61 protein-coding genes, 1 tRNA gene and 1 pseudogene (1 of these 63 running past the window's edge) are annotated in these 52757 nt (G+C 63.2%); 28 read left to right on the top strand and 35 right to left on the bottom strand.

Features of this window, described 5'->3' with window-relative positions; translation table 11 throughout:
• Positions 1-44 precede the first annotated feature (44 nt).
• The 3 genes from NKJ78_RS23125 to NKJ78_RS23135 form a co-directional block, all read right to left on the bottom strand.
• Positions 45-119: transfer RNA gene (locus tag NKJ78_RS23125), tRNA-Glu, on the bottom strand.
• 92 nt (positions 120-211) lie between these two features.
• The gene (locus NKJ78_RS23130) at positions 212-619 is read right to left on the bottom strand and encodes a VOC family protein (protein ID WP_023706287.1); all 408 of its coding nucleotides are present in this window, start codon (positions 617-619) and stop codon (positions 212-214) included.
• Positions 620-632: 13 nt separating this feature from the next.
• Entirely contained in the window at positions 633-1013 is a 381-nt protein-coding gene (locus NKJ78_RS23135; RefSeq protein WP_023701325.1) for a hypothetical protein, read from the bottom strand.
• Positions 1014-1038: 25 nt separating this feature from the next.
• On the opposite strand from NKJ78_RS23135, the gene NKJ78_RS23140 reads away from it, so the two are divergent.
• Together NKJ78_RS23140 and rpoH are read left to right on the top strand one after the other, a co-directional pair.
• Positions 1039-2097, top strand: a complete 1059-nt coding sequence (locus NKJ78_RS23140) for an RluA family pseudouridine synthase (RefSeq protein WP_023706286.1) — start codon at positions 1039-1041, stop codon at positions 2095-2097.
• 188 nt (positions 2098-2285) lie between these two features.
• Positions 2286-3197 (top strand): RNA polymerase sigma factor RpoH, encoded by a 912-nt coding sequence (rpoH, locus tag NKJ78_RS23145; RefSeq protein ID WP_023670124.1) that lies wholly within the window; start codon positions 2286-2288, stop codon positions 3195-3197.
• A gap of 152 nt (positions 3198-3349) precedes the next feature.
• Here the strand turns inward: rpoH and NKJ78_RS23150 are convergent, their stop codons facing one another.
• The 4 genes from NKJ78_RS23150 to NKJ78_RS23165 all read right to left on the bottom strand — a co-directional run bounded on the left by NKJ78_RS23150 (position 3350) and on the right by NKJ78_RS23165 (position 5868).
• Positions 3350-4222: an MBL fold metallo-hydrolase gene (locus NKJ78_RS23150; protein ID WP_023706285.1), complete on the bottom strand. Its 873-nt coding sequence runs from the start codon at positions 4220-4222 to the stop codon at positions 3350-3352.
• A 145-nt stretch (positions 4223-4367) separates the two neighbouring features.
• Positions 4368-5027: a peroxiredoxin gene (locus NKJ78_RS23155; RefSeq protein WP_023670126.1), complete on the bottom strand. Its 660-nt coding sequence runs from the start codon at positions 5025-5027 to the stop codon at positions 4368-4370.
• A 190-nt stretch (positions 5028-5217) separates the two neighbouring features.
• On the bottom strand, positions 5218-5583 hold the full coding sequence (locus tag NKJ78_RS23160) for a cell division protein ZapA (RefSeq protein WP_023670127.1): 366 nt from the start codon (positions 5581-5583) through the stop codon (positions 5218-5220).
• A gap of 12 nt (positions 5584-5595) precedes the next feature.
• Positions 5596-5868: a DUF4164 domain-containing protein gene (locus NKJ78_RS23165; RefSeq protein ID WP_023670128.1), complete on the bottom strand. Its 273-nt coding sequence runs from the start codon at positions 5866-5868 to the stop codon at positions 5596-5598.
• 273 nt (positions 5869-6141) lie between these two features.
• Between NKJ78_RS23165 and tkt the strand changes: the two genes are divergently transcribed.
• The 8 genes from tkt (at position 6142) to NKJ78_RS23205 (ending at position 15921) form a co-directional block, all read left to right on the top strand.
• Positions 6142-8133, top strand: coding sequence for a transketolase (tkt, locus tag NKJ78_RS23170; RefSeq protein ID WP_023706284.1), 1992 nt, complete (start codon positions 6142-6144; stop codon positions 8131-8133).
• A gap of 155 nt (positions 8134-8288) precedes the next feature.
• Complete coding sequence (gene gap / locus NKJ78_RS23175) at positions 8289-9299, top strand: type I glyceraldehyde-3-phosphate dehydrogenase (RefSeq protein ID WP_023696438.1); 1011 nt, start codon at positions 8289-8291, stop codon at positions 9297-9299.
• A gap of 205 nt (positions 9300-9504) precedes the next feature.
• Complete coding sequence (locus tag NKJ78_RS23180) at positions 9505-11391, top strand: potassium/proton antiporter (RefSeq protein WP_023683985.1); 1887 nt, start codon at positions 9505-9507, stop codon at positions 11389-11391.
• Positions 11392-11536: 145 nt separating this feature from the next.
• Complete coding sequence (locus NKJ78_RS23185; protein ID WP_023706283.1) at positions 11537-12739, top strand: phosphoglycerate kinase; 1203 nt, start codon at positions 11537-11539, stop codon at positions 12737-12739.
• A 121-nt stretch (positions 12740-12860) separates the two neighbouring features.
• Complete coding sequence (locus tag NKJ78_RS23190) at positions 12861-13886, top strand: class I fructose-bisphosphate aldolase (RefSeq protein ID WP_023737390.1); 1026 nt, start codon at positions 12861-12863, stop codon at positions 13884-13886.
• A gap of 172 nt (positions 13887-14058) precedes the next feature.
• Complete coding sequence (locus NKJ78_RS23195; protein WP_023737389.1) at positions 14059-14799, top strand: DUF899 domain-containing protein; 741 nt, start codon at positions 14059-14061, stop codon at positions 14797-14799.
• Positions 14800-14862: 63 nt separating this feature from the next.
• Positions 14863-15579 carry a GDSL-type esterase/lipase family protein gene (locus tag NKJ78_RS23200; protein ID WP_352562647.1) on the top strand — a complete coding sequence of 239 codons (717 nt, stop codon included), beginning with the start codon at positions 14863-14865 and terminating at the stop codon, positions 15577-15579.
• A gap of 192 nt (positions 15580-15771) precedes the next feature.
• Positions 15772-15921 (top strand): hypothetical protein, encoded by a 150-nt coding sequence (locus tag NKJ78_RS23205; RefSeq protein WP_023737387.1) that lies wholly within the window; start codon positions 15772-15774, stop codon positions 15919-15921.
• A 9-nt stretch (positions 15922-15930) separates the two neighbouring features.
• Here NKJ78_RS23205 and NKJ78_RS23210 read toward each other — a convergent pair whose 3' ends face one another.
• Entirely contained in the window at positions 15931-16092 is a 162-nt protein-coding gene (locus tag NKJ78_RS23210) for a hypothetical protein (RefSeq protein WP_023737386.1), read from the bottom strand.
• A gap of 203 nt (positions 16093-16295) precedes the next feature.
• Here NKJ78_RS23210 and NKJ78_RS23215 point away from each other — a divergent pair, with 203 nt between their 5' ends.
• The 3 genes from NKJ78_RS23215 to NKJ78_RS23225 all read left to right on the top strand — a co-directional run bounded on the left by NKJ78_RS23215 (position 16296) and on the right by NKJ78_RS23225 (position 17904).
• Positions 16296-16466 carry a hypothetical protein gene (locus NKJ78_RS23215; protein WP_023670139.1) on the top strand — a complete coding sequence of 57 codons (171 nt, stop codon included), beginning with the start codon at positions 16296-16298 and terminating at the stop codon, positions 16464-16466.
• Between the two features lie 181 nt (positions 16467-16647).
• Positions 16648-17058: a hypothetical protein gene (locus tag NKJ78_RS23220; RefSeq protein ID WP_031253469.1), complete on the top strand. Its 411-nt coding sequence runs from the start codon at positions 16648-16650 to the stop codon at positions 17056-17058.
• 126 nt (positions 17059-17184) lie between these two features.
• Positions 17185-17904 (top strand): helix-turn-helix transcriptional regulator, encoded by a 720-nt coding sequence (locus NKJ78_RS23225; protein WP_023683994.1) that lies wholly within the window; start codon positions 17185-17187, stop codon positions 17902-17904.
• Between the two features lie 63 nt (positions 17905-17967).
• Here the strand turns inward: NKJ78_RS23225 and NKJ78_RS23230 are convergent, their stop codons facing one another.
• The 3 genes from NKJ78_RS23230 to NKJ78_RS23240 all read right to left on the bottom strand — a co-directional run bounded on the left by NKJ78_RS23230 (position 17968) and on the right by NKJ78_RS23240 (position 20493).
• Positions 17968-18660, bottom strand: coding sequence for a DUF1013 domain-containing protein (locus NKJ78_RS23230; protein ID WP_023670142.1), 693 nt, complete (start codon positions 18658-18660; stop codon positions 17968-17970).
• 326 nt (positions 18661-18986) lie between these two features.
• On the bottom strand, positions 18987-19127 hold the full coding sequence (locus tag NKJ78_RS23235; protein ID WP_023670143.1) for a DUF1127 domain-containing protein: 141 nt from the start codon (positions 19125-19127) through the stop codon (positions 18987-18989).
• A 355-nt stretch (positions 19128-19482) separates the two neighbouring features.
• On the bottom strand, positions 19483-20493 hold the full coding sequence (locus tag NKJ78_RS23240) for an NAD(P)H-quinone oxidoreductase (protein ID WP_031253468.1): 1011 nt from the start codon (positions 20491-20493) through the stop codon (positions 19483-19485).
• Positions 20494-20639: 146 nt separating this feature from the next.
• On the opposite strand from NKJ78_RS23240, the gene NKJ78_RS23245 reads away from it, so the two are divergent.
• The 3 genes from NKJ78_RS23245 to NKJ78_RS23255 all read left to right on the top strand — a co-directional run bounded on the left by NKJ78_RS23245 (position 20640) and on the right by NKJ78_RS23255 (position 22465).
• Positions 20640-20834, top strand: coding sequence for a DUF1192 domain-containing protein (locus NKJ78_RS23245; protein ID WP_023670145.1), 195 nt, complete (start codon positions 20640-20642; stop codon positions 20832-20834).
• Positions 20835-20930: 96 nt separating this feature from the next.
• A complete protein-coding gene (locus NKJ78_RS23250) occupies positions 20931-22169 on the top strand; it encodes an MFS transporter (RefSeq protein WP_023683997.1) in 1239 nt (412 codons plus the stop codon).
• 32 nt (positions 22170-22201) lie between these two features.
• Positions 22202-22465: an ArsR/SmtB family transcription factor gene (locus NKJ78_RS23255; protein ID WP_023706277.1), complete on the top strand. Its 264-nt coding sequence runs from the start codon at positions 22202-22204 to the stop codon at positions 22463-22465.
• 29 nt (positions 22466-22494) lie between these two features.
• On the opposite strand, the gene NKJ78_RS23260 is transcribed toward NKJ78_RS23255, so the two are convergent.
• The 5 genes from NKJ78_RS23260 to NKJ78_RS23280 form a co-directional block, all read right to left on the bottom strand.
• On the bottom strand, positions 22495-22959 hold the full coding sequence (locus NKJ78_RS23260) for an SRPBCC family protein (protein WP_023715031.1): 465 nt from the start codon (positions 22957-22959) through the stop codon (positions 22495-22497).
• Between the two features lie 16 nt (positions 22960-22975).
• Positions 22976-23350, bottom strand: a complete 375-nt coding sequence (locus tag NKJ78_RS23265; protein ID WP_050593101.1) for a nuclear transport factor 2 family protein — start codon at positions 23348-23350, stop codon at positions 22976-22978.
• 23 nt (positions 23351-23373) lie between these two features.
• Entirely contained in the window at positions 23374-23700 is a 327-nt protein-coding gene (locus tag NKJ78_RS23270; protein WP_023699361.1) for an ArsR/SmtB family transcription factor, read from the bottom strand.
• Between the two features lie 5 nt (positions 23701-23705).
• Positions 23706-24362 carry a glutathione S-transferase family protein gene (locus tag NKJ78_RS23275; protein ID WP_023737380.1) on the bottom strand — a complete coding sequence of 219 codons (657 nt, stop codon included), beginning with the start codon at positions 24360-24362 and terminating at the stop codon, positions 23706-23708.
• 116 nt (positions 24363-24478) lie between these two features.
• The gene (locus NKJ78_RS23280) at positions 24479-25312 is read right to left on the bottom strand and encodes an alpha/beta fold hydrolase (RefSeq protein WP_352459720.1); all 834 of its coding nucleotides are present in this window, start codon (positions 25310-25312) and stop codon (positions 24479-24481) included.
• Between the two features lie 114 nt (positions 25313-25426).
• On the opposite strand from NKJ78_RS23280, the gene NKJ78_RS23285 reads away from it, so the two are divergent.
• The 3 genes from NKJ78_RS23285 (at position 25427) to NKJ78_RS23295 (ending at position 26874) form a co-directional block, all read left to right on the top strand.
• A complete protein-coding gene (locus tag NKJ78_RS23285) occupies positions 25427-25954 on the top strand; it encodes a winged helix-turn-helix transcriptional regulator (RefSeq protein ID WP_352459719.1) in 528 nt (175 codons plus the stop codon).
• A 79-nt stretch (positions 25955-26033) separates the two neighbouring features.
• Positions 26034-26267 carry a hypothetical protein gene (locus NKJ78_RS23290; RefSeq protein WP_023670152.1) on the top strand — a complete coding sequence of 78 codons (234 nt, stop codon included), beginning with the start codon at positions 26034-26036 and terminating at the stop codon, positions 26265-26267.
• A 175-nt stretch (positions 26268-26442) separates the two neighbouring features.
• The gene (locus NKJ78_RS23295; protein ID WP_023690074.1) at positions 26443-26874 is read left to right on the top strand and encodes a GlcG/HbpS family heme-binding protein; all 432 of its coding nucleotides are present in this window, start codon (positions 26443-26445) and stop codon (positions 26872-26874) included.
• A gap of 247 nt (positions 26875-27121) precedes the next feature.
• Here the strand turns inward: NKJ78_RS23295 and NKJ78_RS23300 are convergent, their stop codons facing one another.
• The 4 genes from NKJ78_RS23300 to NKJ78_RS23315 form a co-directional block, all read right to left on the bottom strand.
• Positions 27122-27523 carry a hypothetical protein gene (locus NKJ78_RS23300; RefSeq protein WP_023670154.1) on the bottom strand — a complete coding sequence of 134 codons (402 nt, stop codon included), beginning with the start codon at positions 27521-27523 and terminating at the stop codon, positions 27122-27124.
• A gap of 192 nt (positions 27524-27715) precedes the next feature.
• On the bottom strand, positions 27716-28663 hold the full coding sequence (locus NKJ78_RS23305) for an agmatinase (protein ID WP_023737377.1): 948 nt from the start codon (positions 28661-28663) through the stop codon (positions 27716-27718).
• Positions 28664-28860: 197 nt separating this feature from the next.
• Positions 28861-29043, bottom strand: coding sequence for a 50S ribosomal protein L32 (rpmF, locus tag NKJ78_RS23310; RefSeq protein WP_008834724.1), 183 nt, complete (start codon positions 29041-29043; stop codon positions 28861-28863).
• Between the two features lie 153 nt (positions 29044-29196).
• Positions 29197-29904, bottom strand: coding sequence for a transglycosylase domain-containing protein (locus tag NKJ78_RS23315; RefSeq protein WP_050588540.1), 708 nt, complete (start codon positions 29902-29904; stop codon positions 29197-29199).
• Between the two features lie 131 nt (positions 29905-30035).
• On the opposite strand from NKJ78_RS23315, the gene NKJ78_RS23320 reads away from it, so the two are divergent.
• On the top strand, positions 30036-30953 hold the full coding sequence (locus tag NKJ78_RS23320) for a polyprenyl synthetase family protein (RefSeq protein ID WP_352459718.1): 918 nt from the start codon (positions 30036-30038) through the stop codon (positions 30951-30953).
• A 97-nt stretch (positions 30954-31050) separates the two neighbouring features.
• Here NKJ78_RS23320 and NKJ78_RS23325 read toward each other — a convergent pair whose 3' ends face one another.
• Entirely contained in the window at positions 31051-32052 is a 1002-nt protein-coding gene (locus tag NKJ78_RS23325) for an NADP-dependent oxidoreductase (protein ID WP_023818414.1), read from the bottom strand.
• 68 nt (positions 32053-32120) lie between these two features.
• A complete protein-coding gene (locus NKJ78_RS23330; protein WP_352459717.1) occupies positions 32121-32936 on the bottom strand; it encodes an oxidoreductase in 816 nt (271 codons plus the stop codon).
• 102 nt (positions 32937-33038) lie between these two features.
• Between NKJ78_RS23330 and NKJ78_RS23335 the strand changes: the two genes are divergently transcribed.
• A complete protein-coding gene (locus NKJ78_RS23335) occupies positions 33039-33623 on the top strand; it encodes a TetR/AcrR family transcriptional regulator (RefSeq protein ID WP_352459716.1) in 585 nt (194 codons plus the stop codon).
• A gap of 113 nt (positions 33624-33736) precedes the next feature.
• Here NKJ78_RS23335 and NKJ78_RS23340 read toward each other — a convergent pair whose 3' ends face one another.
• From NKJ78_RS23340 to NKJ78_RS23365, 6 genes are all read right to left on the bottom strand, one after another.
• Entirely contained in the window at positions 33737-34594 is an 858-nt protein-coding gene (locus tag NKJ78_RS23340; protein ID WP_352459715.1) for a sigma-70 family RNA polymerase sigma factor, read from the bottom strand.
• Positions 34594-35067 (bottom strand): carboxymuconolactone decarboxylase family protein, encoded by a 474-nt coding sequence (locus tag NKJ78_RS23345; protein WP_023673089.1) that lies wholly within the window; start codon positions 35065-35067, stop codon positions 34594-34596. Before NKJ78_RS23345 ends, NKJ78_RS23340 begins: the two co-directional genes overlap by 1 nt.
• 98 nt (positions 35068-35165) lie before the next feature.
• Positions 35166-36266, bottom strand: coding sequence for an ABC transporter ATP-binding protein (locus NKJ78_RS23350; RefSeq protein ID WP_352459714.1), 1101 nt, complete (start codon positions 36264-36266; stop codon positions 35166-35168).
• 14 nt (positions 36267-36280) lie between these two features.
• Positions 36281-38485: an ABC transporter permease gene (locus NKJ78_RS23355; protein WP_502901620.1), complete on the bottom strand. Its 2205-nt coding sequence runs from the start codon at positions 38483-38485 to the stop codon at positions 36281-36283.
• Positions 38486-38576: 91 nt separating this feature from the next.
• The gene (locus NKJ78_RS23360) at positions 38577-39602 is read right to left on the bottom strand and encodes an ABC transporter substrate-binding protein (RefSeq protein WP_023748323.1); all 1026 of its coding nucleotides are present in this window, start codon (positions 39600-39602) and stop codon (positions 38577-38579) included.
• Positions 39603-39663: 61 nt separating this feature from the next.
• Positions 39664-40497 (bottom strand): inositol monophosphatase family protein, encoded by an 834-nt coding sequence (locus tag NKJ78_RS23365; RefSeq protein WP_352459713.1) that lies wholly within the window; start codon positions 40495-40497, stop codon positions 39664-39666.
• Positions 40498-40715: 218 nt separating this feature from the next.
• Here NKJ78_RS23365 and NKJ78_RS23370 point away from each other — a divergent pair, with 218 nt between their 5' ends.
• From NKJ78_RS23370 to NKJ78_RS23380, 3 genes are all read left to right on the top strand, one after another.
• On the top strand, positions 40716-41735 hold the full coding sequence (locus NKJ78_RS23370) for a LacI family DNA-binding transcriptional regulator (protein ID WP_031195645.1): 1020 nt from the start codon (positions 40716-40718) through the stop codon (positions 41733-41735).
• A gap of 37 nt (positions 41736-41772) precedes the next feature.
• A complete protein-coding gene (locus NKJ78_RS23375; RefSeq protein WP_023684018.1) occupies positions 41773-41958 on the top strand; it encodes a hypothetical protein in 186 nt (61 codons plus the stop codon).
• An 85-nt stretch (positions 41959-42043) separates the two neighbouring features.
• Positions 42044-44383: a response regulator gene (locus NKJ78_RS23380; RefSeq protein ID WP_352459712.1), complete on the top strand. Its 2340-nt coding sequence runs from the start codon at positions 42044-42046 to the stop codon at positions 44381-44383.
• Here the strand turns inward: NKJ78_RS23380 and NKJ78_RS23385 are convergent, their stop codons facing one another.
• The 6 genes and pseudogenes from NKJ78_RS23385 to NKJ78_RS23410 form a co-directional block, all read right to left on the bottom strand.
• Entirely contained in the window at positions 44384-45136 is a 753-nt protein-coding gene (locus NKJ78_RS23385; RefSeq protein WP_352459711.1) for a Stf0 family sulfotransferase, read from the bottom strand.
• A gap of 80 nt (positions 45137-45216) precedes the next feature.
• Entirely contained in the window at positions 45217-46347 is a 1131-nt protein-coding gene (locus NKJ78_RS23390) for a sterol desaturase family protein (protein ID WP_352459710.1), read from the bottom strand.
• A gap of 174 nt (positions 46348-46521) precedes the next feature.
• Positions 46522-47072: pseudogene (locus NKJ78_RS23395) on the bottom strand (chloramphenicol phosphotransferase CPT family protein).
• 14 nt (positions 47073-47086) lie between these two features.
• Positions 47087-47944, bottom strand: coding sequence for a lytic transglycosylase domain-containing protein (locus NKJ78_RS23400; protein ID WP_023806511.1), 858 nt, complete (start codon positions 47942-47944; stop codon positions 47087-47089).
• A gap of 3 nt (positions 47945-47947) precedes the next feature.
• Positions 47948-49201 (bottom strand): flavodoxin-dependent (E)-4-hydroxy-3-methylbut-2-enyl-diphosphate synthase, encoded by a 1254-nt coding sequence (ispG, locus tag NKJ78_RS23405; protein WP_352459709.1) that lies wholly within the window; start codon positions 49199-49201, stop codon positions 47948-47950.
• 287 nt (positions 49202-49488) lie between these two features.
• Positions 49489-49668, bottom strand: a complete 180-nt coding sequence (locus NKJ78_RS23410) for a YdcH family protein (protein ID WP_023684024.1) — start codon at positions 49666-49668, stop codon at positions 49489-49491.
• A 239-nt stretch (positions 49669-49907) separates the two neighbouring features.
• Here NKJ78_RS23410 and NKJ78_RS23415 point away from each other — a divergent pair, with 239 nt between their 5' ends.
• Positions 49908-50111: a YdcH family protein gene (locus NKJ78_RS23415; protein WP_023673103.1), complete on the top strand. Its 204-nt coding sequence runs from the start codon at positions 49908-49910 to the stop codon at positions 50109-50111.
• A 24-nt stretch (positions 50112-50135) separates the two neighbouring features.
• On the opposite strand, the gene NKJ78_RS23420 is transcribed toward NKJ78_RS23415, so the two are convergent.
• Positions 50136-50951, bottom strand: coding sequence for an IclR family transcriptional regulator (locus tag NKJ78_RS23420; RefSeq protein ID WP_023684025.1), 816 nt, complete (start codon positions 50949-50951; stop codon positions 50136-50138).
• A gap of 155 nt (positions 50952-51106) precedes the next feature.
• Here NKJ78_RS23420 and NKJ78_RS23425 point away from each other — a divergent pair, with 155 nt between their 5' ends.
• The 3 genes from NKJ78_RS23425 to NKJ78_RS23435 all read left to right on the top strand — a co-directional run.
• Positions 51107-51937, top strand: coding sequence for a transporter substrate-binding protein (locus NKJ78_RS23425; protein ID WP_352459790.1), 831 nt, complete (start codon positions 51107-51109; stop codon positions 51935-51937).
• A 69-nt stretch (positions 51938-52006) separates the two neighbouring features.
• Positions 52007-52672, top strand: a complete 666-nt coding sequence (locus tag NKJ78_RS23430) for an amino acid ABC transporter permease (protein WP_023693641.1) — start codon at positions 52007-52009, stop codon at positions 52670-52672.
• A gap of 1 nt (position 52673) precedes the next feature.
• A protein-coding gene (locus NKJ78_RS23435; protein WP_023684027.1) for an amino acid ABC transporter permease crosses the window boundary here: on the top strand, positions 52674-52757 show its start. The gene runs 567 nt beyond the window's last position; the window shows 84 of its 651 coding nt (coding positions 1-84); its start codon is at positions 52674-52676; its stop codon lies beyond the right edge, outside the window.

A 52757-nucleotide genomic window follows, 5' to 3' on the forward strand; every position in this document is an offset into this window, starting at 1 on the left:
CGCTGGCGGTTTAGTCTAACTACTTGGTATTTAAGGTGAATTCCTGGTACGCCCAAGGGGAATCGAACCCCTGTTCCCGCCGTGAGAGGGCGGTGTCCTGACCGCTAGACGATGGGCGCGTTCAAGAACCGGCGATATAGGCTGACGGTTTGGAAAAAGCAACTGGGCTTGGAACGGCCGGACCGCTTCTGTGTAATGTCGCTTCGCGAACCTAGCGTTTCGGCTCGATCAGGTCCCACAGATTGCCGTAGAGATCGGCGAAAACCGCCACGGTACCGTAGGGCTCATGGCGTGGCGTTTCGTGGAAGTCGACGCCGTTTTCCAGCATGGTCGCATGGTCACTGTCAAAATCATCGGTTTCGAGAAACAAAACCACGCGGCCTCCGGTCTGGTCGCCGACGCGGCTCTTCTGCACATCGTCCAATGCTTCCGCCAGAAGCAGCCGGGGCCCTTGCCCGACCGCCGGCGTTACCGTCACCCAGCGCTTGCCGTCGCCGAGCTCGATGTCGTCGCAGAGGACAAAGCCAAGCTTGCCGACATACCAGGCGATCGCCTCGTCATAGTCGGCGACGACGAGCGTAACGGTTGCTATGCGGCGATGGTCGGCAAACCCGGTCATTGTTTCGGCCCGCTCATTTGTTGCGTATGGCGAAGCGGCCGATGATACGGCGCTCGGCGATGTCGTAGACGAAGATGGTGCGGCTGCCGTCGCTGATCTCGGCGTCGATCGAAATGCGATTGCCCGACAGAGCCTGGCTGATCACCTTGGCTCCGACCGGGAGCACTATGTCGGCCGCGAGCGGCTCGCCGGGCGGAACTGGAATGTCGTTGGCGAGCGGCGGGTTCGCGGGCGGCGCTTTGCGCGATTTGTAGACAATGGCCGCGATCACCACCATAAGGGCCAGCAAAAGCAGGCCGAGATTGATGGCCATGAAACGGATGAGCCTGCCGCGCACCTTTTCGATCTCGGGATCGAGCGGCTTTTCTTCTTCATCGGCAACGGGCCGGGCCATGGCAGAACTTCCGGAACTTTTTTCGATGAGCGCTCATAGCGAAGAGACCCCTGAATTGATAGAGGCTGGACAATTCATAGAGGCGGCGCCAACCGTGCTCGAAGCCGGCGCGGAAGCGGCCGGCCAGCGCCTCGACCAGTGGCTGGCGAGCGCCCTTGGTCCCGACATGTCGCGCAGCCGGGTGCAGATGCTGATCCGGCAAGGTGCCGTTTCGATCGACGGCAAGCCGGTCGACGAGACCAAGCGCAAGATGAGTGCCGGCGAGCGCGTATCGGTCGTCATGCCCGAGCCGGAACCGGCCGAACCGCAAGGCGAGGCCATCGTGCTCGACGTGCTTTATGAGGACGACGAGCTGATCGTCATCAACAAGCCGGCCGGCCTCGTCGTCCATCCCGGCGCCGGCAACTGGACCGGCACGTTGGTCAATGCCCTGATCCACCACTGCGGCGACAGTCTTTCAGGCATTGGCGGCGTCAGGCGGCCGGGCATCGTCCATCGGCTGGACAAGGAAACCAGCGGCGTCATGGTGGTGGCCAAGACCGACCGCGCCCACAAGGCGCTGTCGGAGGCCTTTGCCGACCACGGCCGCACCGGCGACCTCGAACGTGCTTATCTGGCGCTGGTCTGGGGAATCCCGTCGCGGCCGACCGGAACGGTCGACGCGCCGCTTGGCCGTGCCGCCGACCGCGTGCGCCGCGCCGTCGTGTCGGAAGGCCGTGACGACGCCCGCCACGCCGTGACCCATTTCACCGTCAAGGAGCGTTTCGGCGAAAACCAGCAGCCGTTCGCCGCCGCCAGCCTGGTCGAATGCCGGCTGGAAACCGGCCGCACCCACCAGATCCGCGTCCACATGGCTCATATCGGCCACCCCGTCATCGGCGACCCGGATTACGGCCAGGCCTTCCGCACCAAGGCCAACCGGCTGCCCGAGCCGCTGAAAACCCAGGTCAAGGCATTTTCCAGGCAAGCTTTGCATGCCTGGCTCCTTGCATTTCGGCACCCGGCTACCCATTTATCGATGAGGTTCGAGGCGCCGATACCGGGGGACATGGAGGAACTCGTCGGCGGCTTCCGCAAGCTCTGAACCAGCCAGCTAAAACCTGAGCGGCATTGTTCACTTCAGCGTGACACACTGTTTCGTGTTGAACAAATGCCTGTCTTTTCTGGTTTTGTTCCTATATAAATCAGTTGCCGCGGGCGAGCCTTTTGGTGCTCGCGTCACATGCCCGCCGCGTTTCGGGGGCATCACTCCAATAGAGAGGGGGCGCAATCATGGCCCAGTCACTACCCAGTATTGTTTCCGGCGAAGGCGGCCTCAGCCGCTACCTGGAAGAAATCCGCCGCTTTCCCATGCTTCAGCCGCAGGAAGAGTACATGCTCGCCAAGCGCTACGCCGAGCATGAAGACACTTCCGCTGCGCACAAGCTCGTCACCAGCCATCTTCGGCTCGTCGCCAAGATCGCCATGGGCTATCGCGGCTACGGCCTGCCGATCGGCGAAGTGATCTCGGAAGGCAATGTCGGCCTGATGCAGGCCGTCAAGAAATTCGAACCCGAGCGTGGCTTCCGCCTCGCGACCTACGCCATGTGGTGGATCAAGGCCTCGATCCAGGAGTACATCCTGCGCTCGTGGAGCCTGGTCAAGATGGGCACGACCGCCAATCAGAAGCGCCTGTTCTTCAACCTGCGCAAGGTGAAGGGCAAGATCCAGGCGCTGGACGATGGCGACCTCAAGCCCGACCAGATCACCGAGATCGCCACCCGGCTGAACGTGTCGGAAGCTGAAGTCGTGTCGATGAACCGCCGCCTGTCCGGCGACGCGTCGCTGAACGCGCCGATCCGCGCCAGCGAAGGTGAATCCGGCGAATGGCAGGACTGGCTGGTCGATGACCACGAAAGCCAGGAAGACATGCTGATCGAGCAGGACGAGCTGGAAAACCGCCGCGGCATGCTGTCGGGCGCTCTGGCCGTGCTCAATGATCGTGAGCGGCGCATCTTCGAGGCCCGCCGCCTCGCCGAGGAGCCGCTGACGCTGGAAGAACTGTCGTCCGAGTTCGACATCAGCCGCGAGCGCGTGCGCCAGATCGAGGTGCGCGCCTTCGAAAAGGTGCAGGACGCGGTCAAGGCCGCCGCCAAGCGCCAGATGCAGGCCCTGCGCACGATCGAGGCGCAGCCCGCGGCGTAAAGCTGGGTTCGGCTAAGGAACAGAAGGCGGCGTCGGGAAACCGGCGCCGCCTTTTTTTATGTCTTACGCTTACGCTGGCGATTGGCGAAAGCATTCTTGACATCCAATCTCCCCCCTTGCGGGGGAGATCGGCAGCTTCGCCAACTGCCCTCTCAAAGCCCATCAAGCGGAAACTTCAGATACCGCCTCCCATTGGCCTCCGGTTCCGGCAGCCGTCCACCATTCATGTTGACCTGCAGCGCATGCAGGATCAGCCGCGGCATCGGCAGTGTCTTGTCGCGCGCTTCGCGCAAGTCGACGAACTCGGCTTCGCTGCGCGCCGCAACGAGGTGGATATTCTTTGCCCTCTGCTCGGCGACCGTGCTCTCCCAGCACGGCTCGCGGCCGCCGGCCTGATAGTCGTGGCCGACAAACACCCGCGCTTCGTCCGGCAGCGCCAGAATGCCCTGGATCGAATGCCACAGCCGCGCGGCACTGCCGCCGGGAAAGTCCGTCCTTGCCGAGCCGCTGTCGGGCATGAACAGCGTGTCGTGGACGAAGGCTGCGTCGCCAATGACATAGGTGATCGAGGCCAGCGTGTGGCCGGGCGAGAACAGCACCTTGACCGGAAGGTTGCCGATCATGAACGTTTCGCCTTCCCCAAACAGCCGGTCCCACTGCGAGCCGTCGGCGGGGAAATCCGGCCAGTTGTAGATCGCCTTCCACAGCGCCTGGACTTCGACGATCCTGTCGCCGATCGCCGTCGGCGCGCCGGTCCTTTCCTTGAGATAGTGCGCCGCCGAGAAATGATCGGCATGCGGATGGGTGTCCAGGATCCACTCGAGCTCCAGCCCGTTTGCCCGGACGAAATCCAGCAAGGCGTCGGCATTCTTCGTCGCCGTCGCGCCGGATTTTTCGTCAAAATCGAGGATCGGGTCGATGACGGCGCAGCGTCTCGTCACCGGGTCGGTGACGACATACTGGATGGCGCCGGTCGGCTTGTCGTAGAAGCCGGCGACCTCAGGTTTGGCCGAAGCGATGTCCAATGTCCGGCCCCCCTGCCCCTTGCCCGACAGGAACCGTTTTCTCCGTCGGGTTGAACAAGAGCATGGTCATCTGGCAAAGCGCGCCGGTCAAGCACGCCTTGCCACAAATAGGACTGAAGCCCCAAATAGCTCCGACGGAGAAAACCTAGGCTGACGGCTGCTTGGTCTTCCTGAGATAGGGCAGGATCGTCTCGAAAGCGCCAAAACGCTTGACCGCATCTTCGTTCGAAACCGCGGCGGTGATGATCACATCCTCGCCCTGCTTCCAGTTGGCCGGCGTCGCCACCTGGTGCTTGGCCGTCAGCTGCATGGAATCGACCGCGCGCAGGATCTCGTCGAAGTTGCGGCCCGTCGTCATTGGGTAAGTCAGCACCAGCTTGATCTTCTTGTCCGGCCCGATGACATAGACCGAGCGCACCGTGGCGTTGTCGGCCGGCGTGCGGCCTTCCGACGTCTCGCCGGCGCCCGCCGGCAGCATGTCATAAAGCTTGGCCACCTTGAGGTCCTTGTCGCCAATCAGCGGGTAGTTCACCGTCTGGCCGGTCGCCGTCTTGATGTCGGCCTGCCACTTGTCGTGGCTCGCAACGGGATCGACGGAAATGCCGATGACCTTGACGTTGCGCTTCTTGAACTCGCCTTCGAGCCCCGCCATCGTGCCCAGCTCGGTGGTGCAGACCGGGGTGAAATTCTTCGGATGGCTGAACAGGATCGCCCAGCCGTCGCCGATCCAGTCATGAAACTTGATCGGCCCTTGCGTGGTCTCGGCGGTGAAGTCAGGCGCGATGTCGTTGATACGAAGGCTCATGGCATTATTTCCCCAGCAACAGATTTCGTCAGGAGCGGCCGTGGACGGCGTCAACGCTCCGGCATTCCCGCATCTTAGCGCAAAAATCGCGGCTGCAGGACAATAGGAAACTATTATTGGCGACGGAACGAGCACTTTCGTTCTACGGACCGACGTTGGGCCGACAATCTTTCGTTTGTGCGGGAAAGGCTCAGGCCTTGTTGACCGCCAGCGACGTGGCCAGGTCTTCCATGCGCTGGGCGAGCGCGCCGAGCGCGCTGGTCAGCACGGTGTCGTTCTTGTCGGCCTTGGTCAGCGCTTCGTCGCGCGTCTTGCGCAGCGTCTGCACTTCGGTCTCCATGCCCTTGACCCGCTTCTGCAGCTCCGAAAGCTCGTCCATCACCATGATGCCGGCCATCACCGTCAGCCGCTGGTCGCCGATCTCGCCGAACGAATCCTTCAGATGCGAGACATAACGGTCGAACCGCTCGGCGAGGTCGATCAGGTGCTCTTCCTGACCCTCGTCGCAAGCCATGCGATACTGCTTGCCGTCGATGGAAACCGTGACCTGTGCCATGGCCTGCAGCTCCTACCTGTCCAGCACCGCGCGGATGGTTTCCATGGCGGTCACCAAGCGGCGCGACACTTCCTTGTTGGCATCTTCCAGCCGTTCGGCGCGGGCTTCGGAATTGTCGAGTTCCTGCGCCAGCCGTGAACGGTCGGCGTTCATGCGCTGCACCTCAGCCTCGGCTTCGGAATAGTCGCGCTCGTGCTCGAGCTTGGCCGCGACGGCGTTTTCCAGCCCCTCGATGGCCTTGCCCAGCCTGTGGATGACTTCCTTGAGTGTGGTTTCGCCGGTCATGGCCTTCGTCCTGTGCCCTGCCCATCACCGAATCGCTTCGCGTTCAGAACGCGTTAACAAGGAAACATTAGGCACCGGGTGAAGGCAACGTCAACAAAGCTCTCGCGACTGTCCCCCGCTAACGCTAATGTAGGTCGCCCCATAAGGTCTCAAAGCCATCACAAGACCGGCAAATGTGCAGCCGATTTGTTGACTAAAAGCCCGTGGCTGCTATGTGTCGCGCACTCTTTCCTGGGCTCTGCCAAGCCCACAAATCCCCACCCCGGAGGTACCATGACGTCGCGTGAACAACATGACCGGATGGCCAATGCGATCCGTTTTCTCTCCATGGACGCCGTCGAGAAGTCCCAGTCCGGCCATCCCGGCCTGCCCATGGGCTGCGCCGACATCGCCACAGTGCTGTTCACCCGCTTCCTGAAATATGATCCGAAGAACCCCCATTGGCCGGACCGCGACCGCTTCATCCTGTCGGCCGGCCATGGTTCGATGCTGCTCTACTCGCTGCTGCATCTGACCGGTTACGAGGACATGACCCTCGACCAGATCAAGCATTTCCGCCAGCTGGGTTCCAAGACCGCCGGCCATCCCGAATACGGCCATGCCACCGGCATCGAGACGACGACCGGCCCGCTCGGCCAGGGTCTCGCCAATTCGGTCGGCTTCGCGCTCGGCGAGCGCATCATGAACGCCGCCTTCGGCAACGACCTCGTCGACCACTACACCTATGTGCTGGCCGGCGACGGCTGCCTGATGGAAGGTGTTTCCCAGGAAGCCATCGCGCTGGCCGGCCACCTCAAGCTCAACAAGCTGATCGTCTTCTGGGACAACAACAACATCTCGATCGACGGTCCGGTTTCGCTTGCAGACAACACCGACCAGGTCGCCCGCTTCCAGGCCTCCGGCTGGAACGCCAGCCACATTGACGGCACCGACCCCGAGGCGATCGCCTACGCCATCGAAGCCGCCCGCCATTCCGACAAGCCGACGATGATCGCCTGCAAGACGACCATCGGCTTCGGCGCCCCGACCAAGGCCGGCACCAACAAGGCGCACGGTTCGCCGCTCGGCGCCGACGAGATCGCAGGCGCGCGGAAATTCTTCAACTGGGACTCGCCGCCCTTCGAGATCCCGGCCGACATCCTCGACGCCTGGCGCACCGCCGGCAAGGCCGGCGCCAAGCCGCGCACCGACTGGGAGGGCCGCCTGGCCAAGGCCCAGCCTGAGTTGAAGGCCGAGTTCGAGCGCCGCCTCGCCGGCAAGCTGCCGTCGAATTTCGATGCCGTCATTGCCGACTACAAGAAGAAGCTGTCGGCCGACAAGCCGAAGGTCGCCACCCGCAAATCGTCGGAAATGGCGCTGGAAGTCATCAATGGCGCGGTGCCGGAAACCATCGGCGGCTCTGCCGACCTCACCGGCTCCAACAACACCAAGACCAGCCAGACCAAGAACATCACGCCGGACGATTACGGCCAGCGCTATGTCCACTACGGCATCCGCGAGCATGGCATGGCGGCCGCCCTCAACGGCCTGACGCTGCATGGCGGCCTCATCGCCTATGGTGGCACCTTCATGTGCTTCTCCGACTATGCCCGTCCGTCGATGCGGCTGGCGTCGCTGATGGGCATCCGCTCGATCTTCGTCATGACCCATGATTCGATCGGTTTGGGCGAAGACGGCCCGACCCACCAGCCGGTCGAGCACCTGGCGGCGCTCCGCGCCATCCCCAACCACAATGTCTTCCGCCCGGCCGACGCGGTGGAAACCGCCGAATGCTGGCAGATCGCCATTGAATCGGAAAAGACCCCGTCCACCCTGGCGCTGACCCGTCAGAACCTGCCGACGGTGCGCACCGAGCACTCGGCCAGGAACCTCAGCAGCCAGGGCGCCTATGAACTGGCCGCGGCGAGCGGCGAAGCGGCGGTGACGATCTTCGCCACCGGCTCCGAGGTCGAGATCGCGCTCGGCGCCCGTGATTTGCTTGAAAAGCATGGGCACCCGACCCGGGTCGTCTCGGTGCCTTGCTTCGAACTGTTCGACCAGCAGAGCGACGCCTACCGCAAGGAGACGATCGGCAACGCGCCGATCAAGATGGCGATCGAGGCCGGCATCCGCCAGGGCTGGGATCACCTGATCGGCTCCGACGGCATCTTCATCGGCATGACCGGCTTCGGCGCTTCCGGCACCATCGAGCAGCTCTACCCGCATTTCGGCATCACCGCCGAAGCCGCGGCCAAGGCTGCGGAAGCCCGCCTGCACGGCAAGTAAGATCAGGGTCAGTCCCGCGCACCTCCAAGGCGGATTCGCGGGGCTGGACCAACCTAATCGATTTAACTTCGGCCTTCTGCGGCTGGATTCTTGTGCCATCCGCCGCTATGAAGCTGCGGACCCATCTGCCGCCTCCAGCTCCCAGGGAGAGTAAAATGACCGTCAGAGTTGCCATCAACGGATTTGGCCGCATCGGCCGCAACATCCTGCGCGCCATCCATGAATCCGGCCGCAAGGATATCGACGTGGTCGCCGTCAACGACCTCGGCCCGGTTGAGACCAACGCGCATCTGCTGCGCTATGACAGCGTGCACGGCCGCTTCCCGCACGAAGTGTCGGTCTTGGGCGACCAGATCACCGTCGGCAAGGAGACCTTCAAGGTCACCGCGATCAAGGACCCGGCGCAACTGCCGTGGGAGGAACTCGGCATCGACATCGCGCTCGAATGCACCGGCATCTTCACCGCCCGCGACAAGGCTGCCGCGCATTTGACCGCCGGCGCCAAGCGCGTCGTGGTCTCCGCGCCTGCCGAAGGTGCTGACCTCACCGTCGTCTACGGCATCAACCACGACAAGCTGACCAAGGACCACATCGTCATCTCGAATGCGTCCTGCACCACCAACTGCCTGGCGCCGCTGGCCGCAGTGCTGCACGAGACCGTCGGCATCGAAAAGGGCATGATGACGACGATCCACTCCTACACCGGCGACCAGCCGACGCTGGACACCATGCACAAAGATCTCTACCGCGGCCGCGCGGCTGCCCTGTCGCAGATCCCGACCTCGACCGGTGCGGCCAAGGCGATCGGCCTGGTGCTGCCCGACCTCAAGGGCAAGCTCGACGGCATCTCGATCCGCGTGCCGACCCCCAACGTCTCGGTTGTCGACTTCAAGTTCATCGCCAAGCGCGCCACCACCGTGCAGGAGATCAACGAAGCGGTGATCGCCGCCTCCAACGGCAAGTTGAAGGGCATTCTCGGCGTCACCCATCACCCGAATGTGTCGATCGACTTCAACCACGATCCGCGCTCGTCGATCCTGGCGCTCGACCAGACCAAGGTCATGGACGGCAACTTCGTTTCGGTGCTGTCCTGGTACGACAATGAGTGGGGCTTCTCTAACCGCATGGCCGACACCTCGGTCGCCTTTGGCAAGACCATCGCCTGACCTGAAGGCATCGTCTCGCAGCTTCGAACGCCCGGCTTGTCCGGGCGTTTTTCGTCAGGGCGGCGGGCAAGGCGCGCCAAGCCGCCAAACGCCGGAAAATCAGCGGCATCAGGCAAAAAGCCATCCTTGCGCCTTGCACCGGCCATGCCTTCGCCCCACTCTCCCGTGAATCGGTAGAAAGAGGAATTCGAGGGGCAAATCACGGATGGAGCATGCGATCTATCTCGTCACGCTGGTCGGCACAGCGCTAGTCGTCGCCGCAGCGTTCTCGAGCCTGATCGCCTTCCGCTTCGGCGCCCCTTTGCTGCTGCTCTTCCTCTGCATCGGCCTCGCCAGCGGCGTCGATGGTCTCGGCATCGAATTCGACAATGCGCGCGTGGCATATTTTGCCGGCTCGCTGGCGCTGGCGGTCATCCTGTTCGATTCCGGTTTCGGCACGCCGCTCAACGCGCTGCGCCAGGCGGCCGGACCGGCGGTGTCGCTGGCGACCTTCGGCGTAATCCTGACCACTGGCCTGTTCGGCGCCGCCGCCTATTACCTGCTCGACCTCAGCTGGCTGGAATCCTTCCTGCTCGGCGCCGCGGTCGCCTCGACCGATGCGGCGGCCGTCTTCTTCCTGCTACGCGCCGGCGAGATCAATCTGCGCGAACGCGTGCGCGCGACACTGGAAGTCGAATCCGGCACCAACGACCCGATCGCCATCTTCCTGACCATCACGCTGGTCGAGATCATCGCCGCCCACGCCAATCCCGAGACCCATGTGCTGGTCACCGACCTGATCCTCGGCTTCCTGCTCAATATGGGGCTCGGCGCCGTCGTCGGCGTGCTTGGCGGGCTCGGCATCGTGCGCCTCGTCGACCGGCTCAACCTTGACCATGGCTTGCTGCCGATCTTCGTGCTGACCCTGTCACTGATGGTGTTCGCCGCCGCCGGCGCCATTGGCGGCTCGGGCTTCCTGGCGGTCTATCTCGCCGGGCTCATTGCCGGCAACTCCGACATCCGCGCCGTCACCATCCTGAAGCGCTTCCAGGACGGCATGTCGTGGCTGGCACAGATCATCATGTTCCTGATCCTCGGCCTGTTCGCGACACCCTCGCAGTTTCCGGCGATCATGGTGCCGGCGGTGCTGCTCGGCCTGTTCCTGATGTTTGTCGCGCGCCCTGTCGCCGTCTGGCTCTGCCTTATCCCGTTCCGCCTGCCGCGTCCCGAGATCGCCTTCGTCTCCTGGGTCGGCCTGCGCGGCGCCGTGTCCATCCTGCTTGCCATCACCCCGCTGCTCGGCGGACTGGAGAACGGCCGCACCATCTTCAACGTCGCCTTCATCATCGTGCTGGTATCGCTGGTGGTGCAGGGCTGGTCGGTCGGTCCGCTGGCGCGCCGGCTCGGCCTGATCGTGCCGGCGAGGCTCGGGCCGCTCGACAAGGTCGAACTCGAACTGCCGGGCTCCGCCCATCACGAACTGCTCGCCTACCGCGTGGCGCCCGGCAGCCCGGTGGCGCGCGGCGAGCGTATCCCGCGCTGGGCACGGCCCTCGTTGGTGCTGCGCGACGGCCGCTCGATGCGTTTCCAGGACATGGGCCGGCTCGCGGCCGGCGACCAGGTCTACATCTTCGTGCCCGACCGCTATCCGCGCCTGCTTGACAAGCTGTTTGCCAGCCGCGCCGTAGTCGACCCCGAGGATGCCGACTTCTTCGGCGCCTTTGCCGTCGATCCCGCCCGCTCGGCCGCAGAGCTCGAGGCCGCATACACTCCGGGATTGAGCGAAGCCGAGCAGAAGCTCACCGTCGGCGCGCTGGTGACGGCGCGGCTCGGCGGCCATGCCGAATATGCCGACCGGGTGCTGATCGGCCCGATCGAATTGATCGTCCGCGACGTCGACGACAAGGGCAAGATCACCGGTCTCGGCCTCTCCTTCGAGCCGACCGCGCCGGTGGCGCGGGTTCCGGTGTTCCTGAGCGCCGGCGAGATCGGCGATCGTGTCTCCGCCTTCATCCGCAACTGGCGCAAGCCGACCGAGACGCAGACTGCAGAGGCGACAGCCAATGAGAAGGCCCTTGAGCCGACGGCGGAAAAGATAACGACAGAAGGCTGACAAGCGATCGGTTCACGCTGACGTCCCGCATCATCACGACAGCCTTCGCCTTGATCTCAAAATTTAGCTCGCACCCCGGCTCAAGCCTTGCATCGTCATCGATGCGAGGTATGGTCCCGGCGATTTTCCACGGAAAGGAACCCGCATGGCCGCCTTCAAGACACTCGACGATATCGGCAATATCAGCGGCAAGCGCGTGCTGGTGCGCGTCGACCTCAACGTTCCCGTCGCCGACGGCAAGGTCACCGACGCCACCCGAATCGAACGCATCGCACCGACCATCGCCGAACTGTCCGGCAAGGGCGCCAAGGTCATTCTGCTCGCGCATTTCGGCCGCCCGAAGGATGGTCCCTCGCCCGAATTCTCGCTGGAGCCGATCGCCAAGGCTGCCGCGGAGGTGCTTGGCCGCCCGGTCGGCTTTGCCGGCGATTGCGTCGGCGACACGGCGGGCAGTGCGGTCGCCGCCATGAACAAGGGCGATGTGCTGCTGCTGGAAAACACCCGCTTCCACAAGACCGAGGAGAAGAACGACCCTGATTTCACAGAGCGGCTCGCCGCCAATGGCGATATCTTCGTCAATGATGCCTTCTCCGCCGCCCACCGGGCGCACTCCTCGACCGAAGGCCTGGCGCGGCTGTTGCCGTCCTATGCCGGCCGCACCATGCAGGCCGAGCTCGAGGCGCTGGAGAAGGGGCTCGGCAATCCGGTCCGCCCTGTCGTCGCCATTGTCGGCGGCGCCAAGGTGTCGACCAAGATCGACTTGTTGATGAACCTGGTGAAGAAGGTCGACGCGCTGGTGATCGGCGGCGGCATGGCCAACACTTTTCTCGCCGCGCGTGGCACCGCTGTCGGCAAGTCGCTGTGCGAGCATGACCTTGCCGCGACCGCCAAGCAGATCATGATCGAGGCCGCCGAAGCCGGCTGCGCCATCATCCTGCCTGTCGACGGTGTCGTCGCCAAGGAATTCAAGGCGGGTGCGGCCAGCGAGACCGTTGCCATTACGGATGTCCCGGCTGACGGCATGATCCTCGATGTCGGCGAAAAGACCGTGAAGACGATCGGTGAATGGATCGACCGCGCCGCGACGCTGGTCTGGAACGGCCCGCTCGGCGCCTTCGAGATCGAGCCTTTCGACCACGCCACGGTGGCGGCGGCCAGGCACGCGGCGGCCCGCACCAGGGCCGGCAAGCTGGTCTCGGTCGCCGGTGGCGGCGACACGGTGGCCGCCCTCAACCATGCCGGCGTCGCCGACGACTTCACCTATGTCTCGACCGCCGGTGGCGCTTTCCTGGAATGGATGGAAGGCAAGCCGCTGCCCGGCGTCGACGTCCTGAAGAAGCAGGCCTGATCGGGACGAGGGCGTCAAACGAGGCGCTGGAAACTTTCAATCGATTCGAGCTTTCCGATGCCATTCCTTTGGCGGTAGACTTCCCTTAAGCGCGGAACAACACCGTCAAGGAGAAGCAAAAATGAGCGAACGTCTCGAAGACATTGCCGCCGCAATGGTGGCCGGCGGCAAGGGCCTGCTGGCCGCCGATGAGAGCTCCGGCACCATCAAGAAGCGCTTCGACGTCATCGGCGTCGAATCGACCGCCGACAGCCGCCGCGACTACCGCGAGATGATGTTCCGCGCCAAGGACGCGATGACGAAGTACATCTCCGGCGTCATTCTCTACGACGAGACCATCCGTCAGAAGGCTGCCGATGGCACGCCTCTGGTCGACATCATCAAGGCGGCGGGCGCCATCCCCGGCATCAAGGTCGACACCGGCGCCAAGCCGCTGGCCGGCTTTCCCGGCGATACCGTCACCGAAGGCCTCGACGGCTTGCGCGAGCGGCTCGCTGACTACTACAAACTCGGCGCCCGCTTTGCCAAATGGCGCGCGGTGATCGACATCGACACCGGCAAGGGCGTGCCCTCGGCCAATTCGATTGCCTCCAATGCCCATGCGCTGGCCCGCTATGCCGCACTGTGCCAGGAGGCCGGCATCGTGCCGATCGTCGAACCGGAAGTGCTGATGGACGGCGCGCACGACATCGACACCTGCTACGACATCTCGAAGGCAACGCTGATCAAGCTCTATGACGAGCTGCATGCGGCGCGCGTTTTGCTGGGAGGCACCATCCTGAAGCCGAACATGGTGCTGGCCGGCAGGAAGTCGGGCAAGGTGAGCAGCCCCGAAGAGGTCGCGGAAAAGACCATAAAACTGTTCCGCGAAACCGTACCGGCAGCGGTGCCGGGCATCGCCTTCCTTTCGGGCGGGCAGTCGGACGAGGAGGCTACCGCCAACCTCAACGCCATCAACGCCATCGGCCCGCATCCGTGGAAGCTGACCTTCTCCTATGGCCGCGCCTTGCAGGCCGCCCCGCAAAAGGCCTGGAGCGGCAAGGCATCGAACGTCGCCGCCGGCCAGGCCGCCTTCACCCATCGTGCCCACATGAACCATCTGGCGGCGCTGGGACAATGGACGGCGAGCCTCGAACAGGCCGCCTGAGCGCAGTCCTCCCGTTGTCATACAACCCGGGCCGATGCGCCCGGGTTTGTTTATGCAAAGCCCGGCTTGGACGGAGTTCGTCCATCCTTATCTCCTTTTCGGCAAAAGCTGACGGCGATGTCGGTTTCTGCCCACCCCAAACGTCCTTGGGTGAACAGACAGGGAGAACTTCATGACTCGCAGCAAGGTGGTTTCGCGTGAAGACTGGTTTGAGGCGCACAAGGCGCATCTGGCGCGCGAGAAGGAATTGACACGGTTGCGTGAGCGCATCGCCGCCGAGCGGCGTGAACTGCCCTGGATGAAAATCCGCAAGGACTATGTCTTCGAGACCGAGCAGGGTCCGAAGAACCTGGCCGGACTGTTCGGCGCCAACAGCCAACTGATCGTCTACCACTTCATGATGACGCCAGGATCGAACCACCGCTGCGAAGGCTGCTCCTTCCTTGCCGACCATATAGACGGCGCCGATCAGCATCTCAGGCACCACGACGTGTCGCTGGTGGTGGTTGCGCGCGCGCCGCTGGCGGAACTGCTGCCTTACAAGCAGCGTATGGGCTGGAAATTCGACTGGGTGTCGTCCTACGCCTCGGATTTCAACTTCGACATGCAGGTCTCCTTCACCGACAAGCAGATCGCGGGCGGCGACACCACCTACAATTTCGAGACGCGTCCGCGCACGTCAAAGGACCTTCCCGGCACCAGTGTTTTCTACAAGGAAGAGAACGGCGACATATTCCTTACCTTTATGTCGCGCGCCCGCGGCGGCGAGGCGCAGATCGGCACTTACGACTATCTCGACATGACACCGAAGGGCCGCGGCGAAAATGGCCCTTATCATAGCCTGATGGACTGGGTGCGGTTGCATGACGAATATCAGGACAAGCAGGCGGACAAGCCGAACTGCTGCGACTAGAAGCTCGTTCACCTCAGGCGAAACTTGCGCTAAGGCTGCCGCTGATCTCTAAACGGTATCGCCATGCGCTTCCCGGCCCTTCTTACCTGGCTCGCCTACCCCGTTTATGTCTGGCAGGGCCTCGGCGTGCGCCGCCGCACCACCCGCATGCTGCCGGCACAAGGGCCGGTCATGCACGAAATATCGGGCAAGGCGCCGGCCATCTCGCTGCTGGTGCTGGGCGATTCCTCGGCCGCTTCCGTCGGCATCGGCAATTCCGAGAACGGGCTTGCCGCGCAGCTTGCCGTCATGATCGCGCAACGAACCGGCCTTGCCGTGCGCTGGCGCGCCGCCGGCTTCAACTCGGCAACGTCGGGCCAGATCCGCGACCATGTGCTGCCCAATCTGTCGGCCGATCCGTGGACGCATATCGTGCTCGCCATCGGCACCAACGACACCAAGAATTTCCACTCGGTACCGCGCTTCAAGAAGGAGTTCGGTGGCCTGCTCTACGCCTCGCGTGCCAAATGGCCGGAGGCGCGTGGTGTGGTCGCCGGTGCTGGAGTTCACCCGCGCGCCGGCCATGCCGCCGCTGCTTGGCAAGATTCTCGAAATCCGCGCTACCGCAATGAACCGCATGGGCGAGCGCCTCTGTTTCGAGCGCGGCGCCGTGCCGGCGCCACGGCTGCCGATCACCAACCCGGAGGCCGGCTTTGCCTCCGATGGCTTTCATGCCTCGGAAGCCGGTTACCGCGCCTGGGCCGAACATCTGGTCGGATGGGTGCTCGCCGATTGACCTGAGGGGGCACAAGCTCGGACTGGTGGGCTTCAGAGAACTGACATGAGTATTTCCAAATACTGTTGATTGCAGCCTGCTTCCAATGGATCTGAGCCAGAATATCATCCAGCAGCAATGGATGAGCTACGGCCTGGATTCCGAAACCGGCAACGACACCTGCACGCTGACCGGCAACCGCGCCGAATCGGGCAAGCATGTCATTCCGGACCGGCCCGGCCAACGCCACGCCTTTTATTGCGGCGAACCTGCCGGAATTCATGACGACGCGCGGTGGCGATTACTTCTTCGTGCCCAGCCTCAACGCCATCCGGATGATTGCCATGGGAACGATGGACCCGACCTGACCCTCAAGGCTATGTCCAGTGCCCCAGCGCACCCGCCAGCGCGATGGCCGCCATGGCGAGCAGGGCCAGCTTCCAGAAATCGCCGCGCCGCTTCAGGCCCGGCCAGCCGAGCGGCTTGATCAGCTGAATGGCCATCATGCCGATGATGACGAGCGCGAGGAGTTTCGACATGCCCGCCTTTGAGCAGCATCGCGACAGGCTGTCAAAGCGGTTCTTGCATGGTCTCGGTCGACTTGGCCATTCCTGACAAAAGGCTCGTTCCGAACCGACCGCGAAGCACCTCGCAGCTTTCTTCAACGAGCTGACATGCTCCTGACAGACTGCTGTCAGGAGGGGTATGCGATAGTGTCTCCATCAGAGAAGAGGAGATGGTCATGAACAGCTTTGGTATTTTGAACAGCGTACAGCACTATGTCGGCAAGATCCGCACGATGCGCAATGAAGTCCGTACCCAGCGCTTCCTGAACTCCTTGCCGGCGGACATCCGCAAGGACATTGGCTGGCCGGATATGTATGAGGGTCACAGCCGCATTCGCGAGATCTGAGGCGTTTTACATGACAATGCTTGGATGCGGACCCCGCAACGCCCGGATCATTGACATGGACCCCCGGCGGCGACGCCTTGGGCTGGCGCAAAGACTTTTGGCGCCTGCTACGGACAATGCTGAAGGCTCCTGACAGAATGCTGTCAGGAGCACCATGCCATAAACGTGTCAGGAGACATGAATGGTGAAAAGCTGGAACGACAGGCTGAACACGCCGGGCGTCAACGGCGTGAAGCCGACGCCACGCACAATGGGCGACGTCGTCGAGGGCCAGCCGATGCTGGTGCCGACGGCCCGTCAGGTCGATGATTTCATCCGCACGATCCCCAGCGGCCTCGAGATGGATGTACGCGCCTTGCGCACCGCGCTCGCCATCGAGCATGGGGCGCAAGTGACATGTCCGGTCACCATCGGCTATCATCTGCGAACCGTCGCCGAAGCCGCCAATGAGGATCTCGAACGCGGCATGACGCTGAACGATATCACGCCGTACTGGCGTGTGCTCGACGTGAACACGCCGACAACGAAGAAGTTGTCCTTCGGCGCGGAATTCGTCGCCGTGCAGCGCAAGCGCGAAGGACTTAAACCATAATGCGTGTCGCCCAAAAGTGCGCAGCGGTTTTTGGGAGAACGACAAGCATAAAACAGGACATGGATGTCACCCGGAACCGGTTTTGGGACCATGACATTCATAGACAAGCAGCCGAGGGACCATACGATGCGACGTGCCGACAGGCTCTTTCAGATCGTGCAGCACCTGCGTGGCGGCCGGCTGGTCACCGCCCAGAAGCTCGGCACATGGCTCGAGGTTTCCGAGCGGACCATCTACCGCGATATCGCCGATTTGCAGTCGACCGGAGTGCCGATCGACGGCGAGGCCGGCGTCGGCTACATGATGAGGGAGGGTTTCGACCTTCCGCCGCTGATGTTCACGCGTGACGAAATCGTCGCGCTGGTCGCCGGCGCCCGCATGGTGCGGGCCTTTGGCGGCGCGGCCATGGCGCGTGCGGCCGACGAGGCGCTGGTCAAGATCGGCGCCGTCCTGCCCGACGCCGAGAAGGACCGCATCGCCCGCACCGAGATCCACACGCCGATGTGGGTGGTGAGCGACGCCGCGCGTGAGGCGATCGACGTGATCGAGCGCGCTGTCGAGAAGCGACAGGTGCTGACCATCGACTACCGCGACGAGGCCGGCCGCGGCACCGGGCGTGACATCCGTCCGCTCGGTCTGTGGTTCTGGGGCAAGGTATGGACGCTGGTTGCCTGGTGCGAGATGCGCGACGATTTCCGCGCCTTCCGCATCGACCGCATCGCCTCGGTGGTCATCGCCGGCCGCATCTTCAAGCCTGAGCGCGGCAAGCAGCTTGCCGACTTCTACCGCGCCGTCGAACGCTCGGAGGACTATGGCATGACGCCGGACCGGGCGGCGCGCAGCTGAGACTTCGATAATCAATGAAAAAGCCCGCTCGAAGCGGGCTTTTTTGATGAACTGTCGCAAACCTTACTCGTCGTCCGCATCTTCCTTCTTGGACTTGAGCGCCGAGAGCTTGGCGAACACGGCGTTTGCGTCGAGCTCGGCATCCTCGTCCTTCGGCTTCTCCGGCGCCGGCACCAGGCGCTCGGTCACGGCAGCCGGCAGCAGCGTGTCGCCGACAGGCTGCGCCTGCTCGCGGCCGCGCGAGGCGCGGTTGACTTCCATGTCGAGGTCGATCTGCGAAGCGAGACCCAGCGTCACCGGGTCCATCGGCTGCAGATTGGCCGAATTCCAGTGCTTGCGCTCGCGGATCTGTTCGATCGTCGACTTGGTCGTGCCGACCAGGCGCGAAATCTGCGCGTCCTTCAATTCCGGATGGTTGCGGACCAGCCACAGGATGGCGTTGGGCCGGTCCTGGCGCTTCGACAGCGGTGTGTAGCGGGGACCCTTGCGCTTGGATTCCGGCACCCGCACCTTGGGGTCGGACAGTTTCAGGCGCTGGTTCGGATCCTTCTCGGCGCGCGCGATCTCGTCGCGGGTCAGCTGTCCGGTCATGATCGGATCCATGCCCTTGATGCCCTGCGCCGATTCGCCGTCGGCGATCGCCTTGACCTCGAGCGGATGCAACCCGCAGAACTGCGCGATCTGCTCGAAGGAAAGCGCGGTGTTGTCGACCAGCCAGACGGCGGTCGCCTTGGGCATCAGCAGCGTATTGGCCATTTCAAAAATCCTTCTCGTTCGCCCGCGTTCCCGCGCGGGCGGTGGTTTAGAGCCACCAAAATGGGAAATTCGCGGCCTGTATAACCGCTCCGCTGCCGTTTCGCAATGTTTTTGGCGCAGGGCGCAGCCGTCGGACACCGGACAGCGGGGGAGGCCGGGAGGACCTCGGCTCCGACGATCATTGATGCCGAGTTGTAACAGGGGTCCAAAACGACAAAACCCGCCGGACAGGGTCCAGCGGGCTCGGAACCGGCGACGGGATACCGTCTGCGGCGGCTCTTGCTTCTGCCGCGTGGTCAGGCCTCATCGGCCGACCAGGCTTCGAATTAGATGGCCTTGCGGGCAATCCTCTCGATGTCGCCGCGGCTGATGCCGAGATCGCTGAGCTGACGGGCATTGAGCTTGTTCAGCTCGCGCACGGTTTCGTTGTACATACGCCAGTTACGGAAAGCGCGGATCGGGTTCATGGTGTCCTCCAGTTGTTGGATCAAATCGTTTCGATGACGCTTAGATAGGCAGGACTGCCCACGAATTGAACAGACGTCTTTGCATAGCCGCAATGCAAATGCTGCATTGCAGCATTAAGCTTCTGTTCATCTTGCCGACAGGCTGAGCGCGGAGCATGGCGCGAGGTTCAGGTCAGGCCGAGCCGAGAATGGTGGCTCCCGAGAACCGGAGCGGAGCGTACTTCAGTACGAAGCACCGGCCTACGCCGGCCGTAGCCTTAACTGCCGCAACCCCTCATGAGGGCTTCGGCCGGCGAAGGCCGGAAGCGCAGGGAGCCGCCATTCGCAGGCCGGCCTCACCTGAATCTCGCCCCATCTAGCCGACGTCGAGAACGATCTTGCCTATATGCTCGCCCTCTTCCATGCGCTCATGCGCCCGCCAGGCGTCGGTCAGCGGGAAGATCATGTCCATCACCGGCGCTACCTTCCGGGTGCCGAGCAGCGGCCACACCTGTGCTTCCAGTGCGGCGGCGAGCGCCGCCTTGAACTCGACCGTGCGAGGCCGCAGCGTCGAGCCGGTGTGGGTCAGCCGCTTGACCATGATTTTCGAGAAATCGGCGCTCGCCACCGCGCCGGCCTGGACGGCGATCTGGACGATCCTGCCCTCGACCGCGGCGGCCTCGTAGTTGCGCGCGATATAGTCGCCGCCGACCATGTCGAGAATGACGTCGGCCCCGTTGCCGCCGGTCGCATCCTTGACCGCCGCGACGAAATCCTCCTCGCGGTAGTTGATCGCCCGGTCGGCGCCGAGTTTCAGGCAGGCGTCGCATTTTTCCTTGCTGCCGGCGGTGGTGACGACATAGGCGCCGAAGGCCGACGCCAGCTGGATCGCCGTGGTGCCGATGCCCGATGAGCCGCCATGGACCAGCAGCGTCTCACCCTTTTTCAGGCCGCCGCGCTCGAACACATTGTGCCAGACGGTGAAATAGTTTTCCGGAACCGCCGCCGCCTCCGTGTGGGTGAAGCCGGCGGGCAGCGGCAGCACGCTGCCGGCATGAACCTTGACATATTCGGCATAACCGCCCCCCGGCGTCAGCGCGCAGACCCGGTCGCCGATGCGCCAGCGCGATATGTCGTCGCCAAGGGCGGCCACTTCGCCCGATGCCTCGAGACCGGGCAGGTCGGAAGCGCCGGGCGGCGCCGGATAGGCGCCCTTGCGCTGCTGCACGTCGGGGCGGTTGACGCCGGTCGCACGCACCCGGATCAGGATTTCGCCGGGACCAGGCACCGGCACGTCGCGCGTTTCCGGTTTCAGCACCCGCGGCCCGCCCGGTTGCGAGATTGCGATGGCCGTCATTGTGGCTGGAATTTTATGTCCGCTCGCCATGAAATTTCCCGTCTCGGTCCGCCGGTCTGTCGCCGGCTGCCAGCTTCTTGCCGGCTGTTTGCATCTGCGCCCCTGCCCTATGTATGCTGATTGCCGGATCAGGCAAATGGCCAAATCAGCCCAATACTGAATAGGGAGGAGCGACGATGGCGATCTTCGACGACGAACCCAAGAAGAAAGCCCGCCCGCATGAGATCGGACAGGATCTGTCGCTGCTTTCGGTCGGTGACCTTACCGAACGGATCAGCATCCTGCGCGAGGAGATTGCCCGGCTGGAAGCCGAGCTCCAGACCAAGGGCAGCACCAAATCGGCGGCCGAAGCCCTGTTTCGCCGCGGCTAGTTTTCGCGTTAGTTTCGGCGTTGAGCATCCGCCGCCGAAAAGCCCGAATGCGCCTGTCTTCAGACCCCGCTACCGAATCTCCAGACGGATCAAACAATGTTTGCAAGCTACAGGCCGATCCTCTCGCTGCTTCGCGGCACCGCTTTCCTGCTCGCGGCTTCGGGATTGCACGGCCTGTTGTTGCCGTTGCGCGGCCAGCTCGAAGGGTTTTCGACCGCATCGCTCGGTCTGATGGGCACGGCCTGGGCCGGTGGCTTCGTCACCGGCTGCTTCTTCGCACCTCGCCTGGTACGCCGCGCCGGCCACGTCCGGGCGTTCGGCGCCTTTGCCGCTTCGGGCGCCATCGTGGCGTTGCTTACCGGCCTGATCATCGACGAATATGTCTGGATCCTGCTGCGCGCCTTCACCGGCTTCACCATGGCCGGAGCCTTCATGGTCATCGAAAGCTGGCTGAACGAGAAGGCCACCAACGAGAACCGCGGCACCGTCTTCGGCCTCTACATGATGGTCACCTATGCCTCGATCATGGGCGGCCAGATGATCGTTGCGGGCGGCGACGTCAGATCGGCGTCGCTGTTCATGATCACCGGCATATTGTTCTGCCTGTCGCTGATCCCGACCGCGGTGTCGTCGGCTTCGTCTCCCAAGCCTTTGCAGGACGTCAAGCTCGATGTCAAAGGTCTCTACGCCAACTCGCCGGTGTCGGCGATCGCCTGCCTGTTGGTCGGCATCGCCAATGGCGCCTGGGGCACGCTTGGCGCCGTCTACGGCGCCCGTATCGGCATCTCCACCGCCCAGATCGCACTGATGATGAGCCTTGTCGTTATTGCCGGCGCGGCCATGCAGCTTCCGGCCGGACGCCTCTCCGACAAGACCGACCGCCGTTTCGTGCTGGCGGGCGCGGCTTTCGGCGCCGCACTGTTCGCCATCCTGATCTTCCTGTTCGAACCGCGTTCCGCCGTCCTCGTCATTGTCTTCGCCGCCGCCTACGGCGCCTTTGCCTACACGCTCTATTCGATCGCCGTGGCGCATGCCAACGACCACGCCCGATCGGAGGATTTCGTCAAGGTCTCGGGCGGCCTGCTGCTTCTTTATGGCTTCGGAACGATGATCGGGCCCTTGCTGGCTGCCGCCCTGATGGGTTGGCTTCGCCCAGAAGGCCTGTTCCTGGCCACCGCGCTGGCACATCTCAGCCTCGCCGCCTACACGCTGCTGCGCATCAGCCGCCGGGCGCCGGTGCCGATCGAAGACCGCGATGCCTTCAAGACCCAGCCAGCCGATCGCTCGGTCACCCCTGAAGCACTGCGGCTCAGAAAAGCGGAAGCCGACGGTTGAGATTTGAAAAGCTTTGCCCCACAAGTATAGGCATGATCTTTTCTGACGCCTTCATGGCGATTGCCGACCCCAACCGGCGCTATCTTCTGGAAGAGCTCCGGCGTGGCCCGAAAACCGTCAACGAACTGGCTTCGGGCCTGCCAGTCTCCCGCCCGGCCGTGTCCCAGCATTTGAAAGTGTTGCTGGACGCCGGTCTGGTTCAGGCCAAGGCCGAGGGCACGAGGCGGGTCTATACAGTCAGCAGTGCCGGCTTCCTCAAGCTCAATATTTGGCTTGATCAGTTCTGGGAAGCATAGGCCGAGATTCCAGCTCGCCTCCCTGGCTTTCAAGTGTCCGTTGCCAGCGCCTTGCCCAGCGCATCGAGCAGGAATCCGGTACCATGCTCGCGAGATGACGGTGTGTCGTGCCCATCGAGAAACGCGCCCTGCTCGGTGAGCACCAGACGCGTGCCCGTGCCTTCCGGGCGAAGCTCAATTGTCGCCAGCGAAACCGAGATTCTGACATCACCGAACAGCATGTCGTAGCTGTAGACGATGCGCTGGTTGGGCACGATGTCCTGATAGGTGGCGGTATAGGTGTGGATCGGCCCGTCCTTCGGCCCGCCGGCATTGACCTCCTGGCCGCCGACGCGAAAATCCATTTCGTGCCTGTGGGTCATCGGGTTGTCGGGGTCGGCGAACCAGCGCCGCTTGGCGGCCGGATCGCTGAGCGCGAAATAGACTTTCGCCGGTGCAACTGGATAGAGGCGCTCGAGGACGAAGGTGGAGTGGACGACGGATCGTTCGGCCATGGTCAGGTCCTCTTGGTCAGCTTGATGGTTTCTGCGCGACGAAGACGCCGTCGCGATAGGACGCGCCGAAATAGACTTCGACGGCGCGCAACCTGTCGTCATGGAACAGATGCAGTTCGGTGTTGCGGAAGGTCTTTCCGTCCGCCGTCTCGCAGCGATAGAGGACAAAGGCGGCGTCCTCGTCCTCGCATATCCGCTCGATGACGATCGAGCTGAAGGCCGGGCTGTCCGGCCAGCAGCGCTCGAAATAGGTCGCACGGTTGATGGCGTCGTCATAGGGGCTGGTGAAGGTGAAATCGTCGGCGAGCACCGCCGCGACGGCAGCCTTGTTATTCGCCTGGTAGGCGGAAAAATAGCCGCGGATCAACTCCGCTCTGCTTTTGCCGAGCATGGTCATTTCTCCTCTGCTTCAGGTCATTCGGTCCCGGCGAGAAAATCGCCGAGCCGGTCGAGCCGACGCTCCCATGTCAGCCGCCGTTCGTTGATCCAGTGTTCTGCGCTGCGCAGCGCCTGCGGCGCGATCTGGCAGGTGCGCACGCGGCCGAGCTTTTCCGAGCGCACCAGCCCGCTTGCTTCGAGCACGTTGAGATGCTGGACGACGGCCGACAGCGACATCGCCAGCGGTTCGGCCAACTGGCTGACCGAGGCCGGCCCACGCGACAGCCGTTCGACCATGCTGCGCCTGGCCGGGTCTGCGAGCGCCTGGAACATCAGGTCGAGCTGGGCGGGATCGTGCAGCATCGCGATCAGCCGTTATTGTAGGGAAAGAACTTGAAGTAGGGTTGCGCCTCCTCGACCACCCGGGCGAAGGACGGCCGCTTGAGCAGGCGGTCGTGGTAGTGTTTCAGGGCCGGATAGCTGTCGCCGAATGGCTCGACCTTGTTGGCGTAGAACAGCGCCGGCGAGGCCGCGCAGTCGGCCATGGTGAAGGTAGGCCCGGCCGCCCAGAGTTTCGAGCGCATCTCCTCCTCGATGATCGCATAGGCGTTGCGCAGTTGCGCGCGCGCCTCATCGACCCCGAACGGATCGGTCTTGTCCTGCGGGCGCAACCTGTCGCCGACGATCTTCTGCATCGGCGCCTGCACGTAGAAATCGTAGAAACGGTCGGCCTGGCGGACCTGGAGGGCAAGGTCGGCCTCGGCCGGAATGAGCTCGACCGGCCCGGGATAATGCGCGGCCAGATATTCGATGACGATGGTCGATTCCAGCACCGTGCGGTTGCGTGCATCGTCACGCAGCGCCGGCATCTTGCCGGTCGGCGACACCTTCAGGAACGCTGCCCGCGACTGCTCGTCGCCGAGGTCGACGACAACCGGCGTGAAGGGCGTGTCGTTCTCGTAAAACGCTATCAGCGGTTTCCAGCAGAACGATGCCAGCGGATGGAAATGGAACGTCAGGGACATTTTTTGCTCGTCTGTTTGCGGTTCGTCGATACTGGAGCGGTGCCAGCCAGCGCCAACACTGAAGCATTTACTTAACTATTTCCGTGAGGCGAATGTGTCAAGGTTCGAGACTGCCTTCAGGGCTTGGTATGCGTGACGATGGCGGCAACGATCGTGCCCCAGTCGTCGGGATGCAGTTCGTGGCCACCGCCTTCGACGCGGACAAGCCGCCCGCCGGCAACAGCGTCGGCAAGGGCTGCGCCATGCTCGACCGGAAAGATCGGATCCGATGTCCCGTGAATGACGAGCAGCGGAACCTTGATCTCGCGCAGGCGTCCTTTCAGATCCTCGCAGCTCTTCAGCATGAAATGGTTAGTCGCGCTCAGGAAGCCGCCGGATCGGTCGTAGTCCTGTTGGACGAACGCGCGCATCGCCTTCTCGTCGAAGGGATGCGCGGTGCTGGCGATCGCACGCGCATCCTTGACGACGAAGCCGATCACCTGGTCGCGGTCCGACCAATCGACCTTGGCGCCATCGACCGAGTGCTCCATATAGGCCTCGGTCGTCCCCGGCAGGGGCGATGTATCGATCCCCACCGGCGAACTGCTGATCACCGTCAGTGTGATGACACGCGAGGGATGTTTCAACACCAGTCGTTGCGCGATCATGCCGCCCATCGACATCCCGACCACATGCGCCTTGCCGATGCCGCAACCGTCGAGGACGCGCACCGCATCGTCCGCCATGTCGTCGAAGGTATACGGCGGCTCGCCCGGCGCATATTTGGTCGACAGGCCGGTATCGCGATTGTCGTAGCGGATCACGAAACGGCCCTCGCCGGCGAGTTTTTTGCAGAGCGCCTCCGGCCCCCACAGCATCGAGGCCATGGCGCCCATGATCAGCAGAACGGTTGGATCGACGGGATCCCCAAACGTCTGGGAGACGATTTCGGGTGCTGCTGCCCGTGTCATGGGACTCTCCTCGCATGGGCCAATCAAAGGCCAATCAAACTGATTGCGTTTTGCAATCGGTTGCACGATAATAAAACTGATACGATAATGCAACTGGTTTTTGGAGAGAGTCGGATGAAAACCGAACACCGCTCGGGATGCCCTATCAATCTGTCGCTGGAAGTGTTCGGCGATCGCTGGAGCCTGATCATCCTGCGCGACATGATTTTTGGCGGCAAACGCCACTTTCGCGAACTGCTCAACGGCTCGATCGAGGGCATCGCTTCCAATATCCTGGCCGACCGGCTGAAGCGGCTGATGGAACTCGGCATGCTGACCAAGGCCGACGACCCCTCGCACAAGCAGAAGGCGATCTACAGCCTGACCGAGATGGCCATCACGCTGGTGCCGATCATGGCGCATCTCGGCGCTTGGGGCCGCGTCTGGCTGCCGGTGAGCGAGGAGCTTTCGATCCGCGCCGAACTGCTGGAGAAAGGCGGTCCGCCAATGTGGGAGCAGTTCATGGACGAGTTGCGCCACGACCATCTGGGCATGCCTGTCGCCACACCCGCGGGGCCTTCCGTCCGCGCTACATTGCAGGCCGGATATGAGGCGGTGGTCGCCCGCAAGGCGTCGAGCGGCATCGAGGCCCCGGCCGCTTGACCAACTTATTTCCCCATTATCAGGCCGGCTCTGCTATCAAGGGGCTGAAAAACATAATTTACGGGATTGGATAACGCTCTTGGTCGAGAACTCTAAGGATACTGCCCGCGCCCGGGCGGATATGCGTTTCAAGAAGCAGGAAGAGGCAGCCACGGTGCGGCAAAAGGCGATGGCGGAGTATGTCGCCGAGGCCGACGCCCGCCAGGCCAAGACCAACAAGCTCCGGGCATTGCGCCTTGCCAAGGAAGCGGAAGACCTCGCCAACGCACCCGCCGCTCCGGTCAAGAAAGCGGCCCGAGCCAAGAAAAAATAACTCGGTCTCTTCATCGACGCGCCATCTGGATGCCGGCGGATCGTATCCGCCATGTGCCACGATCAGCAATGCCCGCCATTTCCGCTTTCCCGCGCGAAGCAATTTCAACCGCAACCGGGATTTCGCATCCCGCATGTCAGGTCGATGATTGACGCGTTTTGATCAGGAGACAGCCATGACCGCACTGACCCTCGAAAAAGCCAAGCACATCATCGACGCCGCCTTCGCCAAGGGCGCCGAGCTGAAGCTCAAGCCGCTCGGCGTTTCCGTGCTGGACGCCGGCGCGCATCTCGTCGCCTTCCAGCGTCAGGACGGAGCCTCGTTCCTGCGCCCGCAAATGTCGGCCGGCAAGGCCTATGGCGCGCTCGCCATCGGCATGGGCTCGCGCCGTGTCGAGGCTTTCGCCAAGGAGCGGCCGCATCTCGTCGCCGGCATTTCCGACGTCTCGGGTGGACGCGTGTTGCCGGTCGTCGGCGGCGTGCTGATCCGCGACAAGGCAGGCGCCGTCATCGGCGCCGTCGGAATTTCGGGAGATACGTCGGACAATGACGAAGCCGCCGCCATCGCCGGCATCGAAGCGGCGGGCTTCACCGCCGATCCGGGCTGAGGGGGAGCTTCGTCATCCCAGGGCGAAGCAGGAGCGAAACTCCGTCGCGAAGACCCTGGGATCCATGCCGCGACCTTTGCCGCAAGTGTAAGCGGAGCAGAATTCTGAACCGTTGCAACGCCTTAGCTTCACGCAATGGATCCCAGGGTCTGCGCCGCGTCGCTTCGCTCCTGCTTCGCCCCAGGATGACGACCAGAAAGAGCAGCCACGCCAATCGCGAACGGATGCGACCATCCAACGAAGGCGGCTAGTTCAAATTTATGTCTCTACTCGCCGACCGCATCGACACCGAAAACCCGGCCAGCACATCGAACAGGGCGATCACCATCAGCGTGAAGAAGACGGAGTGCGCCGCGCCCTTCACCAGCAGGAACTCGACCAGGAACGCCACGAAGACCAGCGTCGACAACAGATGGTCCATGATCGAGGCGTTCGTGGTGCGCACCGACTTCACCATTTCGAGGAACAGGAAGATCAGCCCGATCACCACCATCAGGTCGCCGAGCGTCATCGAGAACACCCCGCCCGACATCATGCTGAACGAGAAGATCTCGGTCGCCCACGGATCGTCGCCGCTGCCGAATATTCCGAGGAGTCCGAGATTGTAGGCCACGAAGGGCACGATCAGCAGCGGGATGGCACCGAACATCAGGCGTCTCCTCTAGCAATTCCAGGAAAGCGGTTTCCCAAGGAATTGCCTAAACAATGGGGCACCTTCTGTAGAATGCCCCGCAGGCACGCCGTCAAGATTTTTCGCTAGCGCCCGCAAACACGGAAAAAGACCGCGCGAAACAACCCTGTCAGCCACAGTTGCCCCGGCTGACCACCGACACGCCGGGATTCAGCGCTTGAACTGGCCTGTCCGCACGGCGGCGCCGATAGCGTTGAGGATGAAAAGGCCGGCGGTCATCGAGGTGATCTCGTTGACGTCGCGCGCCGGCGCGATCTCGACGATGTCGATGCCGACGACACTTCCCTTGGCGAACAGCCCCTTGATCAGCTCGATCGTCTGCCGGTAGCTGATGCCGCCAGGCGCCGGCCCTTCGACCGCCGGCATGACAGCGGGATCGAGACCGTCGGCATCGATGGTCAGGTAATAGCGGCCGCCGTCCGGGATGCGCTTGAGCAGCGCCGCCGTACCGATATCCTGCCATTCATTGGCGGTGACGATGTTGGAGCCGTAGGCGCGGGCCGCCTCGACCTCCTCGAGCCGGGCGCTGCCCTGGCCGCGGATGCCGAGCTGGAAAATCCCGGCTATATGCGCCATCTCCGAAGCGCGGCGGATGGGGCTGGAATAGCCTTCCCTGACCCCGTTGACATTGTCGCGCCAGTCGAGATGGGCATCGATCTGAACCAGGGTGATCGGCCCTTCGCCATCAAGCGCCCGCAGGATCGGGATCGGAATGCCGTGATCGCCGCCAATGGTGATCGGCAAGGCGCCGGCGACGCGGATCTTGCGGATCGCCGTTTCGGCCAACCTGTAGTGGCTGCCGGCCGCATCGCCGGGGACATCGCCGACATCGACCACCTTGACGTCCTCCCCGTCGAACAGGGTTCCGCCAATGTCGAAATCATAGCGGTCGAGCCCGAGGCTGATGCGCTGCGAGGCGCGCCGCACCGCGGTCGGCGCCTTGGTCTGGTCGTTGACCAGCTCGTCGATCGTGTAGGGACTGCCGTAAGGCATGCCGATGATGGCGACATCCGCCTTCAGCGCATCGAGGTCCTCGACCAGCGGGAAGTTCATGAAGGTCTGGAAGATATCGCGGGGTGCTGTGGTGAGCTTGGTCATGCGGTCCCTCTGAAGCCGGTCGATCATCGCGCGGAAGCGCCGCGACAAGGCATGCGGACTCAATACAGCACCGCCCCCGCAGCTTGTATCGCCACGGACGCCCGGTCTTTGGCATAGTTGGCGGCGCGGCGCACCAAACGCAAAAAAACCGGCCAATGGCCGGTTCTTTTGGTATTCAAACCCTTCGAAAGCTGGTCTCAGCTTTCCTTGGGCGTCAGCACCTGGCGACCGCGATACATGCCGGTCTTCAGGTCGATATGGTGCGGGCGGCGCATTTCGCCGGAATTCTTGTCCTCGACATAGGTCGGGGCCTTGAGAGCGTCGGCCGAGCGGCGCATGCCGCGCTTGGACGGAGAGGTTTTTCGTTTCGGAACGGCCATGGATATGCTCCACTACATGGTCAAAATGCCCCGATAGCCCTCGTGAAAGGGCCGCGTCAGGGCCATAATCTGAGAAAGTCGGGTGCCTATACACGCCCTGCGCCGTTTTGGCCAGCACCGTGGCGATTTTTTTTGAACTGGCAGCGGTTCGACCTAATCAAGACAACCGACATACGCGCCCGAACGGCCGGCGCGGCGTTCGATCAGCGACGCGAGCCGCCGCAGACCCGGGCCGGGCTTGGCCGGATTGCGCGCGATCGGATTGGGCAACGAGACGGCGAGCAAAGCCGCCTGCCGCCGCGACAGCTGCTTGGCCGAAACGCCGAAATGATGCTGGGCCGCCGCCTCGATGCCGTAAACGCCCGGCCCCCATTCGGCGATGTTGAGGTAGATCTCCATGATCCGCCGTTTCGACATCACCGCGTCGAAATAGACGGCCAGCGGCAGTTCGACCACCTTGCGCACCGAGCCCAGCGGCCGCGACCACAGGAAAAGGTTCTTCACCGTCTGCATGGTGATGGTCGAGGCGCCGCGCGTCGCCTCGCCGGCCAGCGCATCGTCGACGACGCCGCGCAATTCGCCGAGATCGATGCCGCGATGGAAGCAGAACTGACCGTCCTCCGACATGATCACCGAATTGGCCAGCACCGGCGACACATCGTCGATCGACACCCAGCGCCGGTCGTAGCCGGAAAATGTCGCGAGGTCTTTGACCATCAAGGTCGATATCGGATGCACGAAGGACGGCAGATAGAGGAAGGTCAGCCCAACGGGTATCGCCGCCAACACGGCGGCGACGACCAGGCAACGCCGGGCGAGGCGCTTCAGACCGGCGCGGTTCACGCGCCTCGGTCGCGCCATCTCAAACCCCTCGGTTTCATGATCGACGATCGGTTCCGTCAAGCCGCCCCACCCGCGCCATTCTCCCGCCTCCGGCATAATGGCGCGGGGCTTCTTGCGCAACGTCTGAGTGTCGGCTACCGCTCCCGGCCATGACGAAAGACGAGCAATTGGCCTTTGAGGCCGCACTTCTGGGGCGGGCGGCGGCTATCGAGGCCGGGCTCAGGCTGCTGCTGGACGGCCGCACGCTTGCCGGCGAGATCGCCCGGCCGGAGCGTCTGATGGCGGCCATGCGCCATGGCGTGCTGAACGGCGGCAAGCGGCTGCGCCCCTTCCTGGTCATGGAAAGTGCCGCCCTTTTCGGCGCCGATGGCGAGGCGTCGCTTCGCGTGGCGACAGCGCTCGAATGCGTGCATTGCTATTCACTGATCCATGACGATCTGCCTGCTATGGACGACGACGATCTGCGCCGCGGCCAGCCGACCGTGCACATGGCCTTCGATGAAGCCACCGCTATCCTTGCCGGCGATGCGCTTCTGACGCTTGCCTTCGATGTCCTCGCCGATGAGGCGACGGCGCTGCCGGCGGAGCGCAGGGCGGCACTGGTGCTGGCGCTGGCGCGCGCGGCCGGCACTGGGGGCATGGTCGGCGGGCAGACGCTCGATCTCGAAGCCGAGCGCAGCAGGCCGGACGAAGCCGGCATTATCCGGCTGCAGGCGATGAAGACCGGCGCGCTGATCCGCTTCGCCTGCGAAGCCGGCGCGATCATTGCCGGCGCCGCACCGCAGGACCGCGACCGGCTGGCCGGATTCGGCTCGGCGGTCGGGCTTGCCTTCCAGCTTGCCGACGACCTGCTCGACCTGACCGCCGATGCCAGCCAGATGGGCAAGGCGACCGGCAAGGACGCAGCCGCCGGCAAGGCGACGCTGGTGGCGCTGCATGGCGCGAACTGGGCGCGCAGCCAGCTCCATGGGCTGGTCAAGCAGGCCCATGAATTGCTCGAGCCTTACGGTGAACAGGCAGTCTTGCTGAAGGCAGCGGCAAGCTTCGTTGCAATCCGCAACAACTGAGGTTTGGGCGATCGGATGCCGAACCGTTTTCGGAATTTGTCGGCCTTGCGCTGCCTTGCTTTGGTGTCTCTCAAATGCCCCAAAGCAACTGCGCGCTCTATCTGACCTTGACGACGACCTTGCCCTTGGCGCGTCCTGTTTCGACGTAAGCCAGCGCCTCATTGGTCGCTTCAAAAGGAAAGACCCTGTCGACGACCGGGCGAATCGCCCCATCTTCGATGAGGGACGTGATTTTGCTCAGTTGCTCACCTTGCGCCGACATGAACAGGAACGAAAATCCCACCCCCCGGCGCTTGGCTTTGGTCCTGATACCACGGCTCAGCAGCCGCAGCAGCAGCCTTAGCACCACGTTCAGTCCCTGTTTCCTGGCAAATTCGGGATCCGGAGGACCGGAAATCGAGATGAGCTTCCCACCCGGTTTCAGCACAGTCAGGGATTTCTCAAGCGTCTTGGCGTCCTGGCTGTTCAGGACGACGTCGTAGCCCGACAGGATTTTCTCGAAGTCGTCCTTCCTGTAGTCGACGACGACATCGGCGCCGAGATCCCTGACCAGATCGTTGCTTGCCGCGCCCGCTGTTGTCGCAACGATCGCGCCGAGGTGCTTTGCCAACTGGATGGCGAATGTCCCCACGCCGCCGGAGCCAGCCTGGATGAAGATCTTCTGGCCTGTCTTCAGACCCGCCCTCTCGATGAGAGCCTGCCAGGCGGTCAGACCGACCAGCGGGATCGAGGCCGCCTCTTCCATGCTGAGGTTCGCCGGCTTCAGCGCCACGTCGGCTTCATCGATTGCGATGAATTCGACGAATGTCCCGATCCGGCCGTCGGGCGGCCGCGCATAGACGGCGTCGCCGGGTTTGAATTTGCGGACTTTCGAGCCCACCCTGACAACCCTCCCGGCAACGTCGTGACCGAGGATGAAGGGCCGGCGATAGGGAAGGACGAGTTTGAATTCGCCGGTCCTGATTTTGGAATCCAGCAGGTTCACTCCTGCGGCATGGACCTCGACCAGGACGTCATTGTCCAGCAGCTCCGGCTCCGGCATCTCGGCCAGCCGCAAAATGCCTTTCTTGCTATATTTATCGACAACGAATGCCTTCATGGCAGTGACTTTCTGGAAGTGTCTGTTGGCGTGCCGTTTGTGCGTGAAATTCTTCGTCCCACCGTCGTTCAGACCGGCAGGCGGAACTGCTTGCGCAAGGTCTTGTCGAACATCCCCGCGGGGGCGAAGCGGCGCAGCAGGCTGACCTGGCGCGCTGCGTTCCCTGCGGTATAGCGCCGTCGCGGACGGGCGTCCGTCGCTGCCTTGACGACCACATCCGCCACCACTTCCGGCCGATCGGCTTTGGGCATCACATCGGCAAGCAGCGCCTTGAGACCGGCGCGCGCCTGATCGTAGTCCTTCAACAGGGAATCCGGCTCGATGCCGTTCTGGTCGAAGACGGTGCGCACGAATGCCGGCTCGATGACCGAGACGCGAATGTTGAAGGCGCGAACCTCATGATCGAGCGATTCCGAATAGCCCTCCAGCGCGTGCTTGACCGCCGAGTAGTGCGCTGAGTATGGCGCGGGCACCAATCCTAGAATCGAGCCGATGTTGACGATGCGCCCTTGGCCGCGGCGCCGCATCGACGGCAACACCGCATTGGTCATGCGCATGACGCCGAACAGATTGACGTCGAACAGAGCCTGCACCTGTGCGACCGAAGATTCCTCGGCGCCGCCAAGCAGGCCGACACCGGCATTGTTCACCAGCAGATCGATACGACCGGTCTGGGCCAGCACGGTTGCAACGAGGGCGCTGACGGACTCCCCGTCGGTCACGTCGCAGGTCAGCATGGACACCTTAGCCGGGCCGTTGCCGGCCTTGCTGCGGCTTGTCCCGAAGACGGTGTACCCCGCCCGCGCCAAGGCCTCGGCACTGGCGCGGCCGATGCCCGAAGAGGCTCCGGTCACGACTGCGGTTCTTTCCGAAAGGGTACTCATTTGATACTCCACAGACATGAGGGCTAGCTTTTTGCCGTTGATTGAATTATGATCGTAATATCACATTACACCCATAATGCAATAGCAGAAAGGAAGAGCGCCATGCGCTACGAAAAGGGCCGAAAGGACGCCTCCCGCGATCGCATCGTCGAGGTCGCAGCCCAGCGTTTTCGCGGTGACGGCATCGCCGCGTCCGGACTGGCAGCCATCATGGGCGACGCCGGGCTGACGAACGGAGCCTTCTATCCGCATTTCCAGTCCAAGGCGGAGCTTGTGCGTGAAAGCCTTGTAGCGGCACTGGAGAGCCAGTCGCAGCAACTGCAGGAGGTATTGGCAGCCGGTGGTCCGGAGATGGGCATAGCGGCGTATCTGTCAGCTGAGCACCGGGACAATCCGGGAGCCGGCTGCGCGTCGGCCGCCCTGTTGCCGGAACTCGCGCGTCAGCCGCCCGAAACGCGCCAAGTCTATACCGAACGCTTGCTGGTTCTGGTGCGCCAGTTGTCTGCAGTACTTCCGCAGACCAAGGACCCGGAAGCCGCCGCCCTGGGCGTTTTTGCGACCCTCATAGGCACGCTTCAGCTGGCCCGCGCGGCAGCGGGGACGGAATTGTCGGATCGCATCCTTGCGGCAGGAGCAGACGCCGCGCGCAGCCTGATCCAGCCACGTGACGGCGAGAAGGCATCCTAGAGGCAGATGGCGGCAGCGGCAAAGGGCCCTGACATCGTCCTGCGGGTCGCACACAGGAAGGGCCGGCTTTTGGAGGCGGACCGAACCGGTATTTCGCTCCGATTCAATCGGGTCTAACGCAGATGCCTGAGCTTGTCGGGATTGCGCATGACATAGACGGCCGCGATCTTCCCGTCCTCGATGTCAAGCGCGGTCGTCTGCAGTTCGCCATCGGCCTCCCGCGTGACGAACCCCGGCAGTCCATTGACGAAGCCGATGCGCACCAGCGTCGAGCGATTGTCGCGCAGCCAAGCCGCGACTTGCGCGTATTGCTTCATGACGGCGTCGAAGCCCAGCACCGGCGCCAAAGCCGCCGGACGCTTGCCGCCGCCATCGGCATGAGCGCTGACATCTTCCGTCAGCAGCGCGCCGAGCGCCTGCATGTCGCCGCTGCGCGATGCCGCGAAAAAAGCTTCGGCGATCTCCAGGCCACGCTGCTTCTCCACCTTGAAGCGGGGCCGCGCCTGGCGGACATGGCCCCGTGCGCGAGCGGCAAGCTGGCGGCAGGCGGCTGAATCGCGCTCGATGGCGGTCGCGACCTCCTCGAATTCCAGCCCGAACACATCGTGCAGCAGAAAGGCCGCCCGCTCGAGCGGCGAAAGCCGCTCCAGCGCCAACATCAGCGGCAAGGTGACATCTTCAAGATCGTCCTCTTCGACGATCGGCTCGGGCAGCCAAGGGCCGATATAGGTCTCGCGCTGGCGCCGCGTGGATTTGAGCTGGTCAAGGCAAAGCCGCGTCACCGTGCGGCGCAGGAACGCTTCTGGCTCGCGAACCTGCGAGCGGTCGGTCCCCATCCAGCGGATGAAGGCATCCTGCACGACATCCTCGGCGTCGCTCACCGAGCCCAGCATGCGATAGGCGACCCGCATCAGCTTCGGACGCAGCGGGCCGAAGCCCGCTGCCGCGTCGTCGGGTGCCGTCGCCGTCATCAGGCCGCCTTGGCGCTGGCGCGTATCGTTGCTGCGTCGGTGTAGAGCCCGAAGCCAACGGCGATGCGGTTCCAGCCATTGATGATGTTGATCAAAACGGTGAGCTTCACCTGCTCCTCCTCGGTGAAATGCGCCTTAAGATCATCATAGGCGCTTTCGCGGTCCTGTCCTTCCGAGAGGCGCGTCAGCGCATCGGTCCAGCCGAGCGCGGCACGCTCGCGGTCGCTGTAGCAGGGCGCTTCGCGCCAGGCCGGCAGCAGATAGATGCGCTGCTCGGTCTCGCCATTCTCGCGCGCTTCGGTGGCATGCAGATTGATGCAGTTGGCGCAGCCATTGATCTGCGACGCCCGAAGCTTCACCAGCTCGTTGAGGCTGTGCTCGAGCCCGGCGGCGACAGAGAGTTCGGTCGATGCGCGCTGCCACTGCTTGATCAGCGCAGGGGCGGCGGCGAAGAGGTCGATTTTGGCGGTCATGATTGCAGTCCTTGTGTTGGGTACGCCATCATGACGAGACAAGACCGGCCGGTGTGACATTCAGGCTGGATTTTTTCGAAGGTGCTTTCCCGGCGCGTTCAATCGTCTTTGATCAGCACGATCTTCGCCGGATCGAAATCGATCCCGACCATCGTCCCTTCCGCCACGGCGGGTGTGACATCAGGCGATGTCGCGAACAGTTCGACCGCCGGATCGCTGATCGCGATGCGGTATTCCATGTGGTCGCCGAGATACGAGCTCTTGACCACCTGGCCCTTCATGGTGCCCGCTGGCTGGCCGGGCAAGATGCGCACGGCATTCGGGCGCACAGCGAGCATCGCCGGTCCCGGAGCGTTGCCGCGAGCCGGCATGTCGAGCAGCAAGGGTCCGACCTTGACCCTGGCACTGGTCGCATTGCTGGAAAGCACCTCGACGTCGAGCAGATTGGCGTCGCCCATGAAGTCGGCGATGAAACGGTTGGTCGGCTCGTTGTAGAGGTCGCGCGGCGTGCCGTCCTGGGCGACGCGAGCGGCGTTCATGACGATGATGCGGTCGGAGACGGCGAGCGCCTCTTCCTGGTCATGCGTGACATAGACCATGGTCAGCGCCAGATCTTGCTGGAGGCCGCGGATTTCGTCGCGCACGCGCCGGCGCAGCTTGGCGTCGAGATTGGACAGCGGCTCGTCGAACAGCAGCACCTTCGGCTCCAGTACGATGGCGCGCGCCACCGCGACGCGCTGCTGCTGGCCGCCGGACAATTCGCTCGGCTGGCGCTTCTCGTAGCCGGACAGGCCGACAAGCGACAGCTTTTCGGCGGCGCGCTCGGCTGCCTGCGCCTTGCCAAGCCCCATCGCCCGCAGGCCGTAGCTGACATTCTCCATCACGTTCATATGCGGAAACAGCGCATAGGACTGGAAAACCATGGAGACATCGCGCTCGGCGGCGGACAGCAAGGTGACGTCCTTGTCGTCGATCAGGATGCGCCCGGTGCTGGTCTGTTCCAGTCCGGCGATCAGCCGCAGCGTCGTCGTCTTGCCACAACCCGAGGGCCCGAGCAGCGTCACCAGGCTGGCCGGCGCGATGTCGAAGCTGACATTGTCGACGGCGATCACCGCGCCGTATTTCTTGGTGACGCCCTCGAACCGCACGGCCGGCCTGTCCGTGACAACCGGGGCAGCATTCTTCGCCGTCTGATCCACGCCGCTTCTCCCCATTAGATTGCTGCCACCACGGCTTCCGCCCCAGGCCGGCGCCGGCCGAGCCGGCGTTCGCCGACCAGCAGCTGGATGCCGATGAGGATGACCATCATGACAACGATCATCACCGCCGAATAGACAATCGCGATGCCGTATTCGCCGACATCTGCGCGCCCGACAATGTAGACCGTGGCGAGATTGAACCGGCCGCTCGCCAGGAAGATGACGGCGCTGACCGCCGTCACCGCGCGCACGAAACTGTAGATCATCGCGGTCACGATCGCCGGCTTCAGGATCGGCAGGATCACCCGCCGCAAGGTAGCAAAAGACCGCGCCCCAAGCGTCAGCGATGCCTCGTCCAGGCTCTTGTCGATCTGGCCGAGATTGGCGAGCCCGGCGCGGATCGCCACCGGCATGTTGCGGAAGATGAAGGAGATGACGATGATCAGCCCGGTGCCCGTCAACTGCACAGGCGGCACGTTGAAGGCAAGGATATAGCTGACGCCGATCACCGTGCCGGGAATGGCAAAGCTCATCATCGCCAGGAATTCGAACATGGTGCGCCCGGCGAAACGCTGCCGGTCGAGCAGATAGGCCGTCAGGATGCCGAGCGCCGCGGTGAACGGCATCGCCACCAGCGCCAGGCCGATGGTCATCAGCAGCGACGGCCAGGCCGAGCCGCTGAAAAACCAGCCATTGACGCCCTTCTCGATCGAAAAGGCGGTGAGGAAATATTCGAGCGTCGGCGTGTTGTCGCGCCCGATCGATTGCACGAAACCGCCGCCCAGGATGATGCCGTAGACCACGATGGTCAGAACCAGCCACGGAACGACGGCGGCGTAGCAGCCGATCCGCAAGGCCTTGGGCAGCGTCGCCGGTACGCCGCCATCGCCCTTGCCTGCGACGGTGACGTAGCTGCGGCTGCCGATCCAGCGGCGCTGGATGACGAAGGCTGCCAGCGTGAACATCAACAGCACGATCGCCAGCACCGCCGCGCGGCCCTGGTCGTGCGCCGCACCGACCACTGCAAAGAAGATGTCGGTCGACAGCACGTTGAAGTTTCCGCCCAGCACCAGCGGATTGGCGAAATCGGCCATGCTCTCGATAAACGAAATCAGGAAGGCGCTGGCCAGCCCCGGCCGGATCAACGGCCAGGTGACGGTGCGAAACGTGCGCCAGCGGCTGGCGCGCAGGGTTTGTGATGCTTCCTCGATGCTTGGGCTGACCCCTTGCAGCACGCCGACCAGAACCAGGAACGCGATCGGCGTGAAGGCCAGCACCTGCGCGATGGTGATGCCGGCCATGCCATAGATCCAGCGGCTGCGCGGAATGCCGAGATGCACCGACATGAGGTTGGTGACGATGCCGGCGCGGCCGAACAGCAGGATCAGCGCCAGGCCGATGACGAAGGGCGGCGTGATGATCGGCAGGATGGACAGGCCGCGCAGCAGCCATTTGGCCGGCAGCTTGGTGCGAAGCGCAATCAGCGCCAGAGCCAGCCCAAGCGCCGTGCAGAAAAAGCCGACGAGGACTGCGATCGCCACCGTGTTCCACGCCACGCCGCAGGAGCCCTCGCCATAGAGGCAGCGCAGGCTCCATATGTTGGCGCTGAAGATCTTTTCGACGAACAGCGCCGGCACGACATTGCCGTCATTGTCCTTGATGGCCGAGGTGAGGATCGACAGCAGCGGATAGGCGACGAACAGGATCAGCGAAGCAATCACGATTGAGAGCGAGCCGACGACGAAGCGGTCGCCCTTGCACCAGCCGCGCGCGGCGAGCGCCTCGGCGATGAACATCAGCATCGCCACGGCATAGAGCGCCGCACCCCAGCCGAGCCCCGGCTGTATCGGTCCCGGCGTGCCGGCGATCTGGGTAAGTAAGCCAAATCCCCAGCCCGAATGGATGATGGAAAAGCCTTCGATGGCCAGCCACAGCAGGCCCGCCGCGCCTGCAACCGCCAGGCTCTTGGGGTTGTTGCGCGCCACTAGCCAGCTCGCCAGCAGAAGCGGCAGGATAAGCGGCAACAGCCAGGGCCGGCCACCGAGCGCCAGCAAGATGGCCGGCGTCGCATCCGCCGGCTGTGCCAGCCAGTCGAACGACAGGAAGCCGCCTTCGACCTTGTACCAAGGCAAGAGCACGAAGCTCGCCCACGCGGCCATTACCCAGGCGAGCGCGCTGCGTCCAGGAGCGGAACTGACCATGGAACCGGCCGCGGCCATTCAATGTCTTTCTGTTGCCAAAGGATGGTGCGCCGGCTGCCGCGAAGGGCAGCCGGCGATCAGATGCTAGAGTGAGCGCGAAAGAACGCGCTCAGCCGCCATTGCGGACCTCGTCAGTGAACTTCTTCAACAGCCGCTTGCGTTCGGCCGACGAGCCGTATTTGGCGAAGTCGTAGTCGATCAGCTTGATCTTCGAGAGGTCCGGCGCCTCGGGCGGCACCGGCGTGGCGGTGTTCGACGGGATCTGGAAGCTGCCGTTCGGCGCCGCGAGCTTCTGCGCGTCCGGGCTCAGCGCCCAGTCGTAGAATTTCTGCGCCTCTTCAGCATGCTTGGCGCCCGTCACGATGCTCATCGAACCGATCTCGAAGCCGGTGCCTTCGCAAGGCGACACCACCTTCACGGCAGGGTTCTGTTTCGCGGCATTGATCACGTCGTGCTGGAAGGAGATGCCGATCAGCGTCTCGCCCTTGCCGACGGCGAGCGCCGGCGCGGCCCCTGCCTTGGTGTATTCGGCGATGTTCTTGTTGAGCTGCTTGAGATAGTCGAATGCCTTGTCCTCGCCCATCAGCTGGACGATGGTGGCAAGCATAGTCCAGGCCGTACCCGATGAATTCGGGTCGGCCATCTCGATCTCGCCCTGGAATTCCGGCTTGACCAGATCGGCCCAGCACGCCGGAGCGGTCAGCCCGCGCTGCTTCAGATCTTCCTCATTATAGCCGTAGCCGAGCGCACCGAGATAAATGCCGACCGTGCGGTTCTTCGACCTGTCGGCCTGCTTCAGCGCCCAGTCGCGCAAGTTTGCCAGTTGCGGCGACTTGTATTCCTGGGTGAGGCCCTCTTCCGCCGCCTGCAGATGCGGGTCGCCGGTGCCGCCCCACCAGATATCGGCTTGCGGATTGTCCTTCTCGGCCCGGAGGCGGGCGTAGATTTCGCCGGCGCTCATGCGGGTCATGTCGACGCTGACGCCCGTCTCCTTCTGGTAGGTGGTCGCCATCGCCCGGCACCAGGCCTCGTCAACGGCGCAATACATTGTGAGGCTGCGGTCGGCCGCCTGGGCGGCACTCGCCAATCCGAACATGGCCAGCGCCGCGCCAAGGCCAAGCCAGGCGGCGCGCAAGCCTTGCTTACTGTCAAATGTCTTCATCGATATTCCTCCCTGTCTTCTCACTGGAAACGATCTACCCGTCGTCGAGCGGCACTCCGATCACCTGGGACAATGTCGCCGCAACACCGGGTGCTGCCGCAAGCACGGGATTGCCCTTCGCCATGCCGTCGCCGTCGAGGAACCGGTTCACCCGGCCGCCGGCCTCCTCCACCAGCAGCAATCCGGCCAGGCAGTCCCACGAATTGATGTGCAGCTCGGCATAGGCATCCGAGCGGCCGTCGGCCACATAGGCCAGCCCAAGCGCTCCGGAGCCGGAGCGCCGCACATTGGCGCCGAGTGCCCAGACAAGGCTCACCTTGTCCAGATAGTCGCGATTGGGAATCCTGGGCGACCAGCCGAATTCGACAAAGGCGCGGTCGAACGCTTTCGTCGGCGACACATGGATCGGCGCGCCATTGCGAGTAGCGCCTTGCCCGCGACGGGCAAAATACGTTTCGCCGATGGCCGGATTGGCAATGCCGCCGATCTCGCTGCGGCCGTCCTCTACGAAAGCTATCGAAATGCAGAAATGCGGAATACCGCGCATGAAATTGGCGGTGCCGTCGATCGGGTCGACGACCCACATGCGGGCAGAGCCGATGCCGCCGCCTTCCTCGCCCAAAAACCCGTCCTCCGGAAAAGCCTCTGCCAGCGTCGCGCGGATGTGCTCCTCGACCTTGCCGTCGGTTTCAGTGAGAAAATCCTGCGGGCCTTTCATCGCCACCGGCTGGACGGCGCCCTGCCGGGCATAGCCTTCCATCGCCAGTTGCCCGGCCGTGACAAGCAGTTTCCGGCAGACCTCGGCACGCCTGTCCATCTCGGCCTTGGACAGCCGGTCCGCCTTCGGATGCGCCGCCGCCCTGCTCATGCAGCCGGTCCGGACAATCGCGCCCTCAATGCCGTCTTCGGCGAAATGGACAGGGTATTCCTCCGATGCCACTCTTGAGCCGGCTTGTATTGCACGGCTGTGCAAAGCTGTTGCATTCGGCCATGCCTGTCAAGTGCGGTGGGTGGCAATGGCAGAAGAGTTGCATTACATTGCACTGGCGTGCAAAGAATCACGAAAACAGCAGCGAGAGCGTTCGCTTGACGGTTCCGAGAATCCGCACCGGTTTCTCCAGCGCCCAGCAGGTTGCCGACCTCGCCGGGGTTTCACGCTCGGCCGTGTCACGTACCTTCACGCCCGGCGCTTCCGTTTCCGGGGAAACCCGCGAGCGGGTGATGCTGGCGGCCGAGCAACTCGGCTATCACGTCAACCATCTGGCTCGCGGCCTGATGCGGGCTTCGACCGGCATCGTCTGCCTCATCGTTGCCGATGGCGACACGCCCTATCATGCCCGCCTGCAGAAGGCGCTGACCCAACATCTGCGGGACGCCGGCAAAATGGCCATGGTGTTCAACACCTCCGGCCCCAGCCACCATGTCGACCAGGCGCTGCGCAACACGCTGAACTATCGCGCCGATGCGAGCATCGTTCTGTCCGGCTCGCCGCCGCAGTTGCTGATCCGCACCTGTCTTGAGAACGGCCAGCGGCTGGTGCTGATCAATCGCGATGACCGCTTCGACGGCCCGCACAATATCGGTGTCGACAACGCTGCAGCCGCAGAGGCAGCGCTGCATGCCTTCATCCGGGCCGGCTGTACCCGCCCCGCTTTGGTGACCTCGGCTGCCGGCACGCCCAGCCTGCTCTCCCGCGAAACCGCCTTCCTTACCGCCGCGCAGAAGGAAGGGCTGGAGGTGACCGTGTGGCGCGAGGGCCGCACCGGCTATGCCACCGGAGCCGATGGCGCCAGGCGGCTCTTTTCCGGCCGGCAGCGGCCGGATGCGGCGTTCTGCGTGACCGACCTGATTGCGTGCGGCTTTCTCGATGCGGCCCGCCACGAGTTCGGCATCAACGTACCCCGCGATCTCTGCGTCATCGGCTTTGACGACATTGAACAGGCCGACTGGGCCTCTTACCGGCTGACGACGTTCTCGCCGCCGATCGAGGAGATCGCCAGGCGCGCCGTGCGGCTCGCGACCGGCGCGCGGGAGGAGGCTGGCAGCCGCCTGATCTGCCATGCGCCCATGGTCTGGCGCAGCACGGTGAGGCCGGGCCAGGGCTGATGCGAAACATGTGTCGGTCAAGACGGGAAACGTACTGATGTCCAAGAAAAAGGCCAGGAAGACCCGCCAGGCGGCAAGACCGGTGGAGATAGCTGTAGGCCCCGAAATCCGGAGCATGATGCGCAAGTTCGGCCTGACCGAGGAAGAAGCACTGCGCATGATGCGCGAATGCGATGCCACCCTCTATGGCGCCAACTCCGGGCACGTGCAGCCAGGATCTTGACGGCCCGCCAGGCGCGAACGGAATTTTAATGTAAATCAAGCGTAATCCCGACCGTTAAAATGATGCGTATGTGTTGGGGTTGCGCATGCCGGAATATTCTTTCTTCATCCGCTCGATCCGGATCCGCTACATCTCGGGATTGCTCATCTTTGCGCTGGCTTCCACCGCGGTGATGTTTGCGCTCAATCGCGTCAATTCCTTCCGCCACGACATCGACGCGCTGAGCAGCAATCTCGTCGTCTTCACCCGCGACCTGCGCAACGCCTCCAGCTTTGCCGAAACCGCCAGCACGACCTGGCGCACCGAAACCCGTGACGGCCTTGCCGCCGCCGCGCGCGGCCATTCGCAACGCCTGACCAGCGAGATCGAAACACTGTCCGCGGAGTTGGCCGCGATCAAGCCGAGCCTATCGGCCAAAACGCTGGACGAACTCTCGTCTGCCGCCGTCAACGGCGACCTGTTCTGGTCGTCGCGCGACATCGTGCGCAACTTCAACCTGATGTCGGCGGCGCAACAGACCGACGAATGGAGTTCGCGCGAAATCCTCAACCAGAACGACCTGTTCGTCCAGCCGATGCTGGTGCGTGTGCGTACCGCCATGGATGGCGAACGCCATCTGGCCGACGCCTCCAGCGACAGGCTGCTGTTGTGGGCAAGCGGCCTTCTGTTCGCGGTTCTTGCCATCGTCGCCCTCTGGATCTTCCGGCCGATGGAAAAGGCGATCCGCCGCGCCTTCACCGAATCCGCCGCATCCTTGTTCAAGGCCGAAGCGGCCGACCGCGCCAAATCGGAATTCCTGGCCAATATGAGCCATGAGATCCGCACGCCGATGAATGGCGTGCTGGGCATGGCCGAACTGCTTGCCAAGACCGAGCTTAACGCACGCCAGAAGACCTTCACCGAAGTGATCGTCAAGTCCGGCAATGCGCTGCTCACCATCATCAACGACATCCTCGATTTCTCCAAGATCAATGCCGGTCAGCTGACGCTCGATCCTGCACCCTTCCGGCTTGCCGAAGCGGTCGAGGACGTGGCCACACTGGTGTCGGCGCGCGTCGCCGAAAAGAACCTCGAGCTGATCGTGCGCGTCGACCCGCGCCTGCCTGCCCATGTCGTCGGCGATGCCGGACGGTTCCGTCAGATCGTCACCAATCTGCTCGGCAATGCGGTGAAGTTCACCGAGAAGGGCCATGTGCTGATCGATGTCGGCGGCGAGGTGGTCGACGGCATGGTCCAGCTCAAGGTCCGCGTCGAGGACACAGGCATCGGCATTCCTGCCGAGAAGCTCGAGAACGTGTTCGAGAAATTCGCGCAGGTCGACGGCTCGTCGACGCGCCGCCATGAAGGCACCGGCCTCGGCCTTGCCATCGCCGCCCGCCTCATCGATCTGATGGGCGGCAAGATCGGCGTCGAAAGCGAGATCGGCCGCGGCTCGGTGTTCTGGTTCGCCGTGCCGCTGCCGGCGCATCAGCAGGACACGCGCAACGAGATCGTGCCGGTCGATGTCACCGGCGCCCGCGTGCTGGTCATCGACGACAACCCGGTCAACCGCGAGATCTTGCTGGAACAGCTCAGAAGCTGGAGCTTCGACTGCGCGGCCGCCGAAAGCGGCGCCGTTGGCCTCGCCTTTCTAGACCGGGCCAGCCAGCTCGGTGCTGCGGTCGACTGCATCATCCTCGACTACCAGATGCCCAGCATGAACGGCGCCGATGTCGCCAAGGCGATTTCCGCCGACAGCCGTCTCTCCGCCATCCCGGTGGTGCTGCTGACCTCGGTCGATCAGGTCGATTTCGGCAAGATGGTCATCGATTTCGGCATCGCCGCGCATCTCACCAAGCCGGCACGCTCGGCCATCCTGCTCGGCACCGTCATCTCGGCCATCCAGAAAACGCGGGCCCAGATCGGCAAGGCCCAGTTCGTTCGCGAGCCGGTTGTCACGCAGGCCGCACCCACACCGCCTGCCTTCACCGTCATTCGCGGCCCGGTGATGCCCGTGGCCGCGACACTGGAATCGACTGTCACGGCAAACGGCCCGATCGATATTCTTATCGCCGAGGACAATGACGTGAACCAGCTGGTGTTCGGCCAGATCCTCAATGGGCTTGGCCTCAGCTACCGCATCGCCAGCAATGGCCGCACGGCCGTAGAGATGTACCGGGCGCTGCGGCCGAAGCTGATCCTCATGGACGTCTCCATGCCGGAGATGAACGGCTACGAGGCGACCCGCGCCATCCGGGCGGCGGAGGCAGCGAGTGGCAATCACACACCAATCATCGGCGTCACCGCTCACGCACTGAAGGGCGACCGCGACAAATGTATCGAGTCCGGAATGGACGACTATCTGCCCAAGCCGGTGTCGCCCGACCGCCTCGGCAGCAAGATCGGCACATGGCTCAGCGAAACGGTCGCGGTAAAGAGGGCTTGATCAAATCGCCGCGTCCAGACGATAGCGGCGCATCCAGTCCAGACTAATCTCGTCCGAGAGCTTGGCGGCGCCCGGCTTTACGTCGGCGGCATTCGGCGCCGGAACGCCCAAGGCCTCGCAGATGGATGCCAATGCCGCTGCCGGATCGGCTGACAGGCGCTCATAGCCGATACGCAGCGGGACGATCCCCTGCTCAGCGAACCAGACGTTCCAGGCCGCGTCAAAGGCTTCGAGTTCGGCAAGCTCGCGCTGGATCCGCTTGAAGTCGTAGCGGGGTTCCTGCGGCGGTGCGGCCCGTTCGATCTCGGTTCCGTCGGGCGCGATGTGCCAAAGCCAGGTCTGCTCGGCCTTGATCAGCGACACCGCCTGCGCCAGCTTGTTTTCGCGAGACAGGTGGATGTAGAGGACCCGCCCAAAGGCTTTTTCAAACCGCGCTTTGTCCGAAGACAGGTCTGGGTAGATCCGGTCGACGATCGCCGAGAGTTCATCCAGGTTTTCCCGCATCAGGCGCAGGCCGAAGACGCTTGTTCCGCCCCTTCCCGCGCTGATTGCCGCACCGAGATAGGCGAGGTCGAAATCATGCGCGCTCATCGTCTCGGGATGCGGCAATTTCCACTCTTCTGCCCATTCCGCTTTGTCCTGCCGCCGGTAGAACGAGTGCGGATCGCCGGCTGTTTTCGTCGAGGCCAGAAGGCCGCACAGCAAGGTGCTTCCGGTTCTCGGCGTGCCGCAGATTATGTAGCCGTCACGCATCTCGGGGCTCTGTCGCTTGTCATGGATTGGGCTAACCTCGCCAGGCGCGGTGACACGCGCGCTTCGCGAAGGACTCCAGTCTAGCCGCGCCGGAAGGGATAGAGGAATTGCTGCCAGTATCCGTTCGGAACGGGATGTCCGTGAATGCCGTAGCCGTTCGGCCAGCGCCCTTCCGGCATATGATGGGTACCGAACAGCCGGTCGAGCAGCGGGAAATGGATGGCGAAATTTACGTCGATCGCTTCTTTCTCGAGGCCGTGATGCCAGTGGTGGTAACGCGGCGACACCAGCACCTTTTCGACTGGACCGAAACTGGTTCCGATGTTGGAATGGATGAAAGACGAATAGACGTAGACGATCAATATATACGTCTGGATAGCCGATTCATCGAACCCCAGCACGAACATCGGGGTTGCCGTCAGGCTGCGCAGCATGATGATTTCCAGGAAATGCATGCGCGCACCGGCAATCCAGTCCATCGACTTGGCGGAATGGTGCACGGCATGAAACTTCCACAGCCAGGGAATGCGATGAAAGGCCCGATGCACCCAATACTGGGCAAAGTCGGTCAGGAACATTACCGCCATCAGTTGCACCAGCCACGGCAAGTCGTGGACCCAGGCGCGCACCGAACCAAGGGCGCCCTGTGCATTGACGAAGTTGGACGGCGCCAAGGTCAGGTAGGTCAAAATCTGCACCAGCAGCGATGAGACCAGATAGTAGAACAGGTCCTCGCGCCATTCGTCGCGGAACACGGTCTGATCCTTGTTGCGCGCGAAAAGACGTTCGAGCGGGACGAACAGCACACCCATGAACAAGGCGTTCAGGATGAAGAAATCGAGCCCGAAGAACACCCCGTCGATGTGCAGTTGATGGCGCACCGGAAGCATGCCGACCAGCGACGCCAGCAGCACAGTGAACATCGCCGCCGCGCCGAGCGTCTTTTGCCTGCGCAGCGTCATGCTGAGGATCGCCAGGATATAGCCGGAGATGAGGACGAAATAGAGCACCGGCTTGAAGAACAGCATCTGGTGGATGGGGGCCAGATCCGGCATCGATGTAAGCGACGGGTAGCGCAGCACGATGACCATCAGCAGGGCGGTGACCCCGGCAAGCAAGCCAATCGAGCCGGACAGCCAGCCAGAACCGAACGGCCGTTTGGCGCGCGGCGTTTCAAGTTCACTTACAACGCGTCTAAGGAAATTTGCCACCGCCCCCTATGCCCCGCCTTTTTGACAATCGCAAAAAGCTCTCGTCGGAGATATCGACTCTTTTGCTACAGCAGGGCTCATTAATATTTAATCGCCACGACCCTGCACATGACGGGTGACTATCGCTTTTGGGCGATTGGAAGAGCTATGATTGCAACAAAAGAACACCGGCCACTATAGTCGGAATCTTTCCTGGATGCGACGGGCGCATTCAAGCGGCGTCAGCCGGCTGGTGTCGACTTCGAGGTCGTAGTCCATGCCGTTGTGGACGCGTCCATATTGCCAGCGCGCCAGGCCGGGCAGCCTGTCGGCGCGCGCGGCCTTGCGCGCTTCCAGCACCTCCAGCGGCGCCATGACGCCGACCAGATGCAGGTCAAAGCTCGACAGCAACTCGACATACTCCGCATCTCTTCATTGAAGATCACGTCGTCGACGATGAGATTGTTGCCTTGCCCGGCCATGGCGGCGATGGCATGGCGCATGCCGCGCATGGCTCGCGCGCCGACCGGCCCGCTCCTGATCACCACCGACGGCTTGCCGTCTTCCAGCACGGTCTCAAAGGAAAACCCGTCGGCATGATCCTACAGCGCCGGCGGCAGCATGTCGATGAAAGCATCCATCTGGACATGCAGGAACGGTTCAGTGGCGATCGTTTGCAGCGCCCTGGCGATCGAGCTTTTGCCGGCGCTGCCGACGCCATTGAGCAGGACGATTTTGGCCGTCATGTCGCCCCCTCGGCCTATCGGTTGCGCACGACGATACAGGCGCCGCCGACGCTTTGCAGTTTCTGGCAGATGACGTTGGCGGCGGCACGGTCGTCGACGCCGATCCTGACGGCGTAGATGCCGCGTCGGCCGATCGGCGTGCGCACCCGGCTGACCACCGGGTCACGACCGGAAAGCAGCGCCGGAAACCGGCTCCTGACCCGCAGCCACTGATTGATGGCAGCTCCCCTGCGGAAATTGCCGGCCACCTGGACGCCCCATGGCTTCACATTGATCGACGCCATCGCCACGGTTCTCGACATGATCACCGGCAGCTTGCGGCAGGCGACGGCAAAGCCGGTTTTCGCGTCGAGCGGCTCGACCGTCCCGGCGTAAGCGCTGTCGGAAAACTTGTCGACGGGTTCGCCCATGACGTCGAAGACGTAGCTCTCGGTCTCCATCGGCAGGAAGCCGCCCGAACCCAGCCAGCGCGACACCCGGTTCTCGCCGGCATTGTAGGCGGCCGCCGCCAGGCCGAGATTGCCGTAGGCGAGCTTCATCTCGCCGAGATATTTCGCCGAAGCCGGGATCGCCTGCTCGATGTCGAAAGGATCGGCCAGCCCGCGCATCTTGGCGGTGCCCGGCATGAACTGGGCGATGCCTTCGGCACCGACCGGGCTAACCGCATTGGGATCGAAGCGGCTTTCTTTCCAGATCAGCCGGGCGAAGTAATCCTTCGGCAGGCCGTTCCGCTCGGCATGCGTCTCGATCAGGTCACAGACACGGCCGATCAATCGTTTCGCCGCCGAGCGCGATTGCGGTGGATCGGCAAGTGCCTGTCCGGCACCCAGCCCGCAGAGCAGGATCACACCGGCTTTGAGCAGCCCCCGCATGGCTCATTCGGCCGCGGCTTTGCCGTGCTGTCCAAACCGCTGCTCGATATAATCGGCAACCATTTTTTCGAAATCGGCGGCGATCGACGGACCGCGCAGCGTCGCCGACTTCTTGCCGTCAACGAAAACGGGCGCGGTCGGCGTCTCGCCGGTGCCGGGCAGCGAGATGCCGATATCGGCGTGCTTGGATTCGCCGGGGCCGTTGACGATGCAGCCCATCACCGCGACCTTGAGGTTCTCGACGCCGGGATATTTCTCCCGCCAGACCGGCATGTTCTTGCGCAAATCGGCCTGGATGTTCTGGGCGAGTTCCTGGAACACGGTGGATGTCGTGCGGCCGCAGCCGGGGCAAGCGGCCACGATCGGCACGAACTGACGGAAGCCCATGGTCTGCAGCAGTTCCTGCGAGACCTGCACCTCGCGAGTGCGATCGCCATTCGGCTCCGGCGTCAGCGAGATGCGGATGGTGTCGCCAATGCCTTGCTGCAAGAGGATGCCCATGGCAGCCGACGAGGCGACGATGCCCTTGGATCCCATGCCGGCTTCGGTGAGGCCAAGATGCAGCGCATGGTTGGAGCGCGTGGCAAGCTCGGTATAGACTGCGATCAAATCCTGCACGCCACTGACCTTGGCCGACAGGATGATCTTTTCGCGGGCGAGGCCTATCTCTTCGGCCATTTCGGCCGACAGGATCGCCGACTGCACGATCGCTTCGCGGGTTACTTCCTGCGCCGTCAGCGGAAAGCCTTGGCGCTGGTTCTCGTCCATCAGCCGGGTGAGCAGCTCCTGATCGAGCGACCCCCAATTGACGCCGATGCGCACCGGCTTGTCATGCCTGATCGCCATTTCGACGATCGCTGCGAACTGGCGGCCCTTCTTGTCCTTGAAGCCGACATTGCCGGGATTGATGCGGTATTTGGCCAGCGCCTCGGCGCAGGCTGGATGGTCGGCCAGCAGCTTGTGGCCGATATAGTGGAAGTCGCCGACCAGCGGCACATTGATGCCGAGCCGCTCGAGCCGTTCGCGGATGCGCGGCACGGCGGCGGCGCTCTCGTCACGATCGACGGTGATGCGCACGATCTCGGAGCCAGCGCGATGCAAAGCCGCAACCTGCGCGACGGTTTGGTCGATATCGGCCGTGTCGGTGTTGGTCATCGACTGCACGACGACCGGCGCGCCGCCGCCGACGACCACGCCGCCGACATCGACGCCGACCGATGTCCGGCGCGCAAAGGGGGAGGAAAAATACCCGGTCATGCCGGCAGCCTCTTGATCACCCGAGCGACACACGTCCACGTCGACGCACGCTCAATCAGCTATCAGCGCATAGCGCTGAGGTTCGGGCATGAGGTGGAGGAGCAAAGATGGCTTGTCAATGGCGACAGACAAGCAGAGCCGCCAAATCGCAGCAGCGCGGCGACCCCACAGACGGGTTTCGCCGGCCAACAGTATCGGAATCAGTAGCAAAAACAGGCCTCCGGCGGCATGTCGCCACCGGAGCGATAGTCACGCGCCAAGGCGGCGCGTCTAATCCTGGAAGGGCGTCAGTGTCTCGTCGGTTTCGCCTTCAGTTTTTCAATCTCGTCCTTGAGTGCCAGCTTGCGTCGCTTCAGATTCACGATTTCGAGGTCGTCGACCGATGGATGGTTCATCGCATCGTCGATCTCGCGTTCGATATCACCGTGTTTCCGCTGCAACTCATCAAGATGGGATGCAAGAGACATGATTGGTTCTCCCTTTCATGGTTTCCTCGATTGCAGCCGTCAAAGGCACGTCCACCGCAGGTCGCATCTGTGACGGCACCATGACAGTCTGCCACCATCCGGCTGCGATGTCGAATGCTGCGTGGTAGCATTCCACGACAATGTGATATGTGATATTGGCTGCGCGCCGGCGGCAATTGATGCCGCCCCCGCCCAATCATGCCCATTGCCGGGCGCCGCAGACATGCAGACGGTAGAGAATGTCCGACCAGGAAAAGGCCGATGTCCGCCTCGAATTTTCCCGCCTGAAGCAGGAGCATGCCGATTTCGACGCGGCCATCAATGCGATGATCGCCATGGGCTGCGACCCCTTGCAGATCCAGCGCATGAAGAAGAAGAAGCTTTTCCTCAAGGACCGGCTGATGGCGCTGGAAGACAAGATCATTCCGGACATCATCGCTTAGCCGACGGCCTCGGGGCCTAACTGCTCACCCCGCTATCGACAGCCGCGCCGCGCGATGGCGCAGCAACGTCAGCAATTCGTCGGTCTTCTCCGCTGAAGTGTCGATCGGCACCACCAGGCACATCGTCGCCTCGACCTTGCCGGCGGCCGCGAAGACAGGGGCGGCCAGGCATTTGGTGTAGGCGTCGACCAGCCCCGAAGTGATGCAATAGCCGGTCGTTCTGGCCGTCGCGATATCGGCAATGAAGTCGTCGAACTGCAGCCTGCGGCCGTCGGGCAGCAAAAGGTCGTCTTCCGAGACCATGTCCTGGATGGCGGCCCTTTCCAATCCGGCCAGAAGCAGCCGCCCCGATGCCGTCCATGGCAGCGGGATCTGCAAGCCAGTGGCCGAGCTGATGCGGAACGGCCTGGTGCCGGGGCTGGAATGGACGATGGTATAGCGCCCGCTTTGCAGCATGCACAATTCGGAGGTCTCGCCGGTCTCGCGCGACAGATTGTCGACCTCCTGCCGGCCCCGCCTAAGCAGGTCGTTGCCCCTGACATAGTCCATCCCATAGAGGTAGAGCTTCTTGCCGAAATAGACCCGGTTGCCGTCGCCCTCCATCTCCAGGAGACCCGCATCGACTAGCGAACGCACCAGCGTATAGGTGGTGGAGCGCGGCGCATTCACCCCCTTGGCGAGATCGCCAATGCCGATGGCGCGCTGCGTAACATGCAGGAAGTCCAGGATCTCCAGCACCCGGTTGAGGCCCTTCTCGCGCGAGCCGGAGGTCTTGTCGGGCGTCGGGCTCTCGGCTGGACCAAGCTCCGCCCGATCCGTGAGTCCATTGCTGTCTTGCATAACTGATTCCTGATGTTAGTATCTGTCTTGTATAGGATACATATGTCTATTGTAAGAGACAATTCAGGTCGGCGACACGTGTGTCTGTAGGGGAACTCAAACAACAGGAGGTCGCAGTGAACGACGCATCCAAGCGAGATTTTCTGAAACTGGGCATGGCCGGGCTTGCAACGGCGGGCGTGATGACCGCTGTCAGCGCCGAAAAGGCGGCGGCACAAGCCGCATCCGACAGCGTTCTGCGCACCGCGCTTGACCGCGGCAAGCTGATCGTCGGCACCGGCAGCACCAACGCGCCATGGCATTTCGAAAACGATGCCGGCGAGCTAGTCGGCATGGACATCACCATGGGCCGCATCCTGGCCAAGGGTCTGTTCGACGATCCGAGCAAGGTCGAGTTCGTCATGCAGGATCCGGCGCAGCGCATCCCCAATGTCACCACCAACAAGGTCGACATTACCATCCAGTTCATGACCATGACCGCGCAGCGCTCGCAGCTGATCCACTTCTCCAGGCCATACTATGTCGAGGGCGTCGCCCTGCTGACGCTGCCGACGGCGGAAAACAAGACCTTCGACAAGCTGCTCGCCGGTGGTTCGGCGACGCGCATCTCGATCCTGCAGAATGTCGATGCCGAAAGCTCGGTCCATCACGCCCTGCCGGAGGCGCAGGTGCTGCAGATCGACACCCAGGCCAATGTGCTGCAGGCACTGGAATCGAAACGCGCCGATGCCGCCGCTGTCGATCTTTCAACCGTGCGCTGGCTGGCCTCGCGCAACCCCGACAAATATTTCGATGCCGGCAAGAGCTGGTACTCGATGCTCTACGGCGCGGCCGTCAGGCAGGGCGACCTGGACTGGCTGACGTTCGTCAACCAGACCTTCACCATCGCTATGTTCGGCCATGAGACCGCACTCTACGACGCCGCCTTCAAGGACTATTTCGGCCAGGAGCCGCCGGCCCGCCATCCGGGTTTCCCGGTTGTCTGACAAGTGCTGGCGGAAGGGTTAGCCCTTCCGCCTTATAGGTGGCATCCCCTTGGTTATTGCGGGAGACGCATGGGCTATACGCTCAACTTCAACCTGATCTGGCGCCATTTCGACAAGCTGTGGGGCGGCCTTCTGCTCAGCCTCGAGCTTGCCGTGATTTCGATTGCCATCGGCGTCGTCATCGGCCTGGTGCTGGCGGTCTGGTATGTCTCGGCCGGACGCGTGGTGCGCGCCATCATTGCGGCTTACGTCGAATTCATCCGCAACGTGCCGCTGATCCTGCTCGTCTATCTCGTCTTCTACGGCCTGCCGACGGTGATCGACGTCGCCTACGACGCGCCGACCTCGTTCGTGCTGACGCTGTCGGTCTATAGCGGCGCCTATCTGGTCGAGGTGTTCCGCTCCGGCCTGGAAGCCGTGCCGCGCGGCCAGCTCGATGCCGGCAAAGCCATCGGCCTGACGCCCTGGCAGCGGCTGGTTCATGTGCGCCTGCCGACCATGCTCCGCATCACGCTGCCGGCGCTGTCCAACACCTTCATCTCGCTGTTCAAGGACACGTCGATCGCCTCGGTGATCTCGGTGCCCGAGCTCACCTTCGGCGCCCAGTGGATCAACTTCAACACCTTCCGCATCGTCGAGGTCTATCTGGTGACGACAGCGATGTATCTGGTGACCGGTTACACCCTGCTGTTCGGACTGCGGCTGGTCGAACGCCGGTTCAGGGCTGCGCGCTGACATGCTGAGCCAGATCCTCTACGCCGTACCGTTCCTCGCCCAGGGCTTCGCCATCACTTTGTGGGTGTCGCTGCTGGTCGTGGTG

The sequence above is a fragment of the Mesorhizobium sp. M0037 genome, from assembly GCF_040323635.1.
Classification (GTDB): Bacteria; Pseudomonadota; Alphaproteobacteria; order Rhizobiales; family Rhizobiaceae; genus Mesorhizobium.

Excerpts from the sequence above, each read along its gene's own strand:
- NKJ78_RS23130 (WP_023706287.1), bottom strand. The coding sequence starts at position 619 with ATGACCGGGTTTGCCGACCATCGCCGCATAGCAACCGTTACGCTCGTC.
- NKJ78_RS23135 (WP_023701325.1), bottom strand. The coding sequence starts at position 1,013 with ATGGCCCGGCCCGTTGCCGATGAAGAAGAAAAGCCGCTCGATCCCGAG.
- NKJ78_RS23140 (WP_023706286.1), top strand. The coding sequence starts at position 1,039 with ATGAGCGCTCATAGCGAAGAGACCCCTGAATTGATAGAGGCTGGACAA.
- rpoH (WP_023670124.1), top strand. The coding sequence starts at position 2,286 with ATGGCCCAGTCACTACCCAGTATTGTTTCCGGCGAAGGCGGCCTCAGC.
- NKJ78_RS23155 (WP_023670126.1), bottom strand. The coding sequence starts at position 5,027 with ATGAGCCTTCGTATCAACGACATCGCGCCTGACTTCACCGCCGAGACC.
- NKJ78_RS23160 (WP_023670127.1), bottom strand. The coding sequence starts at position 5,583 with ATGGCACAGGTCACGGTTTCCATCGACGGCAAGCAGTATCGCATGGCT.
- NKJ78_RS23165 (WP_023670128.1), bottom strand. The coding sequence starts at position 5,868 with ATGACCGGCGAAACCACACTCAAGGAAGTCATCCACAGGCTGGGCAAG.
- tkt (WP_023706284.1), top strand. The coding sequence starts at position 6,142 with ATGACGTCGCGTGAACAACATGACCGGATGGCCAATGCGATCCGTTTT.
- gap (WP_023696438.1), top strand. The coding sequence starts at position 8,289 with ATGACCGTCAGAGTTGCCATCAACGGATTTGGCCGCATCGGCCGCAAC.
- NKJ78_RS23180 (WP_023683985.1), top strand. The coding sequence starts at position 9,505 with ATGGAGCATGCGATCTATCTCGTCACGCTGGTCGGCACAGCGCTAGTC.
- NKJ78_RS23185 (WP_023706283.1), top strand. The coding sequence starts at position 11,537 with ATGGCCGCCTTCAAGACACTCGACGATATCGGCAATATCAGCGGCAAG.
- NKJ78_RS23190 (WP_023737390.1), top strand. The coding sequence starts at position 12,861 with ATGAGCGAACGTCTCGAAGACATTGCCGCCGCAATGGTGGCCGGCGGC.
- NKJ78_RS23195 (WP_023737389.1), top strand. The coding sequence starts at position 14,059 with ATGACTCGCAGCAAGGTGGTTTCGCGTGAAGACTGGTTTGAGGCGCAC.
- NKJ78_RS23200 (WP_352562647.1), top strand. The coding sequence starts at position 14,863 with ATGCGCTTCCCGGCCCTTCTTACCTGGCTCGCCTACCCCGTTTATGTC.
- NKJ78_RS23205 (WP_023737387.1), top strand. The coding sequence starts at position 15,772 with ATGTCATTCCGGACCGGCCCGGCCAACGCCACGCCTTTTATTGCGGCG.
- NKJ78_RS23210 (WP_023737386.1), bottom strand. The coding sequence starts at position 16,092 with ATGTCGAAACTCCTCGCGCTCGTCATCATCGGCATGATGGCCATTCAG.
- NKJ78_RS23215 (WP_023670139.1), top strand. The coding sequence starts at position 16,296 with ATGAACAGCTTTGGTATTTTGAACAGCGTACAGCACTATGTCGGCAAG.
- NKJ78_RS23220 (WP_031253469.1), top strand. The coding sequence starts at position 16,648 with ATGGTGAAAAGCTGGAACGACAGGCTGAACACGCCGGGCGTCAACGGC.
- NKJ78_RS23225 (WP_023683994.1), top strand. The coding sequence starts at position 17,185 with ATGCGACGTGCCGACAGGCTCTTTCAGATCGTGCAGCACCTGCGTGGC.
- NKJ78_RS23230 (WP_023670142.1), bottom strand. The coding sequence starts at position 18,660 with ATGGCCAATACGCTGCTGATGCCCAAGGCGACCGCCGTCTGGCTGGTC.
- NKJ78_RS23235 (WP_023670143.1), bottom strand. The coding sequence starts at position 19,127 with ATGAACCCGATCCGCGCTTTCCGTAACTGGCGTATGTACAACGAAACC.
- NKJ78_RS23240 (WP_031253468.1), bottom strand. The coding sequence starts at position 20,493 with ATGGCGAGCGGACATAAAATTCCAGCCACAATGACGGCCATCGCAATC.
- NKJ78_RS23245 (WP_023670145.1), top strand. The coding sequence starts at position 20,640 with ATGGCGATCTTCGACGACGAACCCAAGAAGAAAGCCCGCCCGCATGAG.
- NKJ78_RS23250 (WP_023683997.1), top strand. The coding sequence starts at position 20,931 with ATGTTTGCAAGCTACAGGCCGATCCTCTCGCTGCTTCGCGGCACCGCT.
- NKJ78_RS23255 (WP_023706277.1), top strand. The coding sequence starts at position 22,202 with ATGATCTTTTCTGACGCCTTCATGGCGATTGCCGACCCCAACCGGCGC.
- NKJ78_RS23260 (WP_023715031.1), bottom strand. The coding sequence starts at position 22,959 with ATGGCCGAACGATCCGTCGTCCACTCCACCTTCGTCCTCGAGCGCCTC.
- NKJ78_RS23265 (WP_050593101.1), bottom strand. The coding sequence starts at position 23,350 with ATGCTCGGCAAAAGCAGAGCGGAGTTGATCCGCGGCTATTTTTCCGCC.
- NKJ78_RS23270 (WP_023699361.1), bottom strand. The coding sequence starts at position 23,700 with ATGCTGCACGATCCCGCCCAGCTCGACCTGATGTTCCAGGCGCTCGCA.
- NKJ78_RS23275 (WP_023737380.1), bottom strand. The coding sequence starts at position 24,362 with ATGTCCCTGACGTTCCATTTCCATCCGCTGGCATCGTTCTGCTGGAAA.
- NKJ78_RS23280 (WP_352459720.1), bottom strand. The coding sequence starts at position 25,312 with ATGACACGGGCAGCAGCACCCGAAATCGTCTCCCAGACGTTTGGGGAT.
- NKJ78_RS23285 (WP_352459719.1), top strand. The coding sequence starts at position 25,427 with ATGAAAACCGAACACCGCTCGGGATGCCCTATCAATCTGTCGCTGGAA.
- NKJ78_RS23295 (WP_023690074.1), top strand. The coding sequence starts at position 26,443 with ATGACCGCACTGACCCTCGAAAAAGCCAAGCACATCATCGACGCCGCC.
- NKJ78_RS23300 (WP_023670154.1), bottom strand. The coding sequence starts at position 27,523 with ATGTTCGGTGCCATCCCGCTGCTGATCGTGCCCTTCGTGGCCTACAAT.
- NKJ78_RS23305 (WP_023737377.1), bottom strand. The coding sequence starts at position 28,663 with ATGACCAAGCTCACCACAGCACCCCGCGATATCTTCCAGACCTTCATG.
- rpmF (WP_008834724.1), bottom strand. The coding sequence starts at position 29,043 with ATGGCCGTTCCGAAACGAAAAACCTCTCCGTCCAAGCGCGGCATGCGC.
- NKJ78_RS23315 (WP_050588540.1), bottom strand. The coding sequence starts at position 29,904 with ATGGCGCGACCGAGGCGCGTGAACCGCGCCGGTCTGAAGCGCCTCGCC.
- NKJ78_RS23320 (WP_352459718.1), top strand. The coding sequence starts at position 30,036 with ATGACGAAAGACGAGCAATTGGCCTTTGAGGCCGCACTTCTGGGGCGG.
- NKJ78_RS23325 (WP_023818414.1), bottom strand. The coding sequence starts at position 32,052 with ATGAAGGCATTCGTTGTCGATAAATATAGCAAGAAAGGCATTTTGCGG.
- NKJ78_RS23330 (WP_352459717.1), bottom strand. The coding sequence starts at position 32,936 with ATGAGTACCCTTTCGGAAAGAACCGCAGTCGTGACCGGAGCCTCTTCG.
- NKJ78_RS23335 (WP_352459716.1), top strand. The coding sequence starts at position 33,039 with ATGCGCTACGAAAAGGGCCGAAAGGACGCCTCCCGCGATCGCATCGTC.
- NKJ78_RS23340 (WP_352459715.1), bottom strand. The coding sequence starts at position 34,594 with ATGACGGCGACGGCACCCGACGACGCGGCAGCGGGCTTCGGCCCGCTG.
- NKJ78_RS23345 (WP_023673089.1), bottom strand. The coding sequence starts at position 35,067 with ATGACCGCCAAAATCGACCTCTTCGCCGCCGCCCCTGCGCTGATCAAG.
- NKJ78_RS23355 (WP_502901620.1), bottom strand. The coding sequence starts at position 38,485 with ATGGCCGCGGCCGGTTCCATGGTCAGTTCCGCTCCTGGACGCAGCGCG.
- NKJ78_RS23365 (WP_352459713.1), bottom strand. The coding sequence starts at position 40,497 with ATGAGCAGGGCGGCGGCGCATCCGAAGGCGGACCGGCTGTCCAAGGCC.
- NKJ78_RS23375 (WP_023684018.1), top strand. The coding sequence starts at position 41,773 with ATGTCCAAGAAAAAGGCCAGGAAGACCCGCCAGGCGGCAAGACCGGTG.
- NKJ78_RS23380 (WP_352459712.1), top strand. The coding sequence starts at position 42,044 with ATGCCGGAATATTCTTTCTTCATCCGCTCGATCCGGATCCGCTACATC.
- NKJ78_RS23385 (WP_352459711.1), bottom strand. The coding sequence starts at position 45,136 with ATGCGTGACGGCTACATAATCTGCGGCACGCCGAGAACCGGAAGCACC.
- NKJ78_RS23400 (WP_023806511.1), bottom strand. The coding sequence starts at position 47,944 with ATGCGGGGGCTGCTCAAAGCCGGTGTGATCCTGCTCTGCGGGCTGGGT.
- ispG (WP_352459709.1), bottom strand. The coding sequence starts at position 49,201 with ATGACCGGGTATTTTTCCTCCCCCTTTGCGCGCCGGACATCGGTCGGC.
- NKJ78_RS23410 (WP_023684024.1), bottom strand. The coding sequence starts at position 49,668 with ATGTCTCTTGCATCCCATCTTGATGAGTTGCAGCGGAAACACGGTGAT.
- NKJ78_RS23415 (WP_023673103.1), top strand. The coding sequence starts at position 49,908 with ATGTCCGACCAGGAAAAGGCCGATGTCCGCCTCGAATTTTCCCGCCTG.
- NKJ78_RS23420 (WP_023684025.1), bottom strand. The coding sequence starts at position 50,951 with ATGCAAGACAGCAATGGACTCACGGATCGGGCGGAGCTTGGTCCAGCC.
- NKJ78_RS23425 (WP_352459790.1), top strand. The coding sequence starts at position 51,107 with ATGGCCGGGCTTGCAACGGCGGGCGTGATGACCGCTGTCAGCGCCGAA.
- NKJ78_RS23430 (WP_023693641.1), top strand. The coding sequence starts at position 52,007 with ATGGGCTATACGCTCAACTTCAACCTGATCTGGCGCCATTTCGACAAG.